The 52,448-nt window shown below is 70.4% G+C and carries 43 protein-coding genes and 2 pseudogenes; 16 read left to right on the top strand and 29 right to left on the bottom strand.

The window, feature by feature from the left end:
• The 4 genes from BHU15_RS02025 to BHU15_RS02015 form a co-directional block, all read right to left on the bottom strand.
• A partial coding sequence (locus BHU15_RS02025) for a SpoIIE family protein phosphatase (RefSeq protein ID WP_069625567.1) occupies nt 1-1,641 on the bottom strand: 1,641 nt, incomplete at its 3' end.
• Nucleotides 1,642-1,720: 79 nt separating this feature from the next.
• The gene (locus BHU15_RS02020) at nt 1,721-2,923 is read right to left on the bottom strand and encodes a DUF6777 domain-containing protein (protein WP_069625566.1); all 1,203 of its coding nucleotides are present in this window, start codon (nt 2,921-2,923) and stop codon (nt 1,721-1,723) included.
• A 143-nt stretch (nt 2,924-3,066) separates the two neighbouring features.
• Complete coding sequence (locus tag BHU15_RS39950; protein WP_171908296.1) at nt 3,067-3,240, bottom strand: hypothetical protein; 174 nt, start codon at nt 3,238-3,240, stop codon at nt 3,067-3,069.
• Nucleotides 3,241-3,554: 314 nt separating this feature from the next.
• A complete protein-coding gene (locus BHU15_RS02015) occupies nt 3,555-5,036 on the bottom strand; it encodes an SDR family NAD(P)-dependent oxidoreductase (RefSeq protein WP_069625565.1) in 1,482 nt (493 codons plus the stop codon).
• 242 nt (nt 5,037-5,278) lie between these two features.
• On the opposite strand from BHU15_RS02015, the gene BHU15_RS02010 reads away from it, so the two are divergent.
• On the top strand, nt 5,279-5,803 hold the full coding sequence (locus tag BHU15_RS02010; RefSeq protein WP_078079319.1) for an SPW repeat protein: 525 nt from the start codon (nt 5,279-5,281) through the stop codon (nt 5,801-5,803).
• A gap of 86 nt (nt 5,804-5,889) precedes the next feature.
• On the opposite strand, the gene BHU15_RS02005 is transcribed toward BHU15_RS02010, so the two are convergent.
• The 3 genes from BHU15_RS02005 to BHU15_RS01995 all read right to left on the bottom strand — a co-directional run bounded on the left by BHU15_RS02005 (nt 5,890) and on the right by BHU15_RS01995 (nt 10,486).
• Nucleotides 5,890-6,624 carry a GNAT family N-acetyltransferase gene (locus BHU15_RS02005; RefSeq protein WP_069625564.1) on the bottom strand — a complete coding sequence of 245 codons (735 nt, stop codon included), beginning with the start codon at nt 6,622-6,624 and terminating at the stop codon, nt 5,890-5,892.
• Nucleotides 6,621-7,541, bottom strand: coding sequence for an NADP-dependent oxidoreductase (locus BHU15_RS02000; protein WP_069625563.1), 921 nt, complete (start codon nt 7,539-7,541; stop codon nt 6,621-6,623). The genes BHU15_RS02005 and BHU15_RS02000 overlap by 4 nt, the downstream gene beginning before the upstream one ends.
• Nucleotides 7,542-7,891: 350 nt before the next feature.
• Nucleotides 7,892-10,486, bottom strand: a complete 2,595-nt coding sequence (locus BHU15_RS01995) for a glycoside hydrolase family 2 (RefSeq protein WP_069625562.1) — start codon at nt 10,484-10,486, stop codon at nt 7,892-7,894.
• Nucleotides 10,487-10,715: 229 nt separating this feature from the next.
• Between BHU15_RS01995 and BHU15_RS01990 the strand changes: the two genes are divergently transcribed.
• The 5 genes from BHU15_RS01990 (at nt 10,716) to BHU15_RS01970 (ending at nt 16,664) form a co-directional block, all read left to right on the top strand.
• Nucleotides 10,716-11,750, top strand: coding sequence for a LacI family DNA-binding transcriptional regulator (locus tag BHU15_RS01990; RefSeq protein ID WP_023537074.1), 1,035 nt, complete (start codon nt 10,716-10,718; stop codon nt 11,748-11,750).
• Nucleotides 11,751-11,962: 212 nt separating this feature from the next.
• Nucleotides 11,963-13,051, top strand: a complete 1,089-nt coding sequence (locus tag BHU15_RS01985) for an ABC transporter substrate-binding protein (RefSeq protein ID WP_069625573.1) — start codon at nt 11,963-11,965, stop codon at nt 13,049-13,051.
• 1 nt (nt 13,052) lies between these two features.
• The gene (locus BHU15_RS01980) at nt 13,053-14,666 is read left to right on the top strand and encodes a sugar ABC transporter ATP-binding protein (RefSeq protein WP_079127815.1); all 1,614 of its coding nucleotides are present in this window, start codon (nt 13,053-13,055) and stop codon (nt 14,664-14,666) included.
• Entirely contained in the window at nt 14,659-15,621 is a 963-nt protein-coding gene (locus BHU15_RS01975; RefSeq protein ID WP_069625561.1) for an ABC transporter permease, read from the top strand. The genes BHU15_RS01980 and BHU15_RS01975 overlap by 8 nt, the downstream gene beginning before the upstream one ends.
• A complete protein-coding gene (locus tag BHU15_RS01970) occupies nt 15,618-16,664 on the top strand; it encodes an ABC transporter permease (RefSeq protein ID WP_069625560.1) in 1,047 nt (348 codons plus the stop codon). Before BHU15_RS01975 ends, BHU15_RS01970 begins: the two co-directional genes overlap by 4 nt.
• A gap of 89 nt (nt 16,665-16,753) precedes the next feature.
• On the opposite strand, the gene BHU15_RS01965 is transcribed toward BHU15_RS01970, so the two are convergent.
• From BHU15_RS01965 to BHU15_RS01945, 7 genes and pseudogenes are all read right to left on the bottom strand, one after another.
• Nucleotides 16,754-17,626 (bottom strand): alpha/beta fold hydrolase, encoded by an 873-nt coding sequence (locus tag BHU15_RS01965; protein ID WP_255293004.1) that lies wholly within the window; start codon nt 17,624-17,626, stop codon nt 16,754-16,756.
• Nucleotides 17,627-17,781: 155 nt separating this feature from the next.
• Nucleotides 17,782-18,075, bottom strand: a complete 294-nt coding sequence (locus BHU15_RS39635) for a hypothetical protein (protein ID WP_141726753.1) — start codon at nt 18,073-18,075, stop codon at nt 17,782-17,784.
• Between the two features lie 46 nt (nt 18,076-18,121).
• A pseudogene (locus BHU15_RS42245) lies at nt 18,122-18,459 on the bottom strand (transposase family protein); the annotation flags it as partial.
• Nucleotides 18,460-18,563: 104 nt separating this feature from the next.
• Nucleotides 18,564-19,022 (bottom strand): hypothetical protein, encoded by a 459-nt coding sequence (locus tag BHU15_RS01960; protein WP_069625559.1) that lies wholly within the window; start codon nt 19,020-19,022, stop codon nt 18,564-18,566.
• A 145-nt stretch (nt 19,023-19,167) separates the two neighbouring features.
• Nucleotides 19,168-20,385, bottom strand: coding sequence for a glucose-1-phosphate adenylyltransferase (gene glgC / locus BHU15_RS01955; protein ID WP_069625558.1), 1,218 nt, complete (start codon nt 20,383-20,385; stop codon nt 19,168-19,170).
• An 80-nt stretch (nt 20,386-20,465) separates the two neighbouring features.
• Nucleotides 20,466-21,647 (bottom strand): glycogen synthase, encoded by a 1,182-nt coding sequence (gene glgA / locus BHU15_RS01950; RefSeq protein ID WP_069625571.1) that lies wholly within the window; start codon nt 21,645-21,647, stop codon nt 20,466-20,468.
• A gap of 41 nt (nt 21,648-21,688) precedes the next feature.
• On the bottom strand, nt 21,689-22,462 hold the full coding sequence (locus tag BHU15_RS01945; RefSeq protein WP_069625557.1) for a (2Fe-2S)-binding protein: 774 nt from the start codon (nt 22,460-22,462) through the stop codon (nt 21,689-21,691).
• A 235-nt stretch (nt 22,463-22,697) separates the two neighbouring features.
• Between BHU15_RS01945 and BHU15_RS01940 the strand changes: the two genes are divergently transcribed.
• Nucleotides 22,698-23,828, top strand: coding sequence for a DMT family transporter (locus BHU15_RS01940; RefSeq protein ID WP_141726752.1), 1,131 nt, complete (start codon nt 22,698-22,700; stop codon nt 23,826-23,828).
• Here the strand turns inward: BHU15_RS01940 and BHU15_RS01935 are convergent.
• Entirely contained in the window at nt 23,709-24,998 is a 1,290-nt protein-coding gene (locus BHU15_RS01935) for a peptidoglycan DD-metalloendopeptidase family protein (RefSeq protein ID WP_069625556.1), read from the bottom strand. The two genes, BHU15_RS01940 and BHU15_RS01935, sit on opposite strands and share 120 nt — an antisense overlap.
• A 254-nt stretch (nt 24,999-25,252) precedes the next feature.
• Between BHU15_RS01935 and BHU15_RS01930 the strand changes: the two genes are divergently transcribed.
• Both BHU15_RS01930 and BHU15_RS01925 read left to right on the top strand, forming a co-directional pair.
• Nucleotides 25,253-27,775 (top strand): glycoside hydrolase family 3 C-terminal domain-containing protein, encoded by a 2,523-nt coding sequence (locus tag BHU15_RS01930; RefSeq protein ID WP_069625555.1) that lies wholly within the window; start codon nt 25,253-25,255, stop codon nt 27,773-27,775.
• 16 nt (nt 27,776-27,791) lie between these two features.
• Nucleotides 27,792-28,922 carry a LacI family DNA-binding transcriptional regulator gene (locus BHU15_RS01925; protein ID WP_069625554.1) on the top strand — a complete coding sequence of 377 codons (1,131 nt, stop codon included), beginning with the start codon at nt 27,792-27,794 and terminating at the stop codon, nt 28,920-28,922.
• Between the two features lie 93 nt (nt 28,923-29,015).
• Here BHU15_RS01925 and BHU15_RS01920 read toward each other — a convergent pair whose 3' ends face one another.
• The gene (locus tag BHU15_RS01920; RefSeq protein WP_079127813.1) at nt 29,016-30,320 is read right to left on the bottom strand and encodes an ROK family transcriptional regulator; all 1,305 of its coding nucleotides are present in this window, start codon (nt 30,318-30,320) and stop codon (nt 29,016-29,018) included.
• A 140-nt stretch (nt 30,321-30,460) separates the two neighbouring features.
• Between BHU15_RS01920 and BHU15_RS01915 the strand changes: the two genes are divergently transcribed.
• From BHU15_RS01915 to BHU15_RS01900, 4 genes are read left to right on the top strand one after another with little or no spacing between them, the layout of a single operon-like run.
• Nucleotides 30,461-31,777: an ABC transporter substrate-binding protein gene (locus BHU15_RS01915; RefSeq protein ID WP_023537087.1), complete on the top strand. Its 1,317-nt coding sequence runs from the start codon at nt 30,461-30,463 to the stop codon at nt 31,775-31,777.
• 10 nt (nt 31,778-31,787) lie between these two features.
• Entirely contained in the window at nt 31,788-32,798 is a 1,011-nt protein-coding gene (locus BHU15_RS01910; RefSeq protein ID WP_069625553.1) for a carbohydrate ABC transporter permease, read from the top strand.
• Nucleotides 32,788-33,666, top strand: coding sequence for a carbohydrate ABC transporter permease (locus tag BHU15_RS01905; protein ID WP_069625552.1), 879 nt, complete (start codon nt 32,788-32,790; stop codon nt 33,664-33,666). The genes BHU15_RS01910 and BHU15_RS01905 overlap by 11 nt, the downstream gene beginning before the upstream one ends.
• Before the next feature lie 44 nt (nt 33,667-33,710).
• Nucleotides 33,711-35,066 (top strand): GH1 family beta-glucosidase, encoded by a 1,356-nt coding sequence (locus BHU15_RS01900; RefSeq protein ID WP_069625551.1) that lies wholly within the window; start codon nt 33,711-33,713, stop codon nt 35,064-35,066.
• A gap of 76 nt (nt 35,067-35,142) precedes the next feature.
• Here the strand turns inward: BHU15_RS01900 and BHU15_RS01895 are convergent, their stop codons facing one another.
• The 8 genes from BHU15_RS01895 to BHU15_RS01860 all read right to left on the bottom strand — a co-directional run bounded on the left by BHU15_RS01895 (nt 35,143) and on the right by BHU15_RS01860 (nt 44,865).
• A complete protein-coding gene (locus BHU15_RS01895) occupies nt 35,143-36,099 on the bottom strand; it encodes a PfkB family carbohydrate kinase (protein WP_069625550.1) in 957 nt (318 codons plus the stop codon).
• Entirely contained in the window at nt 36,096-37,085 is a 990-nt protein-coding gene (locus tag BHU15_RS01890; protein WP_023537092.1) for a zinc-dependent alcohol dehydrogenase family protein, read from the bottom strand. The genes BHU15_RS01895 and BHU15_RS01890 overlap by 4 nt, the downstream gene beginning before the upstream one ends.
• Nucleotides 37,082-38,008 carry a carbohydrate ABC transporter permease gene (locus tag BHU15_RS01885; RefSeq protein WP_079127812.1) on the bottom strand — a complete coding sequence of 309 codons (927 nt, stop codon included), beginning with the start codon at nt 38,006-38,008 and terminating at the stop codon, nt 37,082-37,084. The genes BHU15_RS01890 and BHU15_RS01885 overlap by 4 nt, the downstream gene beginning before the upstream one ends.
• A complete protein-coding gene (locus BHU15_RS01880) occupies nt 38,005-38,988 on the bottom strand; it encodes a carbohydrate ABC transporter permease (protein WP_069625549.1) in 984 nt (327 codons plus the stop codon). The genes BHU15_RS01885 and BHU15_RS01880 overlap by 4 nt, the downstream gene beginning before the upstream one ends.
• Nucleotides 38,985-40,343, bottom strand: coding sequence for an ABC transporter substrate-binding protein (locus BHU15_RS01875; protein WP_031228769.1), 1,359 nt, complete (start codon nt 40,341-40,343; stop codon nt 38,985-38,987). Before BHU15_RS01875 ends, BHU15_RS01880 begins: the two co-directional genes overlap by 4 nt.
• Before the next feature lie 201 nt (nt 40,344-40,544).
• On the bottom strand, nt 40,545-41,306 hold the full coding sequence (locus BHU15_RS01870) for a DeoR/GlpR family DNA-binding transcription regulator (protein ID WP_069625548.1): 762 nt from the start codon (nt 41,304-41,306) through the stop codon (nt 40,545-40,547).
• A gap of 550 nt (nt 41,307-41,856) precedes the next feature.
• Nucleotides 41,857-43,575: a discoidin domain-containing protein gene (locus BHU15_RS01865; RefSeq protein WP_069625547.1), complete on the bottom strand. Its 1,719-nt coding sequence runs from the start codon at nt 43,573-43,575 to the stop codon at nt 41,857-41,859.
• A gap of 192 nt (nt 43,576-43,767) precedes the next feature.
• The gene (locus tag BHU15_RS01860) at nt 43,768-44,865 is read right to left on the bottom strand and encodes a DUF1996 domain-containing protein (protein ID WP_031228779.1); all 1,098 of its coding nucleotides are present in this window, start codon (nt 44,863-44,865) and stop codon (nt 43,768-43,770) included.
• A gap of 366 nt (nt 44,866-45,231) precedes the next feature.
• Here BHU15_RS01860 and gnd point away from each other — a divergent pair, with 366 nt between their 5' ends.
• The gene (gnd, locus tag BHU15_RS01855) at nt 45,232-46,671 is read left to right on the top strand and encodes an NADP-dependent phosphogluconate dehydrogenase (RefSeq protein ID WP_069625546.1); all 1,440 of its coding nucleotides are present in this window, start codon (nt 45,232-45,234) and stop codon (nt 46,669-46,671) included.
• 103 nt (nt 46,672-46,774) lie between these two features.
• On the opposite strand, the gene BHU15_RS37930 is transcribed toward gnd, so the two are convergent.
• From BHU15_RS37930 to bglX, 3 genes and pseudogenes are all read right to left on the bottom strand, one after another.
• Complete coding sequence (locus BHU15_RS37930) at nt 46,775-46,966, bottom strand: hypothetical protein (RefSeq protein ID WP_078494111.1); 192 nt, start codon at nt 46,964-46,966, stop codon at nt 46,775-46,777.
• A gap of 131 nt (nt 46,967-47,097) precedes the next feature.
• Nucleotides 47,098-47,469, bottom strand: a pseudogene (locus tag BHU15_RS01850) (GNAT family N-acetyltransferase); the annotation flags it as partial.
• A gap of 97 nt (nt 47,470-47,566) precedes the next feature.
• The gene (gene bglX / locus BHU15_RS01845; RefSeq protein ID WP_069625569.1) at nt 47,567-49,693 is read right to left on the bottom strand and encodes a beta-glucosidase BglX; all 2,127 of its coding nucleotides are present in this window, start codon (nt 49,691-49,693) and stop codon (nt 47,567-47,569) included.
• 380 nt (nt 49,694-50,073) lie between these two features.
• On the opposite strand from bglX, the gene BHU15_RS01840 reads away from it, so the two are divergent.
• The gene (locus BHU15_RS01840) at nt 50,074-50,496 is read left to right on the top strand and encodes a DUF350 domain-containing protein (protein WP_023537102.1); all 423 of its coding nucleotides are present in this window, start codon (nt 50,074-50,076) and stop codon (nt 50,494-50,496) included.
• Between the two features lie 79 nt (nt 50,497-50,575).
• On the opposite strand, the gene BHU15_RS01835 is transcribed toward BHU15_RS01840, so the two are convergent.
• Together BHU15_RS01835 and BHU15_RS01830 are read right to left on the bottom strand one after the other, a co-directional pair.
• On the bottom strand, nt 50,576-51,232 hold the full coding sequence (locus BHU15_RS01835; protein WP_069625544.1) for a 4'-phosphopantetheinyl transferase family protein: 657 nt from the start codon (nt 51,230-51,232) through the stop codon (nt 50,576-50,578).
• Complete coding sequence (locus tag BHU15_RS01830; RefSeq protein ID WP_069625568.1) at nt 51,229-52,143, bottom strand: metallophosphoesterase family protein; 915 nt, start codon at nt 52,141-52,143, stop codon at nt 51,229-51,231. Before BHU15_RS01830 ends, BHU15_RS01835 begins: the two co-directional genes overlap by 4 nt.
• A gap of 138 nt (nt 52,144-52,281) precedes the next feature.
• On the opposite strand from BHU15_RS01830, the gene BHU15_RS01825 reads away from it, so the two are divergent.
• Nucleotides 52,282-52,448 (top strand): SDR family NAD(P)-dependent oxidoreductase (locus BHU15_RS01825; RefSeq protein WP_141726751.1); only part of this gene is annotated, 167 nt, incomplete at its 3' end.

The raw sequence follows: 52,448 nt of genomic DNA, 5'->3' as shown, positions 1-52,448 counted from the left end.
CAGCAGTACGGCGACGTCGTCCTCACCGCCCCGTTCGTCCACCACCGCGCACAGCCGGTCGGCGAGCTTCTGGAGGTCGCGCGGGCCGCCCGCGATCACGCCGGCCAGTCGCTGCATGCCCTCGTCCAGGTCGGCGCCGGGCATCTCCACGAGCCCGTCGGTGTAGAGGACCAGCGTCTGGCCCGGATCCAGCTCGACGGTGTTCACCGGATATTCGAGCCGCCCGAACTCCGCCGAGAGCCCCAGCGGCAGCCCGCCCTCCGCCGGCAGCCGGCGGCAACTGCCGTCGGTGTCCCGGATCATCGGATCGACATGCCCGGCCCGGACCAGCCGTACGACGCCGGTGGCCAGGTCCGCCTCCGCGTAGACACAGGTCGCGAAACGGTCGGTGTCGAGCTCGTGCAGGAAGACCGAGGCCCGTGCCATCACCGTCGCCGGGGTGTGGCCCTCGGCCGCGTACGCCCGCAGCACGATCCGCAGCTGTCCCATCACGGCTGCCGCGTCGGTGTCGTGGCCCTGTACGTCGCCGATGACGGCGCCGACCCGGCCGCCGGGCAGCGGGATGACGTCGTACCAGTCACCGCCGACGTCCCGGCCGAGCCGCGCCGAGCGGTAGCGGACGGCGATCTCCGCGCCGGGCACGGCCGGGATCCGGCGCGGCAGCATCGCCTGCTGGAGCCCTTCGGCGAGGTCGTGCTCCTGCTCGAAGAGCACGGCGCGCTGGAGGCTCTGCGCGATGCTGCTGCCGAGGGCGACGAGCAGATTGCGGTCCTCGGTGGTGAAGCCGATCTTGTCGCCGTAGAGCAGTCCGACGGCCCCGATGGGGCGGCCCTGCGCGATGAGCGGCAGATAGGCCGCCGAGGTGATGCCGAGATGGCTGATGTGCGGCCACAGGCCCGAGTAGGAGGTGGCGAAGTCCTCCTCGGACTCGATGAACCGAGGGGAGAGCGTACGGATCACCTCGCTCATCGGGTACTCCTCGTCCACCCGTGTGACGCGGGTTCCCGGCACGAAGGAGCCCGCGGGCCCCTCGGCGACCAGATGGATACGCCCCGAGTCGAGGAGGCCCATGACCACGCTGCCGGCGCCGAGCTGTTCGAGGCCGTCGGACTCCTTCAGCACGTCGATGACGTCCTGGACCGTTCTGGCGTGCGCGAGCGCCGCCGTCGCGCTCTCGACGACGGTGGTACGGCGCCGGCGCTCCTCGTCGAGGTCGAGCCGCGCCATCGAGTCGGCGAGTTCCTGGGTGGCGTCGCGGATGATGCCGATGACGCGCAGGGGGCGGCCGGTGTCGTCGCGGCGGACGTGGCCCTGCGAGTGCGTCCAGCGCAGGGTGCCGTCACGGCGCCGGACGCGGAAGTAGGCGCCGTAGCCCTGGCCGCTGTCGGTCATCGCCTCGCCCACGAGCGCGTCGAGCCGGGCGCCCTCGCCTGGCGGCAGGCGCTCCATGAGCTTGGCGCGCGTGCCGTCGTACTCGTCGTCGCGCAGATCGAGGATCCCCAGCGCCACCCGGTCCAGATGGAGCAGACCGCTGCCGAGATCCCAGTCGAAGCAGCCCATGCCGTTGAGGGCCAGGCTCAGTTCCGGCTTGGCGGGCCAGTCGTCGGGGAGCGACGGGGGCCCCGTTTCCCGATCGACCATGGGGTCACTCTGTCATCATTTGTCGGATATCTCGACCGGTCCGGCGGACACGGCGGGCGGACCGTCAGATGCGGACCGTTCAGCCCGGGAAGGTGGCGGGCCCGGCCGGGTCGGCGTCGGGCGCCGCGGGGACGAAGCCGTCGTCGAAGGGCGCGCCGGGGACGCCGTCGAGCCGCCCGCCGGGACCCTGCCGCTCCGGGGACATCGGCATCGCCGGGTAGTCCGGATCGACACCGCCGTCGGGACCGTCCGTCGGCGTGGGGCAGTCGCGCGGGTTCGACATGGGCTCGGACCACTGCTCGTCGGGCGCCGGGCCGTCCGGGGTGCGGCAGTCCGGCGTGGGGGCCGGGTCGCGCTCGGAGGCGTCGGGATCCGGGACGGCCGGGTCGGAGCGGCCGGGGTCGGGGCTGTCGGAGCCGCCGTCGTCCGGGGTGGGCGGCTCCAGCGACGGGTCGATGATGTCGGTGTCCGGGGGGTACGGCGGCGGTACGGCGGGCTTCTTGTCCCGGTCGCCGTCGGTGCCGCTCGCGCGCTCCAGCCAGGTGTGTTCGACCGCTTCGACGATCATCAGGGCGCTGACGGCCTGGGTACCGCGCTTGACCACCACGACCCGGTCGGGCCGGTAGCCGCTCCACGGCGTGCCCTGGTGGGGCGCGTCGGCGCGCAGCGTCACGGCCGGGCGCAGCGGGTTTCCGCCGGCGCAGCGGACCCTGGGCAGTCCGTGGTCGTCGACGAGGACGGCGGTGCCGCTCTGGAGTACGGCCTGGAAGGCGGTGGGCGCGCCGTCCCGGTAGCCGTGGTCCGTGACGCGTACGTCGGCGCGCAGGACGACGGGGGTGAGTCCGCGCAGGAAGGCGGGGAGGGACGGGGCGCCGATGCCGGCGGCGCGGGCGAAGGCGACGGCCTTGGCGCGGTCCCCGGTCAGCAGGCGGACCTGGGCGTCGACGTCGCAGCTGGGGGTCGACCTCGTACCGCCGTACAGCCCGGCGATGGCGCCGGAGACGGAGCGCAGTGTCTGCGAGCGGGAGGGCGGGCCGCTCGGCGACGGAGGCCGTGAGGGGCTCGCGTCCGGTACGGGGGCCGCGGTCGACGTGGTGAAGGGGTGGGGGCCGGAGGTGGTCAGGGGCTGGAGCGTGACCTTCGTGGAGGCCGCCGCCCGGGCCGCTTCCGCCGTCGGCGTGTCCCTGCCGTCACTGTCCCCGCCGCAGCCGGCCGTGATCAGGATGCCGGCCGAGAGCACGGCGAACGCGGCGTGCCGGCGGCGAACGGGTAGGCGTCGCACGGGGTCTCCCAGCTGGTCGTCCTGTCCGGTTCGTCCTGACCGGATGTGACTCCATATCTGCCGGACACCGCGCCGTGCCGCAAGCGGGAGCGGCGGACGGGTGGTTCTCCCCGTCCGCCGCCCATCAGCGATCAGATGACCTTCTAGTCGATTCCCTGAAGGATGTGCGGCTCCGCGAGGTCGTCCTCGTAGCCCGCCAGCCTGATCGGTGCGGCCTTGGCCCACACCTCGATGTTCCGGAGCTTCTGGGGCCTGCGGCCGCGTTCACCGCCCCGTTCCGCAGGGCTGTTCTCGTGCTGAGCCTTTTCAGGTGTCACCGCGCACTCCTTTGTGTCGCGTAACCCCGGACGCGCCGACTCCGGACACATACCGGGCGCCGGCCGCCAACTGGGGGCAGGGGCAGGGAAGGTTCGGTCGCGGTGGCGCCGGTTTTCGGGCGGGGCGATGGCCTGGTTGCAGGCCTGTCCCGGGACGGCCGAGGAACCTTCGTGGGTCCCTGGGTGGCGTCCGTGCGCCATACATTAACCAAATGAGCGCGGGTCCGCTCGATGGGGCCCGTGAAGTGGGTCACTTCCGGACAGCCCCCGTACGCCGGTCCGCCCCCTGCCAGTTGACGGTGTCCGGGCGGTTTCTACCAGTTGGCCGGCGCGTAGTCCTTGAGGAAACAGCCGTACAGATCCTCGCCGCCCTGGCCGCGCACGATCGGGTCGTAGACCCGCGCCGCGCCGTCGATGAGGTCGAGCGGGGCGTGGAAGCCCTCCTCGGCGAGCCGCATCTTGTCCGGGTGCGGGCGCTCGTCGGTGATCCAGCCGGTGTCGACGGCGGTCATCAGGATGCCGTCGGACTGGAACATCTCCTGGGCGCTGGTGCGGGTCAGCATGTTGAGCGCGGCCTTCGCCATGTTCGTGTGCGGATGCCCGGCACCCTTGTAGCCGCGGCTGAAGACACCTTCCATCGCGGAGACGTTCACGACGTACGTACGCCGTGAAGCCGCCGCCGCCATCGCCGGGCGAAGGCGGCTGATCAGGATGAACGGCGCGGTGGAGTTGCACAGTTGGACTTCGAGAAGCTCCACCGGATCGACGTCCGAGACCGTCTGGATCCAGCTGTTGGTGTCGTGCAGATCGGGCACGAGCCCGCCCGCGTCGATCGCCGTGCCCGCTTCGATACGGGCGAGTGTGGCCGAGCCGCCGACCAGGGCCAGACCGGTGACGTCCGACGCGCCGAGCGCCTCGCCGCCACCTGCGGGCAGCACGGCCTGCGCACCGCTGCCGAAGACGCCGATGACGTGCGAGGACGGGAGTTCACCGGCGGGCAGCGGCGCGGACTCGGCGGCCAGCAGTTCACTGTAGGCGCCCGGGGAGCGGCGTACCGTCTGCGCGGCGTTGTTGATGAGGATGTCCAGCGGGCCCTCGGCGGCGACGGAGTCGGCGAGGGCGACGACCTGGGCCGGGTCGCGCAGATCTATCCCGACGATCTTCAGCCGGTGGATCCAGTCGGCGCTGTCCTCCATCGCCTTGAAGCGGCGGATCGCGTCGTTGGGGAAGCGGGTGGTGATGGTGGTGTGCGCGCCGTCGCGCAGCAGGCGCAGCGCGATGTACATGCCAATCTTGGCGCGGCCGCCGGTCAGCAGGGCGCGCTTGCCGGTGAGATCGGTACGGGCGTCCCGGCGGGCCCGGTTCTCGGCCGCGCAGGGCTGGCAGAGCTGGTGGTAGAAGGCGTCGACCTCGACGTAACGGGTCTTGCAGATGTAGCAGGAGCGGGGCCGCTGGAGGATTCCGGCGATGTCACCGGCGACCGAGGACGACGGCAGCAGACCCTGCGTCTCGTCGTCGATGCGCTCGGCGGACCCGGTGGCCGTCGCCTCGGTGACCGCCTTGTCGTTGGCGGTCTTCGCCGCCCGGCGCTCCTGGCGGCGGCGCTGCTTGACGGTGCGGTAGATCCCGGCGGTGGCGCGGCGTACGGCGACGGCGTCGGGGTGGTCGACGTCGAGCTTGTCCAGCTCGTCGAGCACGGAGAGGCAGACGGCCATGCGCTCGGGGTCGATTCCGGGGCCGTACGCGACCTCCGGTCCGCTCTCGCCGATCGCGGTCCCGTCATCTGTCAGCGTCATCGCCGGTGCCGTTCCTTATCACTCGTCACTCACCCGTCCGGGCCCTCGTCCGTCGCGGGTCCGCCGAGCCACGCGCGGATACGGCCGTCCGGCCGAGCGGCCTCGAACAGTTTGCCATGAGGTACCAGGCGATTTATTCGCCCTCAACTACACATAAAGGTGAATAAGGGGGCAGAATGGTCATGTACCGCTTGATCCGGTGCAGCACGGTCGCACCTCTCAGACCGAAGGAGTCGAGAATCATGGCCGATGTTTCACACACCAGGGGAGCCACAGGGGCTCACCCAGGTGTTACCGAAACCAGGGGAGACATAGGCGCTCACCCTGACGTACCAGAGATGCGGGCCAGGTACGCCCGCGTGCTCGGTGGACGTGACGTGGCGCTGCTGGACGGCCCGATCTTTCTCGCCGGCCTGTTCATCGCCCTCTCACCGTGGATCCTTCACTACACGACAAGCCAGCCGGGTCTCGTGGTCCACAACGTGATCATGGGTATCGCGATCGCCGGTCTGGCCCTCGTGTTCTCCGCCACGCCGACCCGGACGTACGGCTTCAGCTGGGCCCTGTGTCTGCTGGGTGCCTGGATGGTCGCGGCACCATGGGTCGTCGGTTCCAGCCCAGACCGCGGCGTGTTCCTCAGCCTGGTCATCCCAGGAGCGATCACCGCTGTGCTCGGCCTGGTCTGCGCGGGCGCCGCGATGATGGCCGGCCGTAAGCGCAATCGGGCGATCCGGTCGGGCCAGATGAATGAGCCGGTCCGGACGTAGCCGGACTCACCCAGCCCGGTGGATGGGGCGGGCGGACGACCACCAAGGCCGTCCGCCCGCCCCACGCCGTGCGCGGGTCCGACCGCTCAGCCGCCGGCCGTCGCCGGGACCCGGGACGGCTCCGGGACGCGGATCCCCATGAAGGGGATACGGCGGCGGAGCCGGAAACCCAGCGCCTCGTAGAGCCGGACGGCGTTCGTGTTGTCCGAGGCGGCCTGGATGAACACGCTCTCGCCCCGGTCCTTGATGCCCGCCGCCACCGCCAGGACGAGCCGGGCGCCCAGTCCCTGGCCGCGGAACTCAGGCGCCGTACAGACCGCGCTGATCTCCGTCCAGCCCGGCGGGTGCATCCGCTCCCCCGCCATCGCCACCAGCTCGCCGTCGCGCCGGATGCCCAGATACGTACCCAACTCGACGGTGCGCGGCCGGAAGGGGCCCGGCCGGGTGCGCTCCACCAGGTCCAGCATCTCCGGTACGTCGGCGGCGCCGAGCACCACCGCCTCCTCGTCATGGACGGCGGCCAGGGACTCGTCGACGAGCTGGACACCGTCGACCTCGAAGACGACCTCCCAGCCGTCCGGCGGCAGCACGTCCGTCCCGCAGAGCGTGGCGGTCCCGTCGCCGCCGACCAGCGCGGCGGCGTCCGCCCAGTCGCGGGCGTCCGGCTCCTCGGGCAGGGCGAGCCAGGTCGACACCTCGGCCTGGTAGCCGAGCACCCGGCCGCGCCGCTCGGCGAACCGGGCGTGCGGGCCGGTCAGCGCGGCAGGTACGGGGTTGTCGAGCGGGTGGTACGACGCGGGGGCGGGGACGGCGGCGTTCACGGGGCGACCTCGATCACGATCTTGCCGAGCGCGTGCCCGTCCTCGACGGTGCGCAGCGCCCGCGCCGCCTCGGCCAGCGGGAACGTACGCGTCACATACGGCCGCAGGGTGCCGGACACCACCAGCGCGGCCACCTGGTCGAGGACGGCGGCCGTGCGCAGCCGTACGACCGCCGCGCCGCCCAGCTCCACCACACGCGGCTTGGCCCCGGCGCTGATCAGCTTCGTCAGGTCCGGGACCAGCCCGGCGACGGCCTCCAGGTCCGCGCCGCCGACGAGGTCGAAGACCGCGTCGACACCCTCGGGGGCGGCGGCGCGCACCCGCTCCTGGAGTCCGGGGCCCGGCGGGACGTGGACCGCGCCCAGCGATTCCACGAAGTCCTTCTTGCCCGCGCTCGCCGTACCGATCACGCGGAGGCCTACGGCCGTCGCGATCTGGGTCGCGGCCACGCCCACACCGCCTCCGGCGCCGGTGATCAGCAGCGTCGAACCGGCGGGCAGGGCCAGTTGCTGGATTCCGTCGTACGCGGTCGCCCCGGCGACGGGCAGGGCCGCCGCGTCCGTGAAGGACACGGCGGCCGGCTTGTGGGCGGTGATCGCCGCGGGCAGCAGGGTGTACTCGGCGTATCCGCCGGTGAGCGTGGAGCCGAACACCGCGTCCCCCACGGCGAATCCACGCACGCCCTCGCCGATCTGCTCGACCACGCCCGACGCCTCGCTGCCGAACACGGTCGGCAGCGGCTTCGGGGTCGAGCCCGGCCGGGTGTAGCCGGTGCGCAGCTTCCAGTCGACGGGGTTGACGCCCGCCGCCCGGACGGCGACGAGGAGTTCGCCGGGACCGGGGACCGGCTTGGGCAGGTCGGCGAAGGCTTCACCCTCCGGGCCGCCGAACCGCGTGTAGACGTACGCCTTGGGCATGTGATCCCTCGCTCTGACTGCTGACGTCGTTGGCCGGACCAGGGCCTGTCCTGGGACGGCAGCAGTGTCAAGCCCGGGTTCCGACCTGCTTATTCCCGGTGTGACGCAGTGTTCATACCGCCGCCCCGGGCGCCGGGGCGGGGGCGTGCTCTGGAAGTAGCGTCGTCCGCCCGAAGGGCGGGGCTCACGGCGTCTGGTGCGTGCGCTCGCAAGGCGGAGGATCGGCNNCAACGCAGGGGGCACCTCCCGTGCCCGAAGGGCTACGGGGGAGAGCGTGCGTCCAGGCGTCGTGAGCCAGACGGGACTTCCAGGGCACGCCCCAGGGCCCGGCGCCCGGGAACGGGTCCGGCTCAGGAGTTCCCGCACTCCATCGACGCCGGGTCGGACGCGTCGCGGATCAGGGCCTCGTGCGCCGCCTTGAGCCGCTTGACGTCGGGCTTCATGACCTTGCGGTCGTAGGTGAGCAGCCCGTTGAGTTCACCCTCCACATCGGTGATCTGGGTGTAGACGGCTCCGTTGCTCCCCCGGCAGGCGAGGTCGCGTACGTTGTCGAGCTGGCCCAGATACTCGTCCGTGTACTTCTCCTGGTCGACGCCCACATAGGTGTGCTGGACCGGCCAGGCGTGACCGGGTACGGCGAGCCCGAGGCCGCCGTACTCGCCGCTGACCAGCGCCCGTTTCCCGTCCGGCGCGGGCAGCAGCGGGGTGGGATAGCCGTGCGCGTCGGCGATGTCGCCGTTCTTGCCGTCGACGGCGCCGCAGCAGTTGACGCCGCTCATGTTGTTGACCAGCCGGGTCGGGTCCCAGCCCTTGGCCTGGTCGGCGATCCGGGCCTGGTCGTACTGGCCCCAGCCCTCGTTGAAGGGGACCCACATGATCACCGAGGGGCTGCCGGCGTGCTGGTCGATCATCTCCTTCATCTCGTGCTCGAACTGGGCGGCGGCGGGCGCGGCCGGGGACTTGGGCATCGACGGCATGTCCTGCCAGACGAGAAGCCCCAGCTTGTCCGCCCAGTAGAACCACCGGTCCGGCTCCACCTTGATGTGCTTGCGCACCGAGTTGTAGCCGAGGTCCTTGTGCTTCTTGAGGTCGAACGCGAGCGCCTCGTCGGTCGGCGCGGTGTGCAGTCCGTCCGGCCAGAAACCCTGGTCGAGCGTGGCCATCAGGAAGACGGGCTTGCCGTTGAGCACGGTGCGCGGCACTCCGTCGACCTTCTCGACGGCGATGGAGCGCATCCCGAAGTAGCTGCCGACCCGGTCGCCGGACCTCTCGCCGCCGACTCTGACGTCGAGCTTGTACAGATACGGATCCTCCGGTGACCACAGGCGCGGGTCGGGCACCGGCACGCTGAGCGCCTCGCCCGTACGGCCCTTGACCGTGCCGACCTTCCGCTTGCCCTCGTACGCGGTGGCCGTCACCGGCACCCCGTCGCGTACACCGCGTACCTCGACCGCCAGCTTCTCGCCCGTGACGTCCGGGGTGAGCTTCAGCGAGTCGGCGTGGTCGGCGGCGACCGGCTCCATCCAGACGGTCTGCCAGATGCCGGACGAGGAGGTGTAGAAGATGCCGCTCGGGTCGAGGCGCTGCTTGCCCATGGGCGGGTTCTCGCCGCCGGCGGCGTCGGTCGGGTCGTACACGCCGACGATCAGTTCCTGCGTACGGCCGGGCTTGAGCGCGTCGGTGATGTCGGCGGAGAACCGGTCGTAACCGCCCTTGTGTTCGGTGACCTTCTTGCCGTTGACGTAGACGGTGGACTGCCAGTCGACGGCGTCGAAGTTCAGCTTGAGGCGTTTCCCGTCGGCGATGTCCCAGCTCTTGGGGACGGTGAAGGTACGGCGGTACCACATTCGGTCCTCGTGCCGTTCGAGTCCGGAGAGCTGTGACTCGACGGGGTACGGGACGAGGATCTTCTCGTCCAGCTTCTTGCCCACCGGCGGGCGCTCGCCCTGTTCGGCGGCGGCGAACTGCCACTCACCGTTGAGATTGCGCCACGCGTCGCGGGTCATCTGCGGACGGGGGTACTCGGGCAGCGCGTTGTCGGGACCGACGTCCTTGGCCCAGCGGGTGGAGAGCTGGTACTCGGACTTGTTCGGTCCGCTGCTCCAGAACTCGCCGACGGGGTCGGCGTCCTGGGAGGTGAGGCCGCCCCGGCCGTCGTAACGGATGTCGGCGGAGCCGCCCTTGCCGACGACGGGCTCCTTGAGGCCGACGAGCAGACTGCGGGCGTTCTTGGGGTCCTTCTTCACGGAGGTCATCGGCCACTGGGCACCGCCGATGACCGCGTCGAGATGGCCGGCGAGACCGGCCGGGACGGCGGCGAGCTGCTGGGCGAACTCCATGCGCAGCGTACGGCCGTCGGCGAGGACGGTGGTGGCGATGGCACCGTCGTACGCGTAACCGTCGGGCAGGCGGAACGCCGAGTTGGGCACCGGCTCTTTCGCGCCACCGGGCTCGGTCCACCGCAGATGGAGATTCGAGCCGCCGACGTCCTCGAAGTACTCGACCTTGATGTCGTACTCCTGGCCGCCGGTGAGGTCGATCGGGTCGGCGGTCTGCTCCTTCTCCCAGTCGTTGACCCAGTGGTCGATGGCGATCTCGCCGTCGACCCAGAGCCGGAATCCGTTGTCGCCGATCATCGAGAAGGTGTGCGGGCCGCTCTGTTCGGGGACGATCTTCCCGGTCCAGCGGACACTGGCGTGATCGGCGCTGCCGGTGGCGGTGGCGAGCCGGGAGTCGAGGTTGTCGAAGTCGATCTGCGGGTCGAATCCGGTGGCCTTCAGCTCGTGGAAGTCGAAGGCGCCGGGTGCGGACGAGGAGTAGTACTCGCCCTTGAGTCCATGGGGCACGACCGGGTCGTCCGCGGCCGACGCGGCGGGGACCGCCGTGAGTCCCGCGACGCCCAGGGCAGCGGCGAGCAGAAGGGCCAGTTTTCTTCGGATGCGCACAAATCCTCCTTGCTGCTGGACCCGGTCGGGTGACGTCTTCCGACACGGTCCGGGGGTGGCGGCTCGTTGCGAGAAGTCTGTACAACGTTGGAAGGAACGGCAGTTGGCATGACAACATGCGTTCCCACTTGCTGTCCAGGGCCATGACAAAGCCCGGTCCCGCAACGTATATAACGTTGTACAGATTGGGCAGGGGCGACCTTCGGGCCGACCTCGGAGGGGAAAAACGGTGACCGTCAGCCTCAAGGACGTCGCGGAGCGCGCGGGCGTCTCCATCAAGACCGTCTCGAACGTGGTGAACAACTACCGGCATGTCACCCCGGCGATGCGGGCCAGGGTCCAGCTGGCCATCGACGAGCTCGGCTACCGGCCGAATCTCACGGCCCGGCATCTGCGCAAGGGCCGCACCGGGATCATCGCGCTGGCCGTGCCGGAGCTGGGCAACCCGTACTTCGCCGAGCTGGCGGGCTCCGTCATCGACGTGGCGGCCGAGCACGAGTACACCGTGCTGCTCGACCACACCGGTGGCCGCCGCGAGCAGGAGGTTCTGGTCAGCCAGGGCTTCCGGGCGCGGGTGATCGACGGGCTGATCCTGAGTCCGATCGAGCTGGAGACGGAGGATCTGCTCGGCCGGGACCAGGACGCGCCGCTGGTGCTGCTCGGCGAGCGGGAGTACGACCTGCCGTACGACCACATCGCGATCGACAACGTGGCGGCCGCTCGGATGGCCGTACGGCATCTGCTCGGTCTCGGCCGGTCGACGATCGCGTTCCTGGGCGCGAGGACCGACCGGGTCAACGAGCCGTCACATCTGCGACTGCGCGGCTGGCGCGCCGAGCTGAAGGCGGCCGGGCTGCCGGCGCCGGACTCCCTGATCGCCCCGACGGGCGGCTGGGACCACGCCAACGGCGCCGACGCGATGAACCAGTTGCTGGACTCGGGCGTGACGCCCGACGCGGTCTTCGCGTACAACGACCTGATCGCGATCGGGGCGATGCGGGTGCTGTCCGAGCGGGGGCTGCGGGTCCCCGAGGACGTCGCCGTCGTCGGCTTCGACGACATCACCGAGGGCCGCTACGGCGCTGTGACCCTCACCACGATCTCGCCGGACAAACAGACCATCGCCCGGCTCGCCGTGCGCTCCGTCGTCAACCGGCTGCTGGGCACCGGAGACCCGGTGGGCAACGGCTCACGCGAACTCCGCGCCGATTTCCGGCTGGTGGAGCGGGAGAGCACACTCGGCCGCCGCCAGGACGGTCGCTGAGACCGCCAACCGCCCTCGCCCGTACAGCCGTTATCGCGCGAAGGCTTTACAGCCTCCGTACAACGATGTAAAAACCGTTCCGAACGACTCACCACCAACACTCCGGCAGTCCGTTCACTGCCGCAGTGCGTTCACTCCAGCAGTCCGTTCCGTACGAGCCGACCTCCCGCGAGCGTCCCGGTCGCCGGGGCCGCGCCGAGATGGGGATCTCCATGAAGCTTTCCGCCGTCCGCCGTACCACCACCACTACCGTCCTCGCCGCGAGTCTCGTCGGCGCCCTCGCGCTCAGCGGCTGCGCCAAGTCCGAGGACGACAACTCCGACAAGAGCTCATCGGCCGGCGAGAAGGACAGCGGCCAGGTCGTCGCCACGCCCGGCGCGGACGACAAGACCTGTGACATCACGCAGTTCGGCGGCGAGAAGATCGACCTGAAGAGCGCCACGGTCGGCTTCTCGCAGTCCGAGAAGGAGGCCAACCCCTTCCGGATCGCCGAGACCGCGTCCATCAAGGCCGAGGCCGAGGAGCGCGGGATCAAGCTCCTGTCCGCCAACGCCCAGACACAGTTCTCCAAGCAGATCAGCGACGTGCAGGACCTGATAGCCAAGGGCGCCGACCTGCTGGTGATCGCGCCGCTGAACTCCGACGGCTGGGGCCCGGTGCTGCGCAGCGCCGCGGCGAAGAAGATCCCGATCGTCACCATCGACCGCAAGATCAACGCCACCGCGTGCAAGGACTATGTGTCCTTCATCGGCTCGGACTTCATCGAGCAGGGCAAGCGCGCGGCCGACCAGATGATCGAGGCGACCGGCGGCAAGGGCGAGGTCGCGATCCTGCTCGGCGCCGCGGGCAACAACGTCACCACCGAGCGCACCAAGGGCTTCAAGGACCAGATCGCGGCCAAGGCCCCCGAGCTGAAGGTGGTGTTCGAGCAGACCGGCGAGTTCGCCCGGGAGAAGGGCCAGCAGGTCACCGAGCAGCTCATCCAGTCGAACCCCGGCATCACCGGGATCTACGCCGAGAACGACGAGATGGGCCTCGGTGCCGTCAACGCCCTGAAGGGCGCGGGCAAGAAGGCCGGCGCCGTGAAGATCGTGACGGTCGACGGCACCCGTAACGCCGTGCAGGGCATCGTCGACGGCTGGATCTCGGGCGTCGTGGAGTCCAACCCGCGCTTCGGGCCGCTGGCGTTCCAGACCCTCGACGCCTTCACCAAGGGCGAGAAGGTCGCGCAGGACATCGTCATCCAGGACGGCGCCTACACCACGGAGAACGCCAAGGCCGATCTGGGCAAGGCCTACTGACGTGCTGTCGGTCACCGGTCTGACCAAGACGTTCCCGGGCGCACGCGCGCTCGACGGCGTGGACTTCGCCGCGAATCCGGGCGAGGTCCACGCGCTCATCGGCGAGAACGGCGCCGGGAAGTCCACCCTCATCAAGGTGCTCACCGGTGTGTACCAGCCCGACGCGGGCGAGATCGTCCACGACGGGTCTCCGGTGCGCTTCCAGACTCCGCTGGAGGCGCAGCACGCCGGGATCTCCACGATCTATCAGGAGGTCAATCTCGTCCCGCTGATGAGCGTGGCGCGCAATCTGTTCCTGGGGCGCGAGCCCCGGAACAGGCTCGGTCTCATCGACTTCCGCCGGATGCACGGCGAGGCCGACGAGGCGCTGCGCTCGCTGGGGCTGCGGGTCGACGTCAAGCGTCCACTGCGGACGCTGGGCGTCGGCGCGCAGCAGATGGTGGCGCTCGCCAGGGCGGTCTCCGTCGACGCGCGGGTGGTCATCATGGACGAGCCGACGTCGTCGCTGGAGCCGCGCGAGGTGCGCACCCTGTTCGGCGTGATCCGGATGCTCAAGGAGCGCGACATCGCGGTGGTGTACGTGAGCCACCGGCTGGACGAGTTGTACGAGGTCTGCGACAAGGTCACGGTGCTGCGCGACGGCAAGCTCGTGCACACCGGGCCGATCGCGGAACTCGACCGGCTGCGGCTGGTGTCGCTGATGCTCGGGCGTGAGATGGGCGAGGTGAGCAGCGAGGGGGTCACCAAGTTCACCGGGGACCACCACGCGGGCCGTGAACCGGTGCTCAGCGCGCGGGAGTTGACGGTGCGTCACACGCTGCACCAGGTCTCGGTCGAGGTGCGCCCCGGTGAGGTCGTGGGCCTGGGCGGGCTGCTCGGTTCGGGCCGCAGCGAGACGGCCAAGGCCATCGCGGGCGCGCTGCCGCCGGACTCCGGGAAGGTGGTGGTCGCGGGGTCCGCCGTACGTACGGGCTCGACGCCCGCCGCCATCCGGGCCGGCATCAGCCTGCTGCCCGAGGACCGCAAGGCCGAGGGGATCGTCCCCGGGCTCTCGGTCCGGGAGAACATCGCGCTGGCCGCGCTGCCGGGGCTGTCCCGGTTCGGTCTGGTGGACGACGCCAAGGTCGACAGAATCGTGGACACGTTCATGACGCGGCTGCGGATCAAGGCGTCGGGGCCGCACCAGAAGGTCGGCGAGCTGTCCGGCGGCAATCAGCAGAAGGTGCTGCTGGCCCGCTGGCTGGCGATGCAGCCGAAGGTGCTGCTGCTCGACGAACCGACCCGTGGCATCGATGTCGGCGCCAAGGCCGAGGTGCAGGGGCTCATCGACGAACTCGCCGACGAGGGACTCGGGGTGCTGCTGATCTCCTCCGACATGGAGGAGCTGATCGAGGGGTCGGACCGGGTGGTGGTCCTCAAGGACGGCGCCGTGATAGCGGAGTTGACCGGGGACGACGTCACGGAGGACCGGCTGATGCACGCGATCGCGGCGGCGCCGGAGTCGGACGCGGAGCTGAAGACGGTCGCGCCGGACGCGGCGGCGATCGTGGCGCCGGTCTCCGGCCCCGTCCCGGTCGACAAGACCTCCTCAGGAGGGGAGAGGGACCATGACTGAACTCGCCCTGAAGGGCGCCCCCGTCGATCGCGCGCGGCTGCTCCGTCTGCTCCAGGACTACGGGGTGTACGCGGGCGTCGCCGTCCTGCTGCTGGTCAACATCGCGCTCACCCCGCACTTCCTGTCCACGGAGAACTTCCGTACCCAGGCCGTGCAGGTGGCGCCGGTGCTCATCGTCGCGCTGGGCATGGCCCTCGCGATCGGCAGCGAGGGCGTCGACCTGTCGGTCGGCTCCGTGATGGCCCTGTCGACATCCCTGCTGTCGCTGTATCTCGGCTACGGGCCCTGGGTGGCGCTGATCGTCGCGATGCTGGGCGGCGCCGTCATCGGTCTGGCCAACGGGTCGCTCATCGCGTTCATCGGCGTCCAACCCATCGTCGCCACACTGGCGTTGATGGTCGCGGGTCGCGGTATCGCCCTCGTACTGCTGCCGCAGCTCAAGGACGTACGCGACCCCGGGATGTCCTCGCTCGGCTCGGGCGATCTGTTCGGCATCCCGTATCTCGTACTGATCGCCGCCGCGCTGGCGCTCGCGGTCGGATTCACCGTGAAGCGGACGACGTTCGGCCGGCAGCTCCTCGCGATCGGCGACAGCCGGCCCGCCGCGCAGCTCGCCGGGCTGCCGGTGCGCCGCGTACTGATCGTCGTCTATGTCATCGCCGGTGTGCTCGCCGCGATCGCGGGTGTGCTCGCCACCGCGCGGCTCCAGGCCAGCGACCCGACGTCGCTCGGCACGCTGATGGAGCTGTCGGCGATCACCGCGGTGGTCGTCGGCGGCACCCCGCTCAGCGGTGGCCGGATCCGCATCGGCGGCACGGTCGCCGGCGCCGTACTGATCCAGCTGCTGACGGCGACGCTCATCAAGCACGATCTGCCGCCCTCCTGGACGCAGATCGCCCAGGCCGTCGTGATCGTGCTGGCGGTCTACGCGGCACGCGAACGGGGAAAGCGATGACCCACACCCACACGGAGCGTCCGGCCCGCGCCACGGGCGGCGGCGCCTCCCCCGGCAAGGACATCGACGAGGCGCCGCTGGGCGCGAGCCGGGCCGAGCGGCTGAGCGCGCTCGCCCAGCAGCACGGCGCGCTCGTGACGCTGCTGCTCGTCGCGATCGGCGCGTCGATCGGCTTCGACACGTTCCTGACCGGCGACAACCTGGAGAACATGGCGGTCTCCTCCGCCTTCCTGGCGATCGTCGCGCTCGGCATGACGTTCGTGATCATCACCGGCGGGATCGATCTGTCCGTCGGCTCGCTCTTCGCGCTCGGCGGGGTGCTCGGCGCGTGGGGTTCGCAGTACGGCACGCTCGTCGCGCTGCTTCTGCCACTCGCCGTCTGCGGACTGATCGGCCTGGTCAACGGCCTTCTGATCGCGAAGGCGCGACTCGCGCCGTTCATCGTCACCCTCGCGGCGATGCTCGCCGCCCGCGGCATCCTGCTGGCCATCACCGACGAGGGCTCCAACACCTATCTGGTGGACGAGAAGTCCTTCTTCGCGAGCCTCGGCCAGGAGAAGCTGCTGGGCATCGGGGTGCCGGTATGGATCACGGTGGCGCTGTTCGTCGTGGGCGCCGTGATGCTGCGGCGCAGCCGGTTCGGCCAGTACGTGTACGCGGTCGGCGGCAACGAGGACGCGGCGGCGCTGATGGGCGCGCCCGTGGCCCGTACGAAGATCGCCGTCTACACGCTCTCCGGTCTGTGCGCGGGCCTGGCCGGCGCGCTGAACGCGGCCTGGCTGGTCTCGGGCGTCACGATCCTGGGCACCGGCATGGAACTGGAGGCGATCTCGGCCGTCGTCATCGGCGGCACCCTGCTGACGGGCGGCTTCGGCTTCATCAGCGGCTCCCTCGTGGGCGTGCTGCTGCTGAAGGTGATCCAGAACGTCATCAACCAGATCGGCTCCCTGGACTCGGCGTACCAACAGGTGGTCAGCGGCGCGTTCCTGGCGGTGGTGGTCATCGCCCAGACGTGGCTGGGCAGGCGCCGCCGCATGATGTGAGGGGCGGGGCGCACACCGAAACCGGACCGTGGCCACGAGGTACGACGAACTCACCGTCCATCACGAGGCCACGCCAGGCGATCCTTGCCCTACGAGGCTGTCCCGCAGCGGTCCCAGAAATCGACCAGGGCTGCGGCCGTCTCGTTCGGGAGGTGGACATTGGGTGAATGTCCACCTCCCGGCAGCGAGATGAGGTCAGCTCCCAGACGGTGTGCCATCTGTTCCACATCCTCCGGGGACCAAGTGGCGTCGGGTGAACCCGAGACAACGGCCTTGGCGAGGTCGATATCGGCCAGGCGTGTGGTGAGATCAGTTTCGCCGAGCATCTGGTCGGCCGCCGCCGTCAGGTGTTCCGGAGCGTTCGCGAGCCAGCGGCGGCGCAGGAACTCCTTTACTCCCACCGCCACATCGCTTTCCTGATTCTCGATGAATGGCCAGATCTCCGCCGGCGTCATGGACTCCAGCCCTGAGAGCAGCATCCGAAGCCGCTCCTGCTGTGCGGCGGAGACCGGTCCCGGACCGAAGTTCATCAAAGTGAGTGACGCCCACAGGGACGGGTCACCCAAGGTGTCGAGTACTGCCGCCCGGGCGATCAACCCACCGTAGGAGTGCCCCAGAAGGTGCACGGCACCCGTGTCGAGTTGCCTGGCGACAGCCACCACGTCGCGAGCGAGTTCGGACTTCGCGTACGAGGGCGCCGATGACGCCGTGCCGGTCTCGTACTGGCCGCGACCGTCCATGGCAAGAACGCGGTATCCCCCTCGGCTCAAGCCTGAAAGCACGGGGAGGAAGTCTTCCTTACTGCCCATGAATCCCGGCACGAGGAGCGCGGTCCCCCGGTACTGAACAGGATCCGCCGGTTCCGTGTCCAATACCGCGAAAACGCCACGAGACGTACGCAGACGTCGAGTTCGCGCATTGGAAGGCTTATCGAGGGTCAGCAACTGGCTCACGCAGAGCATCATACGGCGGTGATCACCGTGCCCGGAGCACGTCTCGGACCTCGGCTCCGACCACGGATCGGACCGACCGCCGTCGGTCGTCGGTCCTCTCGCCTCAGAGGCCCTAACACAATGAGACCGTGTCACCAGCAGGCGACGCACTGGGGGCGGTCTTCTCACAGGAGAATTCTGAAACGTCTCTCTGGTCCGGTGACAGTCGCCAGGTAGACGCGAGCTGTTCCTGCGGCTTGAAGTCTGACCACGGCTTCGGCCAGTCCGGGCCGAGGTGTGACGCCTGTGTCGAGCATGACTTCACGCCGCCACGACCAGATGCCCCAGAGCTGTCGCGCAGAAGCCGTTTCATTCAGAAAGACCTCGAAGTTCGCGCCTGCTTCCAGTTCGGCCAGAGCTGCGCGCGAGGAGACGCTGCTGTCCCGGGACAGCGCGGAGCGCAGGGCATCTCGGTTCATGCGACCAGTTTGCCGGGTCGGTGTGTCGATGTGGGGCGAGTGCCCGTCAGGTCAGGGCCAGCGCCTGGCGGTGAGTGATCAGGCAGCAGGCGAGCTTGAGAAAGGCTTCATGGATGTCGGCCCGTCGCTCCCAGCGGACACGGAGTCGTTGACGGGAGCATCCGGCAGGCCCAGACCTGATCTCGGTAGGTGTCGTGGTCATAGCCTCGGTCGGCGAAGACCGGCTGGGGCTTGCGACGGGCCTGTCTGCAGCCCCCTGTTAGCCCTGACATGGCTGGAGTCGACGACCGTTCTCGACCAGTCGAGTCTGGCGGCGGCGTTCAACTCGGCCAGCAGCACTTCGTAAAGCTGTTGCCAGACGCCGGCCTCGTTCCAGTCCCGCAGGTCATTCGACACGATCCACGGCGAAGCCCCCATGGCTCAGAGAACACCGAAGTCCACGCGGACACGATCACCAGGACCGATCCACCTCATTGCGTGAGGCGTTCCTACTCCTCGCCCGCAGCGCGGGGTGTGGGAAGTTCCCTGGCAGGTCTGCGCAGATGCCATCCACCGACGATTCCCGTGACTCGCCACACGGTCGTCTCCCGGTCGCGCTGTTCCTGCCGCCGTGTCTCCCACGAGAGGATTCGCCGGCCGTACAGTTCCTGCCCCAATTCATTGATCTCGCTCTCCAACTCCTGGAGATAGAGACCGATACGCTGGATCGCCTTGTTGCTGTCGCGCAGATATCCGACGGACCCGATGATCACCACCGCCACGACGAGGAACCGCCACGGGCCGAGTTCTCCGCCCCACGTCGCGGTGATGGCGGTGATCGCAGCGGCGTAGCCCGCCATCTGCTGTCTCGCGTTGATCCTCTGCGTGACCTCGTTACGTAAGGTGTCGTACTCTTTCATCCGCAGATCGATTACCGCGCGCTTCAATTCCTGCGTTTCCTCGGCCATCGCTTCTCCCGTGATCGGTTAAGATCCCCGCCCCGGGAGTCTTCCGCGATTACCGACGGGCCCAATCAAACTTGAGCAACATTTGCGCCTGGCGGGCCGAGTTGGGCCACCGGCCACCTCGGCTAAGACCTTCAGGTGACAGCCGTCAGATAACGACCTGGCCCTTGCCCAGCGCGATCACCCCGTTCTTCGAGACCGTGTACAGCTCCTCGTCCCGCCCCGGGTTGACTCCGATCGTCGCGCCCGGTGGGACGTCGACGTTCTTGTCGAGGATCGAGCCGCGGACCACCGCGCCGCGGCCCACCCGTACGTTGTCGTGCAGTACCGAGCCCTGGACCACCGCGCCCTCCTCGATCACCACGCCCGGCGACAGCACCGAGCGTGTCACCTGGCCACGGATGACGCAGCCGGGGCCCACTATCGACTCGCTCGCGATGCCGCCCGCCACGAAACGCGCCGGCGGGAGTTGGCCGGCGTGGGTGTAGATGGGCCAGCGTCTGTTGTCGAGGTTGAACTCGGGCTGGTGCGAGATCAGGTCCATGTGCGCGTCGTAGTACGAGTCGAGCGTGCCCACGTCGCGCCAGTAGCCGTGTTCGCGCGGGGTCTCGCCCGGGACGTGGTTGTCGTCGAAGTCGTAGACCTGCGCCATGCCCTGCTCGGTGAGCATCGGCAGGATCGAGCCGCCCATGTCGTGGACCGACGACTCGTCCTCGGCGTCCCGGTGCAGCGCGTCCACCAGGATCTTCGTGGTGAAGAGGTAGTTGCCCATCGAGGCGAACACCCGCTCGGGGTCGCCCGGCAGGCCCGGCACGTCGGTCGGCTTCTCCTGGAAGCGGTCGACGCGGGTGCCGTCCGGGCCCGGTGTGATGATCCCGAACGACGACGCCTCGACGCGCGGCACCCTGATGCCCGCGACCGTGACCCCCGCACCGCTCTCGATGTGCCGCCGCAGCATCTGCCGCGGGTCCATGCGGTAGACGTGGTCCGCGCCGAACACCGCGATGTAGTCCGGCTGTTCGTCGTGGACGAGGTTGAGGGACTGGAGGATCGCGTCCGCGCTGCCGAGATACCAGCGCGGTCCTAGCCGCTGCTGGGCGGGCACCGGTGTCACGTAGTTCCCGAGGAGGCTGGACATCCGCCAGGTCGTGCTCACATGGCGGTCCAGCGAATGCGACTTGTACTGCGTCAGCACGCAGTTGCGCATGATGTCGCCGTTGACGAGATTCGACAGGACGAAGTCGACCAGGCGGTACGTGCCGCCGAAGGTCACCGCCGGTTTCGCGCGGTCGGCCGTCAGCGGCATCAGCCGCTTGCCTTCCCCGCCCGCCAGCACGATCCCGAGCACCGAGGGTCCACCGCGCATCGCCGCTCCTTTGTTCGCGACCTCTCACCGGCCGTCGGGATCCATCTACCCGGTACGGCTCGTCCGGATCCACCCCGCCGCTACCTGGACTTGAGCAGCTCCTCGTACACCTCGTACGTACGCCGCGCCACCCGGTCCCAGCCGAACTCGCGCACCGCCCGGTCCCGGCCCGCCGCCCCCATCGCCGCCGCCGACTCCGGATCGTCCAGGACCCGGTTGAGCGTCTCGGTGAGGGCCGTCTCGAAGTCCTCCGGGTGCCGCTCGTCGTACGGCACCAGCAGGCCCGTACCGCCGTCGTCGACGACCTCCGGGATTCCGCCGACCGCCGACGCGACGACCGCCGTGCCGCAGGCCATCGCCTCCAGGTTCACGATGCCCAGCGGTTCGTACACCGAGGGGCAGGCGAACACGGCCGCGTGGCTGAGCAGTTGGACCACCTCGGGGCGCGGCAGCATCTCGGGGATCCAGAACACCCCGTCGCGGCTGCCGCTCAGCTCGTCCACCAGCTCGCGGAACTCGGCGCCGATCTCCGGGGTGTCGGGCGCGCCCGCGCAGAGCACGAGCTGGGCCTCGGGATCCAGGGCGCGGGCCGCGCGCAGCAGGTGCGGGACGCCCTTCTGCCGGGTGATACGGCCGACGAACAGCACGAACGGGCGGTCGGGGTCGACGCCGATCCGCTCCAGCACGTCGGTGCCGTGGTCCGGGCGGTAGAGCCGGGTGTCGATGCCGTTGTGGATGACCCGCACACGGTCCGGGTCGAGCGAGGGGTAGCAGTCGAGGATGTCGGCGCGCATGCCGCGCGAGACGGCGACGACGGCGTCGGCGGCCTCCATCGCGGAGCGCTCGGCCCAGCCGGACAACTCGTACCCGCCGCCGAGCTGTTCGGCCTTCCAGGGCCGCAGCGGCTCCAGCGAATGGGCGGTCATCACGTGCGGGATGCCGTAGAGCATCTTGGAGACATGGCCGGCGAGCGCCGCGTACCAGGTGTGCGAGTGGATCAGGTCGCTGCCCGCCACGGCGGCGGCCATCGCGAGATCGACGGAGAAGGTGCGCAGCGCGTCGTTGGCGCCTTCGAATCCGGCGGCGGCCCGGTGCCGTACGACACCGAGGGCGCGCTCCTCGGCGCTGCTCCCGTCCTCGCCCCAGCAGTGCACCCGCAGATCGGTCAGCTCACGCAACTCACGTGCCAGGAACTCGACATGGACGCCCGCGCCTCCGTACACATCCGGCGGGTACTCCCTGGTCAGCAGCCCGACCTTCACGCCATACCCCCGTCGCCCGGTGATCTCGGCCATGTTCATGGTCACCCGGAAACCTCTCCCGGGGAAGAGCGTGACGGCGGCCGGTCGAACACGCAGTCCCCGCAGAGGCCGCCCGACGGGCAACGGTAGTAGAGGCAGCAGCTGCGGCGCCGGAACGTGCCGTCCCCCGGGACACCGGTGGCGCGCAGGTCGGGGTGGGTGAGGAGCACCGCGCCGAGGGCGTCGGCCCGCTCGCCCACCTCCGGCCGGCCGGCCCGCCGGCTCCAGACGCGCAGTTCGCGTACGGCGCCCGCGAGGGCCGAGCCGGCGTTGCCCCACAGCAGGCGTGGCGCGATGGGGCCGTCGGCGCGCAGGGCCGCCGCCAGGGGTACGAGGTGACCGAACTGGACCACCTCGCGGACCGCCCCGGCGAGGGCGGTAACGGGAGGACGCGCGGCGGCGCCGGCCGTCGTCGGGACGGCGCGCGGGCCGGGCAGCAGGAGATCGTCGGGCGAGGTGCGGTGGGGGTTCCAGTACAGCCGCGCGGGTTCCAGGTCCAGGACCTCGCCGTGCAGCGCGGCCGAGCCCAGGGCGAGGGACCAGAGCCGGGCGGCCAGTCCCAGCTGAGCGATGGACGCGGCGACCCGGCGCTCGGGGGCGCCGAGCTTCTCGGCGACCGTGTCGACACGCGCCGACAGCGGTGCGATGTCGCCCGCGTAGATCGCCGCGAACGGAACGTACGCGCCGCCGTGCGCCCCCCGTGCCGCGGGCCCGTCGGGCGCCTCCGTACGCAGGGCGAAGAACCCGCCCACCGATCCGACCTCCGCGAGATCCATCCGCCCTCCCTCTCCCGACTCCCCGATCCGGCACCGAACGTCACTGTCCGTAACGTGCGGTGGTCGCGATACGTGCCCGGACCGAGGCACGGCCTCCACCGCACGGCTCCACCCACGGGCGGGGGCTACCGCCAGGGGAATGACTCGGGTCCTCCGGATGTACTACTACAGCAGTACGTCGTATTGCCGTCTTCAGGACGACGACGAATCGCACCAGGCGAGAGATCGTGGACATATGAGTGCACTCGCGCTGTCCGTGCTGCTGTCACTGGTCTCCGCGGTCGCGTACGCGGCCGGGGCGATCCTTCAGGAGCACGTCGCGGCAGACACGCCCGCCCGCCCCTACGCGCCCCTGCACCACGGCGTGTGGTGGGCCGCTGTGGCGTTGAACGGGGCCGGCGCGCTGCTGCATGTCGTCGCGCTGGCGTACGGCCCGCTCAGCCTCGTACAGCCGCTCGGTGCACTGACCATCGTCTTCGCGCTGCCGATGGCGGCCGTCTTCGTCCGCCGCAAGGCGGGCGCCGCCGCCTGGCGCGGCGCGCTCCTGGCGACGCTGGGACTGGCCGGACTGCTCGCGCTGACCGGCTCCGCGGGCTCCCACTCGCTGAGCTCGGGCGAGCGCATGGTCGTGGCCGGGGCCACCGCCGGTGTGGTCGCTCTGCTCTTCCTGACCGCGCAGGCCGTGCGCCGGCCGGCCGTGCGCAGTGTGCTGCTGGCCGCGTCGGCCGGTGTCGCCTTCGGTATCGCCTCGGTGTTCACCAAGACCGTCGCCGTCGACTGGACCGAGGGCACCTTCGGCGGTCAGGTGCCGAGCCTGCTGGTCATAGCCGTCCTGGCCGTGTCCGGTCTGCTGCTGTCGCAGGCCTCCTACCGAGGCGCGGGGCTCGCCGCCCCGCTGGCCACGGTCACGGTCGTGAATCCGGTGGTCGCCGCAGCGGTCGGCCTCACTCTCTTCGGCGAGGGATTCCGGTACGGCCTGACGGGCGGGCTGCTCGCCCTCGGCTTCGGCGTGGTGACCGCGGGCGGACTGGTCCTGCTGACGACGGAGCGGCTGGCCGCGCAGACCAAGGGCGCCGTCGCCGGGCCCGCCGCGCAGGCCACGGCCCCCGCGCCGGCCCCGGGGACGCCCGGCGCGACGATCGCGCGCCGACAGCGCCCCCCGGTGCGTCCCGCGTGGCACCTGACCGCGTGCCGGGGATCGCACAGGACCGAGCACAAGCGCCACATCCTGCGCCGGACCGTCCGCTCAGATACGGACTCCGCCCGCTCTGAGGTAGGAGACGGGGTCGATGTCGGAGCCGTAGCCGGGGCCCGTTCGCATCTCGAAGTGGAGGTGCGGTCCCGTGCTGTTTCCGGTCGATCCTGACCGCGCGATGCGCTGGCCCGCGTTCACCTTCTGACCGTCACGCACGTTGAGCGCGGACAGGTGCGCGTACTGGCTGTACTTGCCGTCCCCGTGCCGGATGACGACCTGATAGCCGTAGCTGCCCTCCCAGCCCGCCGACACGACCGTGCCGCCCGCCACGGCCTTCACCGATGTGCCGGTGGGGACGGGGAAGTCGACGCCCGTGTGGTAGCCGCTGGCCCAGGAGCCGGCCTTGCGGTACGGGGTGCCGGTGCCCGCGCTGACCGGGGCGCTGAAGCCGGACGACTGCTTGGGCTTCTCGGCCGTCTTCGGCTTCGAGACCTGCTTGGGCTGCTGCTTGGGCTCTTCCTTCGGCTTCTCCGCCTGCGGCTTCGGCTTGGGCTTCTCGGCCTGCTTGGACGGCTCCGCCTTCGCGGCCGGCTTCTTCGCCGCCTCCTTCTTGGGAGGGGCGGGCGCCTCGGCGGCGGGCTTGTCCTTCGCGGGGGCCGGCACATGCAGGACGAGCTTCTGCCCGGGGAAGATCAGGTCCGGGTCGCTGCCGACGACCTGGCGGTTCTGCTCGTACAGCCGCTGCCAGCCGCCCCGTACCTCCTGGGAGGCGGCGATGCCGGAGAGCGAGTCGCCTCCGGCCACGGTGTAGCCCTCGCGCTCGGTCGGCACGGACGTGGGCGACGCGGCCTTCTTGGGATCGCTCCGCGGGGGGCTCTGCGTGGTCTTCACGCTCTGCGCGCTCTTGGTGTTCTGCGCGGTGTCGCTCGCCTGCCGCGCCGGTGACACGTCGGGGGCGTCGCCGCCGCGCGTGAGGCCGGCCTTGACGGAGCAGCTCGGCCACGCCTGGGGGCCCTGGCCCTTGAGGACCTTCTCGGCGATGGCGATCTGCTGGTCCTTGGTGGCGAGGTCGGCGCGCGCCGCGTACTGCCCGCCGCCGTACGCCTCCCACGTGGACTGGCTGAACTGGAGCCCGCCGTAGTACCTGTTGCCGGTGTTGATCTGCCAGTTGTTCGAGGACTCGCAGGCGGCGACCTTCTCCCAGGTGCTCACAGGGGCCGCGTTCACCGTGCCCGCCCCGATGAGTGGCAGCGCGATGCCCGCGCCGCCCGCCGTGACGGTGAGCGAGGCGCGGTTGATACGGCTGGGCTGGTATCTGCGGTGGCGACCGGTTGCGGCCATGATCTCGGCTCCCCCACTGGCAGGTAAGGACGTATGGGACACGTCGCAATCGGTCAACTTAGGGCAGTCGCATGTGCAATGACAAGGGCTCACTTCCGGGGCCCGCGCGGCCCGTATGCGCCCGCCGTGCCTCTCCCGTGTCCTTCCCGCGCGTCGTCGCAGCCCACAGGTCGGCATTGACAGGTCGCGCACCGTCCGGCGAATCTGGGGCGAGTTGACGGGAGAGCGCTCTCCAACAGGATTGAAGGGGCGGTATGGCCGAGGACGAGACCGAGCGGGACGAGACCGAGCGACTGCTGGAGAAGCTCGACATCGGGCAGAAGGTCCGTCTGCTGACGGGCGCCAGCAACTGGCGTACGTACGGCGAACCGGCCGTCGGGCTGCGTCCTCTCACGATGTCCGACGGACCCGCCGGGGTGCGCGGCGAGGCGTGGGACGAGCGGCGCACCTCGCTCGTCCTGCCGTCGCCGACCGCACTCGCGGCCTCCTGGGACGGGGAGTTGGTCCGGGAGCTGGGCGGACTGCTGGCCGCCGAGGCGCGCCGCAAGGGTGTCCAGGTGCTGCTCGCCCCCACCCTGAATCTGCACCGGTCGCCGCTGGGCGGGCGGCACTTCGAGTGCTTCTCCGAGGACCCGCTGCTGACCGCGCGTACGGGCGTCGCCTTCGTGACGGGCGTGCAGGAGGGCGGGGTGGCGGCCACGGCCAAGCACTTCGTGGCCAACGACGCGGAGACCGACCGGCTGCGCGTGGATGTCACCGTGGACGAGCGGACGCTGCGCGAGCTTTATCTGGCCCCGTTCGAGGCGGCGGTGGACGCCGGTGTGTGGGCGGTGATGTCGGCGTACAACAAGGTCAACGGCGTGACGATGTCGGCCAGTGAGCTGCTGGAGCGGCCGTTGAAGGAGTGCGGGAGCGGCTGGGGTTTCGACGGGCTGGTCGTCTCCGACTGGGGGGCGGTGCGCTCCCTGCTCGACACGGCGCGCTCGGGCCAGGACCTGGCGATGCCGGGCCCGGAGGGTCCGTGGGCGGCGGGGCTGCTCGGCGCCGTGGCGTCCGGCCTGGTCGACGAGGCGCGGATCGACGACAAGGTACGACGCCTGCTGCGGCTCGCCCGGCGGGTGGGCGCCCTGGGCGAACCGGGCCCGGCCGGAGGGCCGTTGGGCCCGGCCGCCGACGGACCGGCCCTGCTGCGACGCGCCGTCGCCGCCGGCACGGTCCTGCTGCGCAACGACGGTGGTGTACTGCCGCTGGATGCCGCGCGGCTGCGGCGCGTCGCCGTCGTCGGCCCGCACGCCACGGCCGTCCGGATCCAGGGCGGCGGCAGCGCCGAGGTGTTCCCGTCCTCCGTGGTGACGCCGCTGGAGGGCGTCGAGGCGGCGCTGCGGGAGGCGGCCGGTGCCGGGACCCGCGCCGAGGTTACGTACACGCCCGGCCTGCCGCCGTACACCCGGCCGCGCCCGCTCGACCCGGCCTGGACACGTGATCCGCGCGACGGCCGGCCGGGTGTGCTCGTACGGCTGCTGGACGCCGAAGACACCGAACTGCACTCCGAGCACCGGCTGTCGGGCCGCATCGTGGAACCGGCCCGCGTCGCGGGCGCCGTCACCGTGGAGATCCGCGCCCTCGTCCGCCCGGCGGAGAGCGGGAGTTGGACGCTGGGGGTGGGCGGCTGGGGGCTCGTCTCGCTGACCGTGGACGGCCGGACGCTGCTGTCCGGCGAGTTCCCGCTCGACAGCGACGACCCGACGCGCGTACATGTCTCGCCGCCCTACCGGTGCGCGGAGGCGGAGTTGACCGAGGGCGTGGAGGTGGAGGTGGTCGCGCGGCGGCGGCTGGACCCCGGCACGGGGATCGCGACGCTGCTGGCCGCCGCCCCGCCGCCGGGGGACGCGCGGGCGGCCCTCGACGCCGCCGTGGCCGCCGCGCGGGCCGCCGATGTCGCCGTCGTCGTGGTGGGCACGACGGAGGAGAGCGAGTCCGAGGGCCGCGACCGGGAGTCGCTGGCGCTGCCCGACGGGCAGGACGCGCTCGTACGGGCGGTGGCCCGCGCCAATCCGCGCACGGTGGTGCTGGTGAACTCGGGCGGGCCGGTCGCGCTCCCCTGGCACCGTGACGTACCCGCGCTGCTGCTCGCCTGGTTCCCCGGACAGGAGGCCGGACACGGCCTGGCCGACGTACTGTTCGGCCACGCCGAGCCCGGCGGGCGGCTGCCGACGACCTGGGCGGTGGCCCAGGAGGACGTCCCGGTCCTCGACACCCGGCCGCGCGAGGGCCGTCTTCCTTACGAGGAGGGCGTCCACATCGGCCACCGGGCGTGGCTGCGCGCCGGGGCGGAGCCGGCGTACTGGTTCGGGCACGGGCTCGGCTACACGACGTGGGAGTACGTGGGGATGGAGGCGCCCGGCACCGTGCCGGGGTCCGGCGAGCCAGTCGACGTACGCGTACGGCTGCGCAACACCGGTGCGCGCAGGGGCCGCGAGGTGGTCCAGGTCTATCTCGCCCGGACGGACACGGCGGTCGACCGCCCGGTGCGGGCGCTCGCGGGTTACGCGGCGGTGGAGGCCGGTCCCGGCGAGGAGGCGGTGGCGACCGTACGGCTCGCGGCGCGGGCGCCGGCGCACTGGTCGACGGAGCGCGGGCTCTGGGAGACGGAGCCGGGCACGTTCACGCTCCTGGCGGGGTCCTCGGCGGGAGAGCTGCCGTTGCGGACGACGTTCACGGTGCCGGCGACGGGGCCGCTCAGCGCGGGTCCGTCGATGGAGAGCGCTCTCCGCTGATGCTATAAATGCGCTCATGACGGAGGATGCACGAGCGGTCGGCGCGCCCACGCTGGAGGACGTCGCCAAGGCGGCCGGAGTCTCGCGTGCCACCGTCTCGCGCGTCATCAACGGCGTGCGCAACGTCGACCCGGTGATCCAGGCGGCCGTACGGGACGCGGTGGCCGTCACGGGTTACACGCCGAACCGCGCGGCCCGCTCGCTGGTCACCCGCAAGGCCGACTCGATCGCCCTCGTGGTGTCGGGCGCCGGGGACGATCCGCCGCCGGTCGCCGCGACGGCGGGGCCCGCCGAGGCCACGGGGAGCCGTGTAGGCGACGGGCGGAGCGCCGGGTTCGACGGCGGCGTGGGCTCCTTCATGACCGACGTCTTCGCCGACCCGTTCTTCGGGCGGGTGGTGACCGGTGTCGTCAACTTCCTGCGCCCGCAGGGGATTCACCCGGTGCTGATGTTCGCCGAGACCTCGCGCGCGCGGGACGAGGTGGTGTCGTACCTCCGTCAGGGCAGCGCCGACGGCGCGCTGGTCGTCTCGACGCACGCCGAGGACCCGCTGCCCGCGCTGATCACGGACGCCGGTCTGCCCGCCGTGCTGTACGCGCGCCCTGCCCGTCCGGTACGAATCAGCTACGTCGACCTCGCCCACCAGGACGGCGCCCGGCTGGCCGCCGAGCATCTGCTCGCCCGGGGCTGCCGCCGGATCGCGACGATCGCGGGCCCGCTGGACGTACCCGCGGGGCAGGACCGGCTGACGGGCTTCCGGGACACGATGGCCCGGCACGGGCATCCGTACGTCCCGGTCGCCGGGGGCGAGTTCACCGAGGAGAGCGGCGCGGCGGCGATGGAGCTGCTGCTCGCCGAACAGCCGGACCTGGACGGGGTGTTCGCGGCGAACGACCTGATGGCCGTGGGCGCGTGCCGGGTGCTGCGCGAGCGCGGGCGGCGGGTGCCTGACGATGTCGCGGTGATCGGCTTCGACGACAGCCGGGCGGCGGCGTCCTGCCGCCCGCCGCTGACGACGGTGCGGCAGCCGGTGGAGGACATGGCGGCGGAGATGTCCCGCCTGCTGCTGGACCGCCTGTCCCGCCCGGACCGCCCGGTGACCTCGGTCATCTTCGAACCCACCCTGATCCTCCGCGCCTCGGCCTGACCGGCCGGGTCCTGTCCTCAATCGCCGGACGGGCTGGGTATGCCCGCGAGTTCGGCCACTCCAGCCTGTCCGGCGTTCGAGGACAGGGACCGGCTACGTCGGCGCCGGCGCCCATCGAGGGGGTGGCGCGTTGTCCGGTGGCGGCGGCAGCGGGCGTGTCCCCCCGCGTGCCAGGAAGTCCGTCAGCGGGAGCGTCGCCGCGCCGACCGTGACCGCGTCCGGGCCCAGGCGGCCCAGTTCCACCGTCGCCCGGGCGCCCGTGTGGCGCAGCGCGTACTCGCGGGCGTAGCGGCGGATGTCCGGCAGCAGGTGGGGGCCGATCTGGAGGCCGGCCCAGCCGCCGAGCAGGACCCGTTCGGGCAGGAACAGGTTGATGAGGTCGGCGACGGCCGCACCCAGGCACTCCGCCGTCTCGTCGAGCAGGGAGACCGCGACCGGGTCGGGCGCGGGGCCGCCGGGCGGGGGGAAGGCCGCTGTCAGCAGGGCCGCGAGGGCCGTCTCGTCGTCGGTGTCGGCGGGCAGCGGGCCGCCCGCCTCCTGCCAGCGTTCGCGCATCGCCTCGGCGCCCGCGTACGCCTCCAGGCAGCCGATGGAGCCGCAGCGGCAGCGGCGGCCCCTCAACTGCACGGTGGTGTGGCCCCATTCGAGGGCGCTGCTGCGCTGGTTCTCGTCGAGCGTGCCGTCTTCGCCGCCGTGAAGCACGCTGGCGCCGACTCCGGAGCCGATGAGGGCGATCGCGGCGGTGCCGGTGCCCCGGCCGCCGCCGAACCACATCTCTGCCTGGCCCAGGGTCTTGGCGCCGTTGTCGATGAAGAGGGGGACTTCGGCGGGTACGTCGACGGCGGCGCGCAGCAGTCTCTCGAAGGGTACGGCGGCCCAGCCCATGGTCTGTCCGTGCACGACGGCGCCCTCGGGGCCGTCGCGTTCGATGATGCCGGGGACGCCGATGCCGATGCCGAGGAGTTCGCGGGGGTCGGCCCCGGCGTCCCGCAGGACGTGGGCGACGCCGGTGCGTACGTGCGCGACGATGCGTTCGACGTCGTGGCCGTGCTGGGCCAAGAGCCGTTCGGTGCGGGCGAGTTCGGTCAGGGACAGGTCGAAGAGTTCGACGCGGACGCGGGTCTCCCCGATGTCGATGCCGATCAGGAGCGCGCCGCCGGGAGCGACGCGCAGCAGCGTGCGCGGCCTGCCGCCGTCGGAGTCGACCACTCCGGCCTCCTCCAGGAGGCGTTCGGCGGCGAGTTCGGTGACGACGTTGCTGATGGAACCTGAACTCAGGCCGGTCGCCGGGCCGAGCTCCTGACGGCTCAAGGGGCCGTCGAAATACAACCGTTGCAACACCCTCGCCCGGTTGCCCCGGCGCAGGTCACGCACTGTTCTTCTGTCCCGTTCGGCCATGGTGCTCCTTCCCAGCAGGCAACATACCCCGGTCCCAGACCTTGACGCGACCTTCCCTCACCTCTTAAATCACGACATAAATTAAGCCGTGAGGCAGCGTTCGACTCTCGAACACAGCCACCCCGGAAAGGGGCCACCCCATGCGCAGAATCAGAGCCGCAGCAGTCATCACCCTCGCCACCGCGCTCGCCGCCGGCGTCACCGGATGCGGTGGCGGTACCTCCACCGACGAGGGCGGCGGCAACGACTCACCGAAGACGCTCACCTACTGGGCGTCCAACCAGGGCCCCAACATCGAGGCCGACAAGAAGATCCTCACTCCCGAGCTGAAGAAGTTCGAGAAGGAGACGGGGATCAAGGTCAAGCTCGAAGTGGTCCCGTGGTCCGACCTGCTGACCCGGATCCTGGCCGCCACCACCTCCGGGCAGGGCCCGGACGTACTGAACATCGGCAACACGTGGTCCGCCTCGCTCCAGGCGACCGGCGCGCTGCTGCCGTGGGACGACAAGAACTTCGAGGCGATAGGCGGCCGGGACCGCTTCGTCGACTCGGCCGTCGCCTCCGCCGGCGCCGACGGTCAGCCGCCGGCCGCCGTGCCGCTGTACTCACTCGCGTACGCGCTCTACTACAACAAGCAGATGTTCGCGGACGCCGGCATCGACGGTCCGCCCGCCACCTGGGACGAGCTGGTCGCCGACGGCAAGAAGCTGTCCAAGGACGGCAAGTGGGCGCTGGGCGCCGAGGGCGGCAATCTGTCCAACAACATCCACCAGGTCTTCGCGCTCGGCCAGCAGCACGGCGACAACTTCTTCGACGCGTCCGGCAAGCCGACGTTCACCACCGACGGCAACGTGGCCGCCGTCAAGCAGTACGTCGACTTCATGGCCAAGGACAAGATCATCGCTCCGGGCAACGCGGAGTACGCGCAGAACCAGTCGCTGACCGACTTCGCCAAGGGCCGGACGGCGATGGTTCTCTGGCAGGCCGCCGCGTCGACGTTCGCCTCGCAGGGCATGAAGCCCGAGGACTGGGGCGCCGCGCCCGTACCCGTGCCCTCCGGCGCGCCCGGCACCGGCAAGCAGGTCAACTCGATGGTCGCCGGTATCAACATCGCCGTCTTCAAGAACACCAAGAACCTCGAAGGCGCCAAGAAGTTCGTCAAGTTCATGACGAGCGACGCCGAGCAGAAGCTGCTGAACAAGACCTACGGTTCCATCCCGCCCGTCGCCGCCGCCCAGGCCGACCCCGCGTTCGCCGCGCCCGATCTGAAGGTCCTGCGCGACACCCTCGCGAACAGCGCGGCGCCGCTCCCCCAGGTGCCGGAGGAGTCGCAGTTCGAGACCGCCGTCGGCACCGCCGTGAAGGACCTGTGGGCGGACGCCGCCTCAGGGACCCCCGTGACCACCGAGTCCGTCAAGAAGCGGCTGGACAAGGCCCAGCAGCAGATGCAGCAGTGAGGCACCGCCCATGACGTCCACCGTGACTCCCCCCGTACAGAAATCGGGCAGCGGTGCGGACCAGGGCGGCGGGGATGCGCGGCGAAGACGACTGCCGCGCCTCCCCGACCGCGTCCGCCAGGGCGGTCTGCCCTATCTGCTGCTGCTCCCGGCCGTCCTGCTCGAACTGCTCGTGCACATCGTCCCGATGGTGATCGGGATCGTCATGAGCTTCCGCGAACTGACGCAGTTCTACATCAACAACTGGGGCAAGGCGCCGTGGCGGGCGTTCGACAACTACAAGATCGCCGTCGACTTCGACGCCCCGCTCGGCGAGGCGCTGCTCCACTCCTTCTACGTCACCTGTGTCTTCACGGTCATCACGGTCGGTCTGTCCTGGCTGTTCGGCATGGCCGCCGCCGTCATGCTCCAGGAGAACTTCCGGGGCCGGGGCCTGCTGCGCGGCATCTTCCTCACGCCGTACGCGCTGCCGGTGTACGCCGCCGTCATCACCTGGGCGTTCATGTTCCAGCGCGACAACGGCATGATCAACCACGTCCTGCACGACCAGCTCGGGCTCACCGACGAGCCGTCCTTCTGGCTGATCGGCGACAACAGCTTCATCGCGCTCGTCGTCGTCGCGGTCTGGAAATCCTGGCCGTTCGCCTTCCTGATGCTGATGGCGGGGCTCCAGAACATCCCGCGCGAGCTGTACGAGGCGGCGTCCATCGACGGCGCGGGCGTCTGGCAGCAGATCCGCAAGATCACGCTGCCGTCGCTGCGGCCGGTCAACCAGGTGCTGGTGCTGGTGCTGTTCCTGTGGACGTTCAACGACTTCAACACGCCGTACGTCCTGTTCGGCGACTCGGCGCCGGAGGCGGCCGATCTCATCTCGATCCATATCTACCAGTCGTCGTTCGTCACCTGGAACTTCGGTACGGGCTCCGCGATGTCCGTCCTGCTGCTGCTCTTCCTGCTGCTGGTGACGGCGGTCTATCTGGTGGCCACCTCGCGCGGAAGGAAGGGCTCCGGTGCCGTCTAAGGCCCTGGCCGGCAAGGCCAGATCTCCCCTCGCCCCACCGGCGTCCTTCCGCTGGACGCGCCGGATCATCCTGGCGTTCCTCACCGCCTTCGCCCTGCTGCCCGTATATGTGATGGTCAGCAGTTCGCTGAAGCCGCTGGAGGACGTGACGGGCAAGTTCCAGTGGATCCCGTCCGAGATCACCGTCCGCCCGTACTTCGACATCTGGGACACCGTCCCGCTCGCGCACTACTTCATGAACTCGCTGATCGTGGCGGGCGCGGCGACGGTCCTGTCGGTGACGATCGCGGTGTTCTCGGCGTACGCCGTGAGCCGCTACCGGTTCCGGGGCAAGCGCGTCTTCACCGTCACGGTGCTCTCCACACAGATGTTCCCGGGCATCCTCTTCCTGCTGCCGCTGTTCCTGATCTTCGTCAACATCGGCAACAGCACCGGCGTCGCCCTGTACGGGTCACGCGGCGGGCTCATCCTCACCTATCTGACCTTCTCGCTGCCCTTCTCCATCTGGATGCTGATCGGGTACTTCGACTCCATCCCGAAGGATCTGGACGAGGCGGCGATGGTGGACGGCTGCGGCCCGTTCGGCGCGCTGTTCCGGGTGGTCGTGCCGGCCGCGGTCCCCGGCATCGTGGCCGTCTCCGTCTACGCGTTCATGACGGCCTGGGGTGAAGTGCTCTTCGCGTCCGTCATGACGAACGACGAGACCCGCACGCTCGCCGTGGGTCTCCAAGGCTACGCCACCCAGAACGACGTGTACTGGAACCAGATCATGGCGGCCTCGCTCGTCGTGAGCGTCCCCGTCGTCGCCGGATTCCTCCTTCTCCAGCGCTATCTCGTCGCCGGTCTGACGGCGGGAGCGGTGAAATGACGGATCGCCGGAACAGCCACACCCCCTCCCCGGAAAGGCAGTCAGTGAACGAACTCAACGCCCTCCCCCACGACTTCCTCTGGGGCGTCGCCACCGCCGCCTACCAGATCGAGGGCGCCGTCGCCGAGGACGGCCGCTCCCCCTCGATCTGGGACACCTTCTCCCACACCCCCGGCAAGGTCGACAACGGCGACACCGGGGACATCGCCTGCGACCACTACCACCGGGTGCCCGAGGACATCGCCCTGATGAAGCGGCTCGGCGCCGGCGCGTACCGCTTCTCGCTCGCCTGGCCGCGCGTCGTGCCCGGCGGCGACGGGCCGGTCAACGAGGCCGGGATCGGCTTCTACGACCGGCTGGTGGACAGCCTCCTAGAGGCGGGCATCACGCCGTTCGCCACGCTCTACCACTGGGACCTCCCCCAGACGCTCCAGGACCGCGGCGGCTGGCCTGCCCGCGAGACGGCCGAGCACTTCGCCGCGTACGCCTCCGTCGTCGCCGAGCGCCTGGGCGACCGTGTGAAGGACTGGGCCACCCTCAACGAGCCGCTGTGTTCCGCGTGGATCGGCCATCTGGAGGGCCGGATGGCGCCGGGGCTCACCGATCTCAAGGCCGCGGTGCGCGCCTCGTACCATCTGCACCTCGGTCACGGGCTCGCCGTCCAGGCGATCCGCGCGGCCTCGTCCGACGCCCGGATCGGCATCGTCAACAACCTCAGCCCGGTCGAGGCGGCCACCGACCGGGAGGCCGACCGGGCCGCGGCGGTACGGGCCGACGGCCACACCAACCGCTGGTGGCTGGACCCGATCCACGGGCGCGGCTACCCGCAGGACATGGTCGACCTGTACGGGGTGGAGCTGCCCGAGCGCCCCGGCGACCTGGAGACCATCGCCGCGCCGCTGGACTGGCTGGGGCTCAACTACTACTTCCGCCAGGTCGTCGCCGACGACCCGGCCGGGCCCGCGCCGTACGCCAAGCAGGTCTATCTGCCGGGCGTACGGCACACCGGCATGGACTGGGAGGTGCACGCGGACGGTCTGGAGGATCTGCTGCTGCGGCTGACCCGGGAGTACGGCGCGCGGCGCGTGTACGTCACCGAGAACGGGTCGGCCTACCCGGACGTCCTGCGGGACGACGGCACGGTGGACGACCCGGAGCGCACCCGCTATCTGGAGGAGCATCTGGAGGCGTGCGCGCGGGCCGTCGCCAAGGGGGTGCCGCTCGCCGGGTACTTCGCGTGGTCGCTGCTGGACAACTTCGAGTGGGCCTACGGCTACGACAAGCGGTTCGGCCTCGTCCATGTCGACTACGCGTCGCAGCGGCGGACGATCAAGTCGAGCGGGTACCGGTACGCCGAGATCATCCGGCAGTTGGCGGACCGGAGGCGCAAGGCCGCGTGAGCCATGAAGGCCCGCGACCGGCAGTGGTCAACTCCACTGCCGGTCACGGGCGTTGCGGTACCTAACTGACGCAGCGTCAGACGGGCGCCGGGAGGGACGGCTCGGTGCCGGCCTGCCCGACCACGGAGGCGGCCACCCCCGAGGCGAAGCCCAGCATGTCCTGGAGCAGCGTTGGGGTGAACTCCGGCAGCCGGCCGCCGCGAACGCCGCGTGGGACCAGCCAGGTGATCACGGCCGCCGTGAAGGCGTCACCCGCGCCGATGGTGTTGACCACCTCGACCGGCGTGGCGGGCACGGACACCGGTTCGGCGCAGTCGGCCGAGTAGGCCGTACTCCCCCGCGATCCCCTGGTCAGGACCACCAGCCGGCCGTCGGCGGCCAGCCTGCGGCAGGTCTCGTCGGGTGTCGCGTCCGGCCACAGGGCCGCCAGGTCCTCGTCGCTGGCCTTCACGACCCGGCCCAGCTCGCACAGTTCGCGCAGGCGGCGGCCGCCGTCCGCGGCGTCGAGCGTGCGGTCGTCGCGCACGTTCGGGTCCACGACCAGCAGCGGGCCGCCGGCCGCCGCCGCGCGCGCCGTGACCGCCACGGCCGAGGCCGCCGGTTCGACGACGGCGGCGAGACCGCCCGCGTACACGGCGGCGAAGCGCTCGACGTCCATGCGTCCGGGCAGTTGGAAGGTCGCCGTGGACTGGAGGTGGAAGTGGTAGCCGGTGCCGTCGGGGCCCGGGTCGGCGACGGCCAGCGCCGTGGGGAGGTCCGGCCGGGCGCAGAGGCCCAGCTCGACTCCCGCCGACAGCAGCCGCCGCTCGATCGACCGGGCGAACCCGTCGTTCCCGAGGGCGCCGGCGAACCAGCTCGGCGTGGCCAGCCGGGCCAGCCCGGTCGCCACGTTCGCGGGGGCGCCGCCGGGCTGGGCCAGGTGCGCCTCCGCCTCGTCGCCGGTGGGCACCAGGTCGATCAGCGCCTCACCCAGCACCAGGACGGCGCCGGGCCCCGGCAGGGGGTCCGGCGCCGCGCCGGGAGCGTCGGTCACGGCTCCACCACGATCTTGCGGCCCTGGCCCGCCTTGAACTTCTCGATGGCGTCCGGATACTGCTCCAGCGGCAGCCGGTCGCTGATGAACACCGCGGGGTCCAGGACCCCGCTGGCGAACAGCGCGGCGGCCCGCTCGTAGCTGTGCAGCACCGCCATCGAGCCGGTGATGGTGATCTCCTGGTTGTAGATCTTGTACGGCTCGATGACCGCCGTCGTCGCGTAGTCGGAGACCCCGAACTGAAGGAACGTTCCGCCCTTGGCGACCCGGCCGAGGCCGTCCTGGATGGCGCCCGCGTTGCCGGTCGCGTCGATGACGAAGTCCCAGCCGCCCGGCCGCTCGAACTCCTCGGCCGAGGCGGCGGCGCGGGAGCAGCCGAGCTTGGACGCGGTGGCCAGACGTTCGGGATTGATGTCCAGCATGTCGACGCCGGCGGCGCCGGTGCGCTTGGCCAGCTCCAGCATCATCAGGCCCATCGTGCCCGACCCGTAGATCAGCACCTCGGCGCCGAGCGTGCTGCTGAGCACGTCGTAACCGCGTACGGCGCAGGACAGCGGCTCGATGAGGGCCGCGTCCCGTACGTCGATGTGGTCCGGGAGCTTGACGCAGTTGGCCACGGGCGCCACGGCGAACTCGGCGGCGCCGCCCGGGACCGAGACCCCGATCGCGTTCCACCGGTCGCAGAGATTGCCGCGCCCGGCCCGGCAGTAGCGGCACTCGTGGCAGTACAGGGACGGGTCGACGGCGACCTTGTCGCCCACCGCCAGCTCCGTGACCTCCGAACCGAGCCCCACGACCTCGCCGGCGAACTCGTGGCCGGGCAGGATCGGCAGGGTCGGCGCGAACTCGCCCTGGAGGATGTGCAGATCGGTGCCACAGATGCCGCAGGAAGCGACGGACACGACGACGTCGCGCGGGCCCGGGGTGGGGTCGGGGACCGTGGTGACGGACACCTTGCCGACACCTTCGACGATCGCTGCCCTCATTTGACGGCTCCAAGAGAAAGGCCCTGGACGAGCTTGTCCTGGGCGGCGAAGCCGGCGGCGAGCACCGGCAGGGACACGACGACGGACGCGGCGCACAGCTGGGCGAGGAAGAGGCCCTGGCTGGTGACGAATCCGGTCAGGAAGACGGGCGCGGTCTGAGCTGTCACGCCGGTCAGGACCCGGGCGAAGAGCAGTTCGTTCCAGCTGAAGATGAAGCAGATCAGCGCGGTGGCCGCGATGCCGGGGGCGGCGACGGGCGCCACGACCCGGATCAGGACGGTGGGCAGCCGGGCGCCGTCCACCTGGGCGGCCTCGATGATGGAGACCGGCACGTCCGCGAGGAAGGACTGCATCATCCAGACCGCGATCGGCAGATTCATCGAGGTGTAGAGGATGACGAGCAGCCAGATGTTGTCCAGCATCCCCACGTTCTTGGCGAAGAGATACACCGGCAGCAGTCCGGCGACGACCGGCAGCATCTTCGTGGAGAGGAAGAAGAACATCACGTCCGTCCATTTGCGGACGGGCTTGATGGACAGCGCGTACGCCGCCGGGAGCGCCAGCACCAGGACGAACAGGGTCGAGAACAGCGACGCCGTCACCGAGTTGATGAGCGGCGGCCAGGGGCTCGCCCCGCCACCGGCGCCGAAGAAGTCGCTGTAGTTCTCGAAGGTGAGCGGCGCCGTGAGGGACGGCGGGTTGGTCGCGGCGTCCGACTCCGAGTGCAGGGACGTGAGGAACATCCACAGCGCGGGGAAGCAGAAGACGACACCGACCACCCAGGCCAGCAGGCCGAGCGCGGTGGAGCGCCGCTTGGCGCGCCGGGCCGCGGGGCCGTACTTGTCCTGGTGCTGTGCGGGCTTGCCCGCCTTGCCGGGGGTGCCCGGGGTGCCGGCGGTCTTCGGTGCGGAGAGTGTGCTCATGAGCGCCCTGCCTCCTCACTGAAGAGGGACGAGACGACGCGCAGGGCGAAGGTCGCGATCACGATGGTGCCGATCACGACGACCACGCCTGCGGCGGAGGCCAGTCCGTACTCGTGAGCCTGGTAGAAGGTCTGGTAGATGGTGTAGGGGAGGTTGGCGGTGCCGAGCCCGCCCGCGGTGATGGTGAACACGGCGTCGAAGTTCTGCACGATGTAGATCGAGCCGAGCAGGACGCCGAGTTCGAGGTAGCGGCGCAGATGCGGCAGGGTCAGGAAGGCGAACATCTGCCAGGCGTTCGCGCCGTCGAGGCGCGCCGCCTCCATCATGTCGATGGGCCTGCTCTGCAGCCCGGCCAGCAGGATGAGCATCATGAACGGTGTCCACTGCCAGATGAGGGACGCCTCGACGGCGAGCAGCGGCATGTCCGAGATCCAGTCGGGCTGCGACGCGTTCTCCACGCCGAACAGCCCGGTGAACCAGGCCCAACCACCGTTCAGCAGGCCGTACTCGGGGTTGTAGAGCACGTGCTTCCACAGCAGCGCCGCCGAGACGGGCACCAGCAGGAACGGGGTGATGAGCAGCGTACGGACCAGTCCGCGGCCCATGAACTTACGGTCGAGCAGCAGCGCGAGCAGCAGCCCGAACACGACGCTGGCGATCACCACGGTCGCGGTGAGCAGCATCGTCGTGAAGACCGATTCCCGCAGGTCCGCGTCGCTGAACACGGAGCCGTAGTTGGAGAGCCCGGAGAAGCTGCGGGCGTCCGGGTTGAGCGAGTTCCAGTCGAACAGCGAGATGAACAGCGTTGCCACGAACGGGAGTTGCGTGACGGCGATCAGGAAGATGAGAGCCGGCAGAAGGGGGGCCCGGGTCGCCCAGGCGCGAGCCCGGCCCGACCGGGGTCCCGCCGGGGGGCGGGACTTGGCCGGTGGGGACGGGTCCGGCGGGGCCGCCGGCGCGTCGCTGACGGAAGTGCTCACCGGTACTCCTCGGCTACCTTCTCGGCCAGCTTCTGGGAGGCCTCAAGGGCGTCGTCGACCGACTGACGGCCGGCGATGGCCGCGCTGATCTCCTGCGAGACCTTCGTGCCGAGGTCGGTGAACTCGGGGATGCCCACGAACTGGATGCCGACGGTCGGGCGGGGCTGGGTGCCGGGGTCGCGCGGGTTGGCGCTGGAGATCGCCTCCGAGGTGACGTCGGCGAACGCGCCCGCCTCCTTGCGGTAGTCGGCGTTCATGTAGGTCGACGCGCGCTTGCCGGCCGGGACGTTGGCCCAGCCGATCTCCTTGCCGACCAGCTCCTCGTACTCCTTGCTGGACGCCCAGGAGATGAACTTCCAGGCGCTCTCGGTGTTCTTGGACGCCTTCTGCATGCCCCAGGCCCAGGTGTAGAGCCAGCCGGAGCTGTCCGTCTTGTCGACCGGCGCGGGTACGTAGCCGATCTTGCCCTTGACCGGGGAGTCCTTGGCCTCCAGCGAGCCGGCGCCCGCGGTGGCGTCGTACCACATGGACGTCTTGCCCTGCGTCATGTTGTTGAGGCACTCGGCGTAACCGGCCTGCGGGGCGCCCGCCTCGCCGTGCTCACGCACCAGGTCGACGTAGAACTTGGTGGCCTTCTTGAACTCGGGCGAGGTCAGCTGCGCCTTCCAGTCCTCGGTGAACCAGGTGCCGCCCATGGTGTTGACGACGGTCGTGAGCGGCGCGATGACCTCGCCCCAGCCCGGCAGACCGCGCAGACAGATCCCCTTCATGCCCTTCTCGGCGCCGTCGGTCTTGGCGGCGAGGTCGGCGACCTCCTGCCAGGTGGGGTTGTCGGGCATCTTCAGGTTCTTCTGCTCGAAGACGTCCTTGCGGTACATGAGGAAGGACGACTCGCCGTAGAACGGCTGGCCGTAGAGCTTGCCGTCCTCGGCCGTCAGCGACTCCTGGAGCGGCTTGAGGATGTCGCCCTGGTCGAACGCCTTGTCGGCCTGCGCGTACTCGTCGAGCTGGTGCAGCCAGCCGTTCTTCGCGAAGAAGGGGACCTCGAAGTTGCTGATGGTCGCGACGTCGTACTGGCCGGCCTGGTTGGAGAAGTCCTGGCTGATCTTGTCGCGTACGTCGTTCTCCGGCAGCACCGAGAAGTTGACCTTGATGCCGGTGTCCTTGGTGAAGTTCGCGGCGGTCAGCTTCTGGAGCTCGACCATCTGCGGGTTGTTCACCATCAGCACGTTGATCGTGTCACCGCCGTCGGAGGCGGTGCCTCCGGCGCCGCTGCATCCGGCGAGGAGTGCCGTCAAGGCCGCTCCCGCGCCCACACGTACGCCTATTCCACGTCGTCGCTGCTGGAGGGCCATGAGTAATCTCCTGATCATTCGGTGGCGGTTCGTCTGCCGGCTGATGGCTGGTGACTGAGGGGGGTGGAAAGCTTTTCGGGGGTGTCGTGGGGTGTCGCGGGGTGTTCGTGAGGTGGCATGGAGTGTCGTGAGGGCGTCGTGGGCCGTACGGGTCCCGCCCCCTGGCCGCTGCGGCGGGGGTCCGGGGACGGGTGAGGCGCGTCAGACGCGGATGACCTGAGGGCCGAGCAGCGAGTAGCGCTGCGCCTCCGCCGACGGAAGTCCGACGTCGGTGACGATCGCCTCGAAGTCACCGACGTCGGCGAACCGGCAGAAGCTCACGGCGCCGAACTTGGTGTGGATCCCGGCGAACACCTTGCGGCGCGCGCTGCGCATGGCCTGGGCCTTCACCTCGCTGACGGCCGGGTCCGGGGTGGTCAGCCCGTACTCGCGCGAGATGCCGTTCGCGCCGACGAACGCCAGGTCGATGACGAAGTCGGCGAGCATCCGGGTCGCCCAGTGGTCGACGGTGGCGAGGGTGCCGCCGCGCACCCGGCCGCCGAGCAGCAGCACTGCGATCTTGTCCGCGTCGGCGAGTCCGTTCGCGACCGCCAGGGAGGCCGTGACGACGGTCAACGGGCGGTCCCTGGGCAGGGCTTCGGCGACGAGTTGGGGGGTGAAGCCCTCGTCGATGAAGACCGTCTCCGCGTCGCCGATGAGGTCGGCGGCGGCTGCCGCGATACGTGACTTCTGCGGTACGAGCCGGGTGGTGCGCACCGCGAGGGTCGTCTCGTAGCCGGCGCTCTCGACGGGGTAGGCGCCGCCGTGGGTGCGCCGTACGAGGCCGTGCTCCTCCAGGGCGTGGAGATCACGCCGGACGGTCTCCTTGGCGACGCTCAACTTCGCGGCCAGCTCGGTGACTTCCACCGACCCGTCACGTCGGGCTATCTCAAGGATCTCTCGTCGGCGCTCGTCCGTGTCCACTGCACACACTTCCTTGCTCTGGCGGCTCAGCACCCGTTCGGGCTCATGCGTCGTTTGTACAAGCAAGAGCCCCGGGACGACCAGGCTCTTCGCCGCTTCGAGTGTGCCCGTTCATGCCCGTTTACTCGGCAGCGTACGTGCTGGTCGTACGGGGGGTAACCCCCTTCTGCGCCCGGTTCGGTGCCCGATTGACGCTGATCGATGCCCGAACGGCGCCCGAAGCGGCGGGTGGGCTTCCGTGGGTCGACCGGTTAAACGTGAGCTGCGTCCCGTCCGACCCCCCAAAACGGTCACCGAAACGGGCACGGAAACGTGTAGGTCGCACGTACGAATCACGCGCGTATCGCCGACGTCGCGCGCCCGACATCCGGGCGCGAAGGTGCCCGGAAACGGGCGCGCGGAAGCCCGCGGCGGGCCACGGATCCTCCGTGACCCGCCGCGGGACCACCGCGCCGCCGGCGGGGAGAGCACGGCGCGGCGGGAACGGCCCGGCCGCCGGCACAAGGTGCGTCAGCCGGTCAGTCGGTCAGCCGGTCAGTCCGTCAGCCGTTCAGTTGTAGACCCCGAACTCGTAGAGCGAGTAGCCGTATCCGGTGCCGCGCTCCGTCGCGTGCATCCGTACATAGCGGCCCGCACCGTTGACCTCGATGTCGTCGATGCCTCCGTTGCCGCCGGTGACGGTCTTCACCGTGTTCCAGTCCTGTCCGTTGTCGGAGGTCTGGATGGTGTAGCTCTTGCCGTACGCGGCCTCCCAGGCGAGCTGTACGTGCCTGAACGCGGTACGCGTCCCCAGGTCGACCTGGATCCACTGCGGGTCGGACCAGTCGCTGGCCCACCGGCTGCCGAAGTCACCGTCGACGGCGGCGGACGCCGGGCAGGGGCAGCCGACGCTGCCGGGCTGGAAGGACGACGCCGTGGCCGGCTTGCCCTTGGCCACGTTGGTGCCGCCGACCGGCGGCGGCACGACCTTGAAGGACTTGGTCTCGATCCCCACGTTGCCCTTGCCGTCGGTCGCCTTGATGTACACCTTCCACACGCCGAGCCTGTCGGGCGCGGTGACGGTGAAGTCCCCGTTGCCCTCGGCGGTGAACTGCGCCGGGGTCAACTGCCCCCCGTTGTCTATGTACTTGCTGTTGACCAGCACCTCGTAGTTCAGGGCGTCCCCGTTCGGGTCCGTCACGTCCGACGTCACCTTGAACGGACGTCCGGCGGCCACGGCCGTGGCGCCGTCGACGGCCATGTTGGAGATCACCGGCGGCTTGTTGTCACCGGCGGTGCTCCTGCCGTACGCCTCCTTCACCGCGTAGTACGAGAGGCGCTTCTGGCCCGCGGGCAGCAGGTTGAACCAGACACCGCCGAAGTCGTACTCGGTGCCGTAGTGGAAGAGCGTGGCACCGAGTGCGACGCCCCGGTGCCCGGTGACGCAGTTCCACGCGTCCTTGTACCCCTGGGCCTTGGCGACATCGGTGGGCTCGGTCGCGACGCCGTTGACGTCGTCGTCCACCTCCCACTCACCGGCGGGGCCGCCCTCGGTGACGATGTAGGGCTTGGTGTAGCCCCCCGCGTTCCAGGCGTCGTCGATGTTGCACACGTCGGCGTAGGAGTTCACCGCGTACAGGTCGAGATCGGGCGCGTTGCGCTTGTAGTACGGCCAGGCCCCGGTCCACGCGTCGGTGGAGGTCACCGGGTGGTTCGGGTCGACGGAGTGGATCTTCTTGGCGATGTCGTTGACGAAGGTCGTGTACGCGTTGCGCTGCTGCTCCAGGGCGTCGCCGCTGTAGCAGTTCTGGAGGCCGAGCACGGACTCGTTCCCGACGTTCCACATCAGCACACCCGCGTGGTCCTTGTAGGTCTCCACCCACTTGGGGAACTCGGCGAGCATGTCGTTCTTGTACTGCGTGTCGGTGAGGTAGTTGACGCAGCCACCGCTGCCGGGGCCGCCGCCGGGCTGGAGCCAGAAGCCGGCGATGACCTTGACGCCGTTGGCGGCGGCCGAGTCGAGGAGGGGCTTGGTGGTGCCGTCGGTGCCCCAGGTACGGATGGTGTTGACGCCCATGGAGGCCACGTCGGGCATGTATCTGCCGGCGTCGGCGACCGACGGGCCCCAGGTCAGCCCCTTGACCTGGTACGGCGCCCCGTCGACGGTCAGCTGCCAGGCGCCTTGGGACCCGGTGACCTTGACGACGCTGCCGGCCGCTTGCGCGGGGGCGGCGGCCGGGACGGTCACGGCGAAGGCGGCGAGGAGTGCGGTGGCGGCGACGGACGCCATGGCGCGCAGGCGGCCGGGGGCGGTCTTCGGGCGGAGTCCGGTACCTCGGAGAAGTCTTGTCGCTGTCATGAGTCACCTGTGGGGAGAGTGCGGGCGGGGATATGGAAAACGCGAGCGAGCAACACGGCGGAGCAAGTGGGAGAGCGCTCTCCCACAGGGGCGGAGTACACCCCGGCGGGAGAGCGGTCCCGGTTACGGCAGTTCGTAGTCCTCGTTCAGGGCCGCCCCGGCCCCCGGGTTGTTCTGGTCGTAACCCCGCGCGTCGCACTGGAGACCACCGACGACACAGTGGTTGACCATCTTGCGCAGCGTGGCGTCGTCCCAGGCGTTGAAGAAGTCGTAGTGGAAGGAGTGCCCCGTTCCACTGGCCAGTCTCACCTTGGACATGTCTCCGTTCACCGGCCAGGCCATCTTGAACTCGACCATCGGCAGCGCCACCGGGTGCGACGTCGGGCAGACGTCCTGGTTGGCGCCCATGACGAGCGGATAGGCCATGTGGCTCTTGTGGTCCGGGGTGTCCAGATACTTTCCGTCCCAGCAACTGGGGGCCTGGAAACGGAGGTTGAGCTGGACGTCCCGGGTGGCCGGGCAACTGGCGGGAATCTCGGTGTTGTTGAAGGAGTTACCGCACTCCCAGCCCTCCACCCAGCCCGGGTGGTTGCGGAACTCGTCCGCCGACTGCGTCGGGCTGCCGACCACGAACCGCAGGCCCTTCGGGAACGGCCGGACGGTCCGGTAGTCGGTGACTCCCGCCTTGTAGTAGATGACCTGCGGGCCGATGGGCCGGACCGGCTGGTCCGCGTTGAGCAGGGTCGGCATCCAGTACGCGGACCGGTCGCCCGGCGCCTTGCACGCGGTGGTGCCGGAGTCCAGCGACGCCGTGGTGCTGTTGGCGTCGGTGGTCCTGTTGCCCATGAAGGTGTGGTCGTGCGAGGCGCCCGGCTGCCCCGGGTAGACGATCGGGTCGTCCGGCCTGGTGTGGGTGACCTCGCAGTTCGCCTGGAACTCGTGGAAGTAACGGTGCGGCGGTATCTCGTCCGACGGTACGACGCCGGTGACCGGCGGGTTCGCCGGTATGTAGCCGTCGCCGTCGGGGTCGTCCCCGGACGGGACGGGAACGGCCGGCGGCATCTTGTGTCCCGCGTGGGACGCGGCCGTCGTGCCGCGGTCGTTCTTGGGGTCGGCGGTGGCGGTGTCCGTGATCGCGGTCAGCCCCATGGCCACCAGGGCCAGGGCGGTGAAGACGAGCAACGCGGACACCAGGGTGGTTCTGCGGAGTCTTTCGGCCATGCGGACCTCCATGCCGCTCTTCGTCCGCATACGCGCCGTATGCGGTGGGGGGAGAGAGTGGTACTGGACGGTGCACCGCGGAGGGCGGCCCCGGGATCCGGGTCTGTCAGGAACACCGGGATCACTGTGGGAGAGCGCTCTCCAAAGCCAGGCCAGTGTTACGCCGCCGCTGAGAGAGTGTCAAGAGTTGGTGAACGATGGTCCGTACGGACCCCGGATCTGCCCAAGAGATGAACGGACCCGACGCGGTACGGCCGGAATGCGGAAGAATGCGGGCGGCTTGAAGATCGATGAACACCCTTGTCCGGCGGTACGTATCCCTACCGCCCGACGAGGTACATCCGACGGAGACCCAGGAGCACACCCATGAGTGGCACTGCCCAGATCGGCGTCACCGGGCTCGCGGTGATGGGCCGCAATCTCGCCCGGAACTTCGCCCGCAACGGCTTCGCCGTCGCCCTCCACAACCGCACAGCGTCCAAGACCCACGCCCTGGTCGAGGAGTTCGGCGAGGAGGGCGTCTTCGTTCCCGCGGACACGGCGGAGGAGTTCGTCGCCGCGCTGGAGCGCCCGCGCCGGCTCGTCATCATGGTGAAGGCGGGCGACCCGACCGACGCCGTGATCCAGGAGTTCGCGCCGCTGCTCGAAGAGGGCGACGTCATCATCGACGGCGGCAACGCCCACTTCGCGGACACCCGGCGCCGCGAGAAGGAGCTGCGCGAGCGCGGCATCCACTTCGTCGGCGTGGGCATCTCCGGCGGCGAGGAGGGCGCGCTGCACGGACCGAGCATCATGCCGGGCGGCTCAAAGGAGAGTTACGCCTCCCTCGGCCCGCTCCTGGAGCGCATCGCCGCGAAGGCCCCGGACGGGACCCCGACGGTGGCCCACATCGGCCCCGACGGCGCCGGGCACTTCGTGAAGATGGTGCACAACGGCATCGAGTACGCCGACATGCAGCTGATCGCCGAGGCGTACCACCTGCTGCGCGCGGTCGCCGGCTACTCCCCCGCGAAGATCGCCGAGACGTTCCGGACGTGGAACACCGGGCGGCTCGACTCGTATCTGATCGAGATCACCGCCGAGGTGCTCGCGCACACGGACGCCGAGACCGGCAAGCCGTTCGTCGACGTCGTCGTCGACCAGGCCGAGCAGAAGGGCACCGGCCGCTGGACGGTGCAGATCGCCCTCGACCTCGGTGTGCCGGTCTCCGGTATCGCCGAGGCGGTCTTCGCGCGCTCGCTGTCGGGGCACGCCGCGCTTCGGGACGTCTCGCGGTCGCTGCCGGGCCCGGCGGCGACCGCGCTGAGCGAGGAGGAGGCGGCGCGCTTCGCGGACCAGGTCGAGCAGGCGCTGTACGCGTCGAAGATCGTGTCGTACACGCAGGGCTTCCACCAGATCCAGGCGGGCAGCGAGGAGTACGGCTGGGACATCGACCTCGGGTCGGTCGCCGCGATCTGGCGCGCGGGCTGCATCATCCGGGCGGTGTTCCTGGACCGGATCCGGGGCGCGTACGACGCGCAGCGCGATCTGCCGAGCCTGCTGGCCGACAAGCAGTTCGCCGAGGAGATCGGCGCGGCGCAGGACGACTGGCGCGCGGTGATCGCGACGGCGGTGCGGCAGGGTGTGCCGACACCGGGCTTCGCCGCGGCGCTCTCGTACTACGACGCGCTGCGCGCGGAGCGGCTGCCGGCCGCGCTCACCCAGGGGCAGCGGGACTTCTTCGGGGCGCACACCTATCGGCGTACGGACCGCGAGGGGTCGTTCCACACCCTGTGGGGCGGCGACCGCACCGAGGTCTCCGGCTGACGGTGGCTCGCAGGGCGGCGCCGATCGGACGGCGCGCCCGCTGAACGGCCCCGGCTGCCGACGGGTCAACTTCCCGTCGGCATCCGGCCGTTCGCGCTTCGCGTCACCCGAGCGGCCCCGGCTGGGGCTCCGGGTCCGGCACCGGGTCGGGGCCCGGCGGGCTGGGGATCGGGTCCGGCGACGGCGCCGGAACGGGCGCCGGTCCCGGCAGCGGTCCGGGGTCCGGGCCGGGACCGGGTCCCGGCGGGCCCGGCTTCGGGGTGGGCGGTACGGGGTCGGGATACGGATGGGTCATGCCAGTCCTCCAAAAGTACGGACTCGTGCGTTCCCAATGTCTCGCGATGCGCGTGCCCACGCGCGCCGGGTCCATTCATGATCGACCAGGCGCATGACCGGCGCACCGCCCGCGTGTCACCCGTACGGCCCTCACCAGCGCGCGGAGTCCGCCTTCAGCTGGGCCTCCGCGGCGCGTACCGTCTCCTCGGCCGCCGCCGGCGCGACGGCCACCTCGTCCGGGTGGCGCTGCGCCCACCTGGCGGCGTACGGGCACAGCGGTACGACGGGTACGCCCTCGCGGGCCCCCATCTCGTAGAACGCCTTCACCAGCGTGCCCGCGATGCCCTTGCCCTCGTGGCCCCGCTCCACCACCGTGTGTACGGCCACGAGCGCGGCGGGGGCGCCGGCCAGGACGAAGTAGGCGACGACGCCGACCAGCTCGTCGCCCTCGTACGCCTCCAGCCGGCCCTGCGCGCGGTTGTCGCGGATGTCGATCTCTGCCATGGCGGGTTCGTCTCCCTGATCGTCGGAGAAATCGCTGTGCCGGTGCTCTCCGTACGAGGACGGGGCCCGCCGGAATCATCCGGCGGGCCCCGTCACCCGGCAACCGGGCCCGGTCTCAGGTGATCGTCAGGGTGTCCTTGGCCGTGGCCGTCGAGCTGGTGCCGACGATGATGTCGACCGTGCCCTCCTCCACGACGAACCGGCCGTCCGGATCGTTGGTCCAGAAGCCGAAGTCCTCCGACCCGAGGCTGAAGCGCACAGTGGTGGACCGGCCGGCAGCGAGACCCACACGGCGGAAGCCGCGCAGTCGCCGTACCGGCTGCACGATGCTCGCCACCGGGTCGTGGAGATAGAGCTGGACGACCTCGTCCCCGTCGCGCTCGCCCGTGTTGCGTACGGTGACGCTGACCTCGACGGTGTCGCCGTCGCGCAGGGACGCGGCGGCGATCGAGTTCCGGCTGAGGACGGGCTCGGTGAGTTCGCAGGTGGTGTAGCTCAGTCCGTGGCCGAACGGGTAGCGCGGGCCGTCCGGCACGTCGAGGTAGCGGGAGACGTAGCGCTGGTCCGGGTCGGCGGCGTCGTACGGGCGGCCGGTCCGCTCGTGGTTGTAGTGGACCGGGAGCTGGCCGACCCTACGGGGGAAGGACGCCGGGAGCCGGCCGCCGGGGTCGACGTCGCCGAAGAGCACGTCGGCGACCGCGTTCCCGGCCTCGATGCCGGGGTGCCACGCCTCCAGTACGGCGGGGGCGAAATCGGCCCAGTCGCCGAGTGCGAGGGGGCGGCCGTTCACGAGGACGACGACGTAGGGCTTGCCGGTCGCCGCGACGGCTTCGATCAACTCGTCCTGGCGGCCCGGCAGTCCGATGTCGCTGCGCGAGTTGGCCTCGCCGCTGATGGCGGGGCTCTCCCCCACGACGACGACCGTGACGTCCGCGGCGCGCGCCGCCGCGACCGCGTCGGGGAGCGTGCCGGTGTCCTCGCCGGCGGGGTCGATGCCCAGGGCGTGGGTCACCTCGGTGTCCGGCAGGGCGGCGCGTACGGCGTCGAGCACCGTGACGGACGGGAACTTCTCCGCGCCGGGCCCGGCCCAGGTGCCCTGAAGGTCGGCGGAGTCCGCGAACGGCCCGACGACGGCGAGGGAACGGAGGTTCTTGGCGAGCGGCAGGGCACCGCCCTCGTTCCTGAGCAGCACCATGGAGCGCGCGGCTGCCGTGCGGGCCGCCGACCGGGCCCGCTCCGTCGGTCCGGTGATCTCGGCCTGCTCGGGGACGTAGGGGTCGTCGAAGAGACCGAGGCGGAATTTGACGCGCAGCACACGGGTCACCGCGTCGTCCAGGCGTGCGGCGTCGATCCGCCCCTCACTCAGCAACTTCCGTCCGTGGTCGGCGACATGGGTGCTGACCATCTCCATGTCGACGCCGGCGCCGAGCGCGAGGCGGGCCGCGTCGGCGCCGTCGGCGGCGAAGCCGTGCGGGATCAGTTCCTGGACGCCGGTCCAGTCGCTGACGACGAAGCCGTCGAATCCCCAGTCCTGCTTGAGGATTCGGGTCAGGGTGTGCTCGTTGCCGTGCGCGGGGACGCCGCTGATGGTGTTGAACGCGGCCATGACGGTGGCCACTTGGGCGTCCACGGCCACCTTGAAGGGCGGGAGGTAGTGGTTGCGCAGCCGGGCCTCGGAGACGTCGACGGTGTTGTAGTCCCGGCCGCCCTCGGCGCCGCCGTACGCGACGTAGTGCTTGGCGCAGGCGGCGATCCGGTCCTTGGCCTTCAGGTCGCCGCCCTGGTAGCCGCGTACCTTGGCCGCCGCCAGCACCGCGTTCAGATACGGGTCTTCGCCCGCGGACTCGGCGATCCGGCCCCAGCGCGGCTCACTGGTGACGTCCATCATCGGCGCGAACGTCCAGTGCACACCGTTGGACCGGGCCTCGGCCGCCGAGACGGAGGCGTCCAGCTCGGAGACCGCGGGGTCGAAGCTGGCCGCCTGCGCGAGGGGGATCGGGAAGGTGGTCCAGAAGCCGTGGATGATGTCGAGACCGAAGATCAGCGGGATGCCGAGCCGGGACTCCTCGACGGCGATCCGCTGGAGCGCGTTGGACTCCTTGGCGCCGTGGATGTTCAGCACGGAGCCCAACAGGCCCGCGCGGGCGGCCTCTTCGGCCTCCCGTGTCTGGGTGCCGCCGGGGCCGGTGGCCCCCGCCCAGGCGAGCTGCTGGAGCTGGCCGAGCTTCTCGTCGTCGGTCATCCGGGCGAGCAGTTCGTTGACGGAACGGTCGTAGGGATCGTTCCAGGCCGGGGTGGCGGCTTGCACGACTGAGGTCCTCTCGGTGGCGGGCGCGGAGCCGCCGGTGGCGGCGCTCGCCACCGATCGTAGTGAGCGGTCGCGGCGCCCGATGAGGTGCGTGTCCGTGACGGTTCCGTGGATCGCACACAGCGGGACGGAGCGGCGCATTCGCCACATTGATCGATAATCCGGGTGCGGAACACGAACTTCCGGGCACGGTCGGGACCCGGTTCGGCCGCTGTTCCCGGCTCCTCCTCGCGGCTCGTGCACCGTGCGATACATTTTGCGACGCCTTTGCCACGCTCAATCGATCATCTTCAGCAGCGGAGACGAGCTTCCCAATGAACGACATAGTCAACGGACTTGGCCGAGCGGGCGCCTACGGCGCGCTCGGTGTGGTCCTTCTGATCCTCGGTATCGTCCTCGTCGACCTGCTGACACCGGGGAAGCTCGGGAAGCAGATCTGGCAGGAGCGCAACCGCAACGCCGCGCTGCTGCTCAGCTCGGCGCTCCTGGGGATCGGCGGCATCGTGTTCACCTCGATCTGGACGACGTACGACGACTTCGGCAAGGGCCTGGCGTCGACGGCCGCGTTCGGGGTGCTCGGCCTGGTGATGATGGCGGTGGCGTTCCTGGTGGTGGATCTGGTGACGCCGGGCAAGCTGGGCGCGACGCTGGTGGAGGCGGAGCCGCACCCCGCGGTGTGGGTGACGGCGTCGTGCAACATCGCGGTGGCGGCGATCGTTTCGGCGTCGATCGCCTGAGAGCGGCGCGCGATGCGCCGGTGCGGTGTGCGGTGGCGTGTGACCGGGCTGTCCGTCCTCGGACAGCCCGGTCACCTCGTCAAGCGGGGACGGTGACGGACGTCAGCACGATGCCGTTCTCCGAGAGCCAGCGGCCGTCGAACGTGTGCAGCGTACGGCTCCCGGCCTTCGCCGGTCCCGCGAGGAGATGCGCCGTGAACGTCCCGCCCGCCGGGTCGAAGACCAGCCGGGCGCCCTCGAACTCCAGGAAGCGTCGCATCAGCGGGAACCACGCCTTGTAGACGGACTCCTTGGCGCTGAACAGCAGCCGGTCCCAGGGAACTTGCGGCACCGACACCAGAAGTTCCTTGACCGCGACCTGCTCGTCGGCCAGGGCCACCGCGTCCAGGACCCCGGAGGGCAGCGGCAGCGCGGGCTCCGCGTCGATACCGATCGAGGTGACCAGCGCGGGGCGGGCGACGACGGCCGCGCGGTAGCCGTCGCAGTGCGTGATGCTGCCGACCACGCCCTCGGGCCACTGCGGCGCGCCGCGCTCGCCGGTGAGGATCGCCCCCGCGGGCGCGCCGAGCCGCGTCAGGGCCTGGCGCGCGCAGTGTCTGGCGGTGGTGAACTCGCCGCGCCGCTTGGCCACGGCGGACTTCACGATCAGCTCCTCCTCGGGGAAGAGCGTGGCCTCCGGCAGGTCTCCGTACGCCTCGGCCGTCTCGGTGCCGGCGGGCACGATGCGTTCGATCACGATGTCCGCCCCGCTTCCTCGCGAACCGGCAACGGCAGGATCTGTACGGGGCGGCCCGGCTGCTGGGCGCGCCGGCCCCACTCCCTCGGGTAGCCCAGGGAGACCTCCTGATGAGGCACGTCGTCGCACCACATCAGCCGGGGAATGTGCAGATGGCCGTACACGACCGAGGCGGCCCGGAATCTGCGCGGCCAGTCGGCCGAGCCCTTCGTGCCGCACCACAGGGCGAACTCCGGGCGCCACAGGACGTCCGTGGGTTCGCGTACCAGCGGCCAGTGGTTGATCAGGACGGTGGGCAGCTCGGGCGGGATCTCGGCCAGCCGGCGCTCGGTCTCCGCGAGCCTGGCCCTGCACCACGCCTCCCTGCTGGGATACGGGTCGGGGTGGAGCAGGAACTCGTCGGTGCAGATGACACCGGCCTTCTCCGCGACCGCGAGGGCCGATTCCTTGGAGTCCGTGCCGGGGGGCCGGAAGGAGTAGTCGTAGAGGAGGAACAGCGGCGCGATGACGGCGGGGCCGCCCTCGCCCTCCCAGACGGGGTAGGGATCCTCCGGCGTGACGACCCCGAGTCCCCGGCACAGCTCCACGAGGTGGCGGTACTTGGCGTCGCCCCTGAGCGGGACCGGGTCGTCGGGCGCGGTCCACAGCTCATGGTTGCCCGGCACCCAGATGACCTTCGCGAACCGCTCGCTCAGAGTGCGCAGGGTCCACTCGATGTCGGAGACCAACTCACCGATGTCACCGGCCACCAGGAGCCAGTCGTGCTCCGACTCGGGCCACAGGGAGTCGGCGATCTTCCTGTTCTCCGGGTGCCGGATGTGGAGGTCGCTCGTCGCGACGAGCCGTCCGGGCCGGGTCGGGGACGGGGTGCCGGGGGTGGGTGGCGCCGCGCCACGTATCTCATAGGTCACCGGCATTCGCTCCGAACTCGACGTGCCCGCAAGTAGCGCATTCCACAAGGATATGTACGTGTCCGCGTCGATCAACCCCTACTCTCCCCAGCCGGGCCGCCCGTTGAGAGGAACGAACCGTTGAGAGAAGGAACAGCCATGCGTGACCAGGTCTGGTTCATCACCGGCGCCTCCCGGGGACTGGGACGCGCCGTCGCCGAGGAGGCCCTGGCGGCCGGCAACCGCGTGGTCGCCACCGCCCGCCGCCCGGAGGCGTTCGCCGATCTCGCCGAGAAGTACGGCGACCGGCTCCTCGCGCCGCGCCT

The organism is Streptomyces niveus, from assembly GCF_001723055.1.
Taxonomy (GTDB): Bacteria; Actinomycetota; Actinomycetes; order Streptomycetales; family Streptomycetaceae; genus Streptomyces; species Streptomyces niveus.
Note: the sequence above shows the minus strand (reverse complement) of the source record. Positions and strands in the feature narration are given on the sequence as shown.

What these genes read in the sequence shown, in the direction of transcription:
- BHU15_RS01975 (WP_069625561.1), top strand. Translation starts at nt 14,659, where the DNA reads ATGACTGAACTCGCCCTGAAGGGCGCCCCCGTCGATCGCGCGCGGCTG.
- BHU15_RS01970 (WP_069625560.1), top strand. Translation starts at nt 15,618, where the DNA reads ATGACCCACACCCACACGGAGCGTCCGGCCCGCGCCACGGGCGGCGGC.
- glgC (WP_069625558.1), bottom strand. Translation starts at nt 20,385, where the DNA reads ATGCGCGGTGGACCCTCGGTGCTCGGGATCGTGCTGGCGGGCGGGGAA.
- BHU15_RS01865 (WP_069625547.1), bottom strand. Translation starts at nt 43,575, where the DNA reads ATGGCGTCCGTCGCCGCCACCGCACTCCTCGCCGCCTTCGCCGTGACC.
- BHU15_RS02000 (WP_069625563.1), bottom strand. Translation starts at nt 7,541, where the DNA reads ATGCCCAAGGCGTACGTCTACACGCGGTTCGGCGGCCCGGAGGGTGAA.
- BHU15_RS01935 (WP_069625556.1), bottom strand. Translation starts at nt 24,998, where the DNA reads ATGGCCGCAACCGGTCGCCACCGCAGATACCAGCCCAGCCGTATCAAC.
- BHU15_RS37930 (WP_078494111.1), bottom strand. Translation starts at nt 46,966, where the DNA reads ATGACCCATCCGTATCCCGACCCCGTACCGCCCACCCCGAAGCCGGGC.
- BHU15_RS01860 (WP_031228779.1), bottom strand. Translation starts at nt 44,865, where the DNA reads ATGGCCGAAAGACTCCGCAGAACCACCCTGGTGTCCGCGTTGCTCGTC.
- BHU15_RS01885 (WP_079127812.1), bottom strand. Translation starts at nt 38,008, where the DNA reads ATGAGCACACTCTCCGCACCGAAGACCGCCGGCACCCCGGGCACCCCC.
- BHU15_RS01945 (WP_069625557.1), bottom strand. Translation starts at nt 22,462, where the DNA reads ATGGATCTCGCGGAGGTCGGATCGGTGGGCGGGTTCTTCGCCCTGCGT.
- BHU15_RS01985 (WP_069625573.1), top strand. Translation starts at nt 11,963, where the DNA reads ATGAAGCTTTCCGCCGTCCGCCGTACCACCACCACTACCGTCCTCGCC.
- BHU15_RS01930 (WP_069625555.1), top strand. Translation starts at nt 25,253, where the DNA reads ATGGCCGAGGACGAGACCGAGCGGGACGAGACCGAGCGACTGCTGGAG.
- BHU15_RS02015 (WP_069625565.1), bottom strand. Translation starts at nt 5,036, where the DNA reads ATGACGCTGACAGATGACGGGACCGCGATCGGCGAGAGCGGACCGGAG.
- BHU15_RS39635 (WP_141726753.1), bottom strand. Translation starts at nt 18,075, where the DNA reads ATGAACCGAGATGCCCTGCGCTCCGCGCTGTCCCGGGACAGCAGCGTC.
- BHU15_RS02010 (WP_078079319.1), top strand. Translation starts at nt 5,279, where the DNA reads ATGGCCGATGTTTCACACACCAGGGGAGCCACAGGGGCTCACCCAGGT.
- BHU15_RS01940 (WP_141726752.1), top strand. Translation starts at nt 22,698, where the DNA reads ATGAGTGCACTCGCGCTGTCCGTGCTGCTGTCACTGGTCTCCGCGGTC.
- BHU15_RS01910 (WP_069625553.1), top strand. Translation starts at nt 31,788, where the DNA reads ATGACGTCCACCGTGACTCCCCCCGTACAGAAATCGGGCAGCGGTGCG.
- BHU15_RS01960 (WP_069625559.1), bottom strand. Translation starts at nt 19,022, where the DNA reads ATGGCCGAGGAAACGCAGGAATTGAAGCGCGCGGTAATCGATCTGCGG.
- bglX (WP_069625569.1), bottom strand. Translation starts at nt 49,693, where the DNA reads ATGACCGACGACGAGAAGCTCGGCCAGCTCCAGCAGCTCGCCTGGGCG.
- BHU15_RS01840 (WP_023537102.1), top strand. Translation starts at nt 50,074, where the DNA reads ATGAACGACATAGTCAACGGACTTGGCCGAGCGGGCGCCTACGGCGCG.
- gnd (WP_069625546.1), top strand. Translation starts at nt 45,232, where the DNA reads ATGAGTGGCACTGCCCAGATCGGCGTCACCGGGCTCGCGGTGATGGGC.
- BHU15_RS01920 (WP_079127813.1), bottom strand. Translation starts at nt 30,320, where the DNA reads ATGGCCGAACGGGACAGAAGAACAGTGCGTGACCTGCGCCGGGGCAAC.
- BHU15_RS01965 (WP_255293004.1), bottom strand. Translation starts at nt 17,626, where the DNA reads ATGCTCTGCGTGAGCCAGTTGCTGACCCTCGATAAGCCTTCCAATGCG.
- BHU15_RS01915 (WP_023537087.1), top strand. Translation starts at nt 30,461, where the DNA reads ATGCGCAGAATCAGAGCCGCAGCAGTCATCACCCTCGCCACCGCGCTC.
- BHU15_RS01875 (WP_031228769.1), bottom strand. Translation starts at nt 40,343, where the DNA reads ATGGCCCTCCAGCAGCGACGACGTGGAATAGGCGTACGTGTGGGCGCG.
- BHU15_RS01925 (WP_069625554.1), top strand. Translation starts at nt 27,792, where the DNA reads ATGACGGAGGATGCACGAGCGGTCGGCGCGCCCACGCTGGAGGACGTC.
- BHU15_RS01890 (WP_023537092.1), bottom strand. Translation starts at nt 37,085, where the DNA reads ATGAGGGCAGCGATCGTCGAAGGTGTCGGCAAGGTGTCCGTCACCACG.